Origin of the sequence: Mesorhizobium sp. CA8, from assembly GCF_020164955.1 — a bacterium.
Classification (GTDB): domain Bacteria; phylum Pseudomonadota; class Alphaproteobacteria; order Rhizobiales; family Rhizobiaceae; genus Mesorhizobium.
In genome coordinates this window covers 57,419-115,089 of record NZ_JAIUHG010000020.1, presented here as the reverse complement: position 1 = coordinate 115,089, position 57,671 = coordinate 57,419, and the positions used below count along the sequence as shown (strand labels likewise).

Sequence of the window (57,671 nt, the reverse complement as noted above, 5' to 3'; positions counted from 1 at the left end):
CTCCGCGGTCAAGCACGCGCTCGAAGGTTACTCGGAATCGCTCGATCATGAGCTTCGCGCCTTCAACGTTCGCGTCTCGGTCATCGAGCCGGCATTCGTGCGCACCGTCTTCGACCAGAACGGGATCGAGCCGGATTCTGTTTTGAAGGAATACGATCGGGCGCGAGCCGGCTTCAAGGCGCTGCTTGCCGATGTGATGCCCAAAGCCGATCGGCCTGAAGTGGTTGCGGATGTGATCGTCAAAGCGGCGACCGCCAAGCAGCCGCGACGGCGCTACACCGCCGGCAAGGCAGCGCGTCAAGTCAGCCTGTTGCGTCGCTTCGCGCCCGCCGGGATGTTCGACAAGACCTTGCGCAAGCAGTTCCGCTTGCCCGCCTGAACGGCCCAACAAGGTCTGCCAGCTCAGGAACTCCGGCTCGTCTCATGGGTCATCGAAAGCCATTTCAGAAAGTGAACAGATGAAAGCCTTTGTCGTCGACAAATATGGAAAGAAGGGCACATTGCGGCTTGCCGAGGTGCCCGAGCCGGATCTGCAGGATAACGATGTCCTGGTCGCGATCCACGCCGCCGGCGTGAACCTTCTGGATATCAAGATCCGGGACGGAGAGTTCAAACCTATCCTGCCCTATCGCGCGCCCTTCATCCTAGGCCACGACGTGGCAGGCATAGTCGTCCGGGTCGGATCGAAAGTCCGCCGATTCAAACCCGGCGACGAAGTCTATGCGCGGCCGCGCGATGGCCGGGTCGGGACATTCGCTCAATCCATAGCCATGAATGAAGCCGATGTGGCGCTGAAGCCAAAAAACCTTAGCATGGAAGAGGCCGCATCGGTGCCGCTTGTCGGCCTCACGGCCTGGCAGGTGCTGGTCGAAAAAGCCAACCTGAAGAAGGGCCAGAAAGTCTTCATCCAGGCCGGCTCCGGCGGTGTCGGGACCTTCGCCATCCAGCTGGCCAAGCATCTTGGCGCGACGGTCGCGACAACAGCAAGCGCGGCGAGCACCGATCTGGCCAAGAGTCTCGGCGCTGATATCGTCGTCGACTATAAGAAAGACGATTTCGAAAAAGTCTTGCAGGGCTACGACGTCGTCCTGAACAGCCAGGACGCCAAAACGCTCGAAAAATCCCTGCATGTGCTGAAGCCGGGCGGCAGGCTGATCTCCATCTCCGGTCCGCCAGATCCTGAATTCGCCAGTGAAAAGGGCCTCAACGTAGTCCTTAAACTGGTCCTGCGCCTGCTGAGCCACGGCATACGCCGCAGGGCCAAACGCGCCGGTGTCGGCTATTCGTTCCTGTTCATGCGAGCGCAGGGTGATCAGTTGGGCAAGATCACGTCGCTGATGGAATCCGGCGTCATACGCCCAGTCGTCGATCGGATTTTCCCATTCGAACAGACCAACGAGGCATTGGCTTACGTCGAGACCGGGAGGGCAAAAGGCAAGGTCGTCATCAAGGTCAGGTAGCAATTCCGTTGCTTTTTAGGAACTCAAGACGGCCTCGGTCGATAGCCATTCAAGAGCAAACCCGTCTTCCAGCACAGTCGTTCGGGGAGCAGACTTTCGCAAGCGCCAACAGCATCCTTAGACGGGCGTGACGGCGTGCTGACCGTCGGATCATGGCCGGAGCGGCAGGTCTTGAAGGCAATCGACGAAAGCAGCGGTTTGGGGAAACAACCTTAGGTTGGCAACTTCGGCCGCACTGCGCGCTGGTGCGGCAAGAGAGCCATGAAATCAACGCCTGCATGGAAGATGCCAACTGATCGAAATCAAACCCGCTCGCGTTCTTCCAAAGGGTACCGGCGACAACAGAAGAGTGTAGAAGCTGGTCATTTCGTGCATCGGGCCCAAAAGCCGCTAGAAATAGAAACCGCTCGCCGATTACATCAGTTCTTTCAGCGACTAAGGTGGGATGCGCATGTGCCTCGACAATCGGCGACGCCTCCGTTGTCGGTGTCATTGCACAGCGCTAGATTAAGCTTATGACATTGCAGACCCCCCTCATCGTAGGTATCGGCGCCTCGGCTGGGGGTATTCCGGCACTTGAGGGCTTTTTTCGAGAACTTCCCAACGATAGCGGGATGGCGTTTATCATTGTGACCCATCTCAGCCCCGAACGGCGTAGCTTGCTGCACGAGGTCATCGGCCGTTATACCGCGATTTCCGTTCTTGTTGCCGAAGAGGGGGCGGAGCTGCGGGCGAACACGGTACACGTCATGCCCGAGGGCAAGATCCTGACGGTTAGGGATGGCAGACTGCGGCTGACAGACGACGATCCGGTGCACCGGGAACGCAAGCCGATCGATATACTCTTCGCCTCGTTGGCCCAAGATCAGGGCGAGAATGCAGTTGGCATCGTGCTCTCCGGTGGCGATTCCGATGGAACGCTGGGGGTCAAGGCGATCAAGGAGAGCGGCGGCATTACCATGGCGCAGGCGCAAGATGGTTCGGGTCCGCGAAATCCGGAAATGCCCGCCAGCGCCATGGCAAGCGGTCTGATCGACTTTGCCGAGCCGGTCGAGCATATGCCTGAACGACTGCTCCAGATCCGGGACAGCCTCAGCGCATTCGATGGTCTCATCAATCATCAACAGGACCGACAACGCGACGAAGTTCAGCGCGTTCAAAAAGAGATTTCGAGCCTGCTGCGCAGCCACGCGGGACACGACTTTTCCGGATATAAGCCTCGGACCTTTATGCGCCGTGTCGCCAGACGGATGAAGGTTGTTCACTTGCAAACGCTCGAGGCCTACCAGCAGCGCCTCCACGATGACCCTTCCGAGGTGCTGGCGCTGTTCCGGGACCTGCTCATCAATGTCACCAATTTCTTCCGCGACAACGATGCCTTCTCAGCACTGGAGGAACAAGTCCTGCCGCGGCTGTTTGAGGGGCGCGGTGCCGACGAAACGATCCGGCTGTGGGTGCCCGGATGCGCCACCGGCGAAGAAGTCTACTCGCTGGGCATTTTGATGCGCGAGCAGATGGAGGGACTCGAGATCACGCCCCGGGTTCAGATCTTTGCCACGGATATCGATGAGGAGGCGCTGTCGGTCGCACGGGCTGGACGCTACCCGCCCGCCCTTTTGGCAGACATGAATCCCGAGAGGCTCAAGCGCTTCTTCCGCCGCGACGGCGTCAGTTATGTCGTCTCCAAGGATGTGCGCGAGATCTGCATCTTTTCTCCACACAACGTCATCTCCGATCCGCCGTTCTCGCGCATGGACCTCGTCTCCTGCCGGAATCTGTTGATCTACCTCGGCGGTGAACTCCAGAGTCAGGTCATCCCGACTTTTCATTACGCGCTCAAGCCAGGGGGCTATCTCTTCCTCGGTACCTCTGAAGGCGTCGCCCGGCACGCCGATTTGTTTGCGCCGCTCGACAAGCAAAACCGCATCTTCCAGGCCCGCGACCATGGCGGCGTATCGCGGTTGCGCCGTCTACCAATGGCCGTAGACCATTCAGGCCTGCGGCAGCGGGGCGTTACGTCTGACCGTGACCAATTTGATGCAAACGGCGTCCAGCTGCGCCAGCGGGCCGAGTTGCAGGTTCTCGAACGGCATGCGCCGGCGCATGTAGTGATTACCCACGATGGAGAGATCCTCCACTATTCGTCGAACACCGACCGCTTCCTCGGGATGCCCAAGGGCGTGCCCAACCGGCACCTGTTCGATCTGGCACGGCGCGAGCTGCGGGCTGATCTTCGGGCAGCTCTGCGTCAGGCAATGGAAACAGGACGCTCCGCCAGCCGTCAGGTGTTGATGCTCGACCAGAACAGCGAGAGCGGCAACATCACCGACTTAACGATAGAGCCTCTAGACGGGCCTAAAGGGCGTGAATCGCTGTTTCTTGTGTTGTTCACGCCGGTCGGGCGCTGGCGGCACCCGTCCACGGTCGAAGGCGCGGAACGGCAAGCAGAAGAAGCGGAGGCTGTGGCGGAAGGCGAGTTGCGGGAGTTGCGCGAACGTCTCCAATCCACAATCGAGGAATACGAGACCGCCATTGAGGAGCTTAAGTCGTCCAACGAAGAACTGGTTTCCGTCAACGAGGAGGCTCAGTCGACGAACGAAGAGCTTGAGGCCTCCAAGGAGGAGATGCAGTCGCTCAACGAGGAACTGACGACGATCAACGCAGAACTAGCGAGCAGCGTTGAGGATCTCGACCGCGCGAACACCGATCTGAGGAACCTGTACGCCGCCACGCAGATCGCCACGGTATTCCTCGACGGCAATCTCGTGATTCGTAACTTTACTCCCGCCGCGGCCGATTTCTTCGGCCTGCGTCAGGCGGACATCGGAAGGCCCCTGACCGAATTGGCGGGGGCGTTGCAGTATCCCGATCTCGAGACGCAGGTGCGCAAGGTCTTTCGCTCAGGCGAAGGCATCGAACGCCAGCTTTCCGCTGAAGACAGCGGAACGCACTACCTTGTGCGCCTCGCTCCATACCGCAACCACGATGAGGAGGTCGGGGGTGTCGTCATCACCATCGTAGACGTCGCCTCGCTCGTGCGAGCGGAGCAACAGCAGAAGGTTCTGATTTCGGAATTGAACCACCGGGTCAAGAATATGCTCGCGGTGGTCATCAGCATTGCAAAGAGCACACGCAAGACGGCGCCCTCCCTAGAGCAATTTTCGGACACCCTGATTGGTCGCTTACATGGGATGGCCCGCGCCTATTCGCTTCTGTCCGAGGCCGACTGGACGAAGGTGTCGATCCGGGATCTCGTCCGTGCGGAGGCTGAGACGTTCGGCGTGGAGCGCCTGGAGCTGGATGGGGCCGAGGTCGCCCTTGCGCCGCAGCACGCGCTTTCGCTGGGCATGGTGATTCATGAAATTGCGACAAACGCAGCCAAATACGGTGCTCTATCGAACGAGACCGGCGGTGTCTCTGTGAATTGGAAGCATGAGCACGGACGCATCCGGCTTCAATGGATCGAAAAAGGCGGCCCCAAAGTCCAAGCGCCGGAACGAAAGGGCTTCGGCCTTGTTCTGGTCGAGGGACAGGTGAAACAACAATTGGGCGGCGAGTTGGACCTAAGGTTTCCCCCAGGAGGATTTGTTCTTGAATTGAGCTTTCCGCTGTAAGGCTAAAAGTGATGGACCAATGGCAGAGGGTGAAAAAGATGGCAGGCTGCGGCAATTTACTGTCCTGATCGTCGAGGATGAGTGGCTTGTTGCCATGGACCTGGCCGACGAATTGGCGGCGGCGGGATATCAGGTAGTCGGACCGGCGCTTTCCGTCTCGCTGGCCCTTGAGCTCATTGAGCAAACGACAGTCGATGGAGCCCTTCTTGACGTCAATCTGGGGGGAGAGACGTCATATCCCATCGCGGAGAGCCTACTGGCAAAGGGCATTCCCTTTGCGTTCGTCAGCGGATATGCGGCCAGCCAGCTTCGGGCGGACTTCAAAGACTTCCTTCTGCTCAGCAAGCCAGTGCAGCCCGATGCGCTGCGTAGCGGCCTTGAACGAATGCTGCAACGGGACGTCTAGTCCAGCCACATCCAAAAACGTGCGGCAAATGCAGCCGATGCCCGTGGGCGTTGTCCGCTTACATTTCAATCCGAACCTTTCCGTACGACCGACATCAGGCGCAAAGTGGCCGCTTCACGTGACCCATTCTAGCATGCCGCAACACTTTCTCTCGGCGGCCTCTATAAGGGCACAATCACCGAGTGCAACAGTTTTAGCAACCCGCCTCACCAGCTTCATGTGTATCAAAGGTCACTCGCGCCTCTCAAAGCAAAAACCGTTCCGGTTAGACCGGGACGGTTATTTCTTTATGATAGAATTGGTTGCCGGGAAGCGACCACCGGCATCGACATTCGCCAATCGTGTCGTGTCTGTCCTCTGTTTGAGTGCAGCCGTCCTTGGGCGCATGGCTGATTTCGTCCTCACCGTCGGACGAATTTGTCGCCAATGCCACCTTCGCGCCGGCGCCGACACCGGTACCAAGGGATCGAAGGTCTCGATTGGGGCCTAAGGACGAAAACCCGCTGCCGGGAGCGCGCCTGCGGTTGAGGTAGCCATCAAGAACCGGTCGTCGCCCCGCATTGAGCGGAGCATCTTAGCAAAAATCGCTGGAAACGGCTTCGACCCTAGGACGCTGCCTGGCAAATTTTGACGACGCCAAACCGAAAGAATCGGCTATTGGCCGCCCCCGCTTCTCTCCCAATGCTGCTATCAGTGCCTGAAATTTCGAATATGAAACTGCTTTCGCGTAAGATATCCGATTTCTGCCGCCTCCGTGTCTCCAGCGTTCTGCCGCCTCATGAGGCTGAGCGCGTGCGGGAGTATATGCTGGATCTGATTGCACAGCGTCGGCAGCCGCCCCGCAAGGGCCGTGTCTACGACTGGAATGAAATCGCCTCTCACTGCACCGTCGACACAGACGCATTGGCCCGCGCACGGAAAGCTATCGAGCCGGGGCTTGACGCTATTGCGCGCGCCCTGAAAGACGGACCCAAACCTGCCACCCCCTCCCCTCGATTGCACTCTGCAGAAGTGCCCGGTCGGGCTCGAAGCGATAGGGGTAAACGATCACCCGGCCGGCCACCGATTGGTCAGCCAAGCGAGGCGCCGAAACAGGAGCTAGCTTCGCGAAAACTCAATCGACAGAAGCCTGGGACGAAGCCTCGCGTCATCGAGGAATTTCCGACGCCCCTCTTCGATCAATGGATTGATCCGCCGACATTTCAGGAAGCCCTGAAACTGCATATGCGTCGCCATGGCGACAGCTACTGGCATCTCCATCGCGCCGTCGTTCGGGACGGCGAGACATTCGATCATTCAACCATCCGCCATTGGCTGCAAGGTTCGAAGGCGCCGCGAAGCGTCGCTAGCATGGAATTACTCGGCCGCATCGAGCGACGCTACCGGCTGCCGGAGGGATATTTTAAAGCAACGCTTCCGCACCCAACACGTTCTGTCTCGGGTCACATTCTTGATGACATCGGACCTGCCGAAAGGCGGAGGCTTGCCTGGCATCTCCCGGACGATTTCAACTACCGTCCACGAGAAGAGCAGGAAGAGATCCTCGAATGGGTCCGGCGTGTCATCGTCAGCGGTTCGACGGATTACAGGCGCTTCCAAGCAGCTGCCCTGAAGCAGCGATACGCCATCCGTTTTCCCGGCGTCACCTATGGACAGGCAGCCGCCGCCAACGATGGCGACCATGTAGACGGCGCCAATGAGATCGAAGCCACCCCATTTACCGATCCCGACCTGATCTCGGGCGTGATCGACGCGCCGCCGATGCTCGCCATGGAAATGGCCGACCTGATCCGGTTTAAGACGGCGACCTTGACCGCCTTCGGCCTTCAACGCAACGGCGTTTGGGGCGAAGAGACCGCGTCGCAGAAGATCGAGCATCTGGGTCTTATGTTCGGAGCCTTGGCCGCTCATCCGCGAGGCAATGTTCGCGGCTACGGCGTCCCTACGCAACATCTCACATTCGGCCTGCTGGTCTTCCCATCGGTCTGGGATTGGTACGTACAATGGCGCGAACGGCGGCGCGGATTCTACACGACCTGGGAAATCGACATGCTGCGCATCTCGCTTGCCCTCACCCGCAAGGACACCGGTTGGCTTCGCCAGCACGCGAATCTCGCAGCGCGGCTCCATCCCATTGCCGGTCTCGTCTCCCGGATGGACATCGATAGGGCTAAGGCTGACTGGGACGACGCTTGCGACGTGTATTTCAAGCATGCTTCGTCGCGCGTGAAAGAAATTCAGCGCGTCGCGCGCGTCCATCGCGATCCCTTCGAACCAATCATGCCGGTCCTGGAGGCCGACAGCCCGGTCGGCGAGTATCGCAAGATCACTGAGGAGATTCTGCGGCTGATGCCTGACGAACGCCTTTATCGGCGCCCCGCGGCTGAAAATGTGCGCTCGTTCTTAATGTTACGCCTGGGACTGCATTTGGGGCTTCGTCAAAAGAATCTTCGCCAGCTCATGGTTTGCGAGCGGGGCCATTTGCCGCGATCGGAACGCCAACTCGCCGACATGAAACGTGGTGAAATCCGTTGGAGCGACCGCGACAAGGGCTGGGAGGTTTTGATCCCGTCGGTTGCGTTCAAGAACGCCAACTCATCCTATTTCGGCAACAAGCCATTCCGCCTGATCCTTCCCAACCTTGGCGGCCTCTACGAAAAGATCCAAGCGTATATCGATCGACACCGACGCGTGCTCCTCGCAGGAACCGATGATCCGGGCACCTTCTTCGTCAAGACGGTGAAGACAACGAGCAGGGATGCCAGCTACGATCAGAACACCTTCTACGAGGCTTGGCGGCTGACGATCCAGCGCTATGGGATCTACAATCCTTACACGAAGCGAGGCGCTATTGCCGGTCTTCTACCCCACGGACCGCATAATGTGCGTGACGTCCTGGCGACGCATATTCTAAAGCAGACGGGCTCCTACGAGCAGGCCAGCTATGCCATCCAGGACACGCCCGACATGGTCGCCCACCACTACGGGCGCTTTCTACCCCAAGACAAGGCAGCACTCGCTGCGCGAATTCTGAACCAGGTTTGGGAAGCGGCGTGAGCTCGCCCGGACCTTCATGCGAAGGCCTGCTGGTGTCATCGAAATCGCTTCCCCTATCAACCCGACGCCTAACGGACCTCCCTATTCGTACGCCTTCGCCGCACCCCACCGCAGCTATCGATCAAAGCACTGTTCGACCTAGAAGCTCTGCGTTAAGTGTTGCTGGTGCGATAACAAGAAGGAATTCGACAACCGAAACGACAATTGAGCAGGCCTGCCGAGCTAACCACTTGCAATGGCACACTAAAATCTGAGGATTTTGGTGTAACCCATTGATATTTATAATGTGGTGGGCCCGGAGGATGCGGCATGGGTATTGATTTCATTGCGTTTTTCGTGGGCCAAAATCACGAAGCTTCCCGTATCCTTCCGTATGCTTCCGCGAGCAACCAGCCAGCTACTTACCGAAGTCTCCATCGCCTCGGCGTCAAGAGTTGGCCATAGGTTCAAACCACGGACGCCCAGCCACCGAAACCGAATTCGCTGATCGCCAAGGTTTGATCGGCGATGGACTCCGAGATGACGCAGATACCCGGAAGTCGCCAAGCTTTCCAGATGTGATTCGGCAGACCACCGCCAAACCGAGTGCTTACCGCGTTAAAGGCTGCAGGAGGCGAAAGCGGACAGAATCCCCCAGTCATCACAGTCCCAATTCCACCTAACCCTTGAGCTTATCAGGGGCGGGCAGGCGCAGACGCGTACGTCCCGGTTTTGCTCAAGGAGGCGCAAGTGACCGAACTACGTTGATGAAGACTTCGTCTTGCCCTTGCTCTTGATAAGCAACTTCGCCATAGCGGCTTTGGCGGCTGATTTCTTGTCAATAAGCTCGGCAACGACCCCCTCGAACAGCTCGAACCCCGCAAGCAGCACTTCCGTAGATGTCATCCCCGAGTGGCTGGCGTGATTGCCGATCCACCGGAGAGCATCTAACGCATCCTTGTGACCTTTTTTCTTCGCCTCTAGCTTGTCAATTCTGGACGCGAGTGACAGAGGGACGCGTTTCTTTTTGGTGTTGATGGTTGTCTTTGGAATGTTCAGGTCGTCGAGTAGGCTTTCTACGGCCACCCGAAGTCTGTTGGCAGCGGACGCTTCGTCGGACCAAAAGAGTCCGAAAGATGCCCAAAGATGCGTTGAGGTCACATCGGAAAGTTTTTTTGAAACCGCGATAATCGGTGGAGCGGGAAACAACGACTTTGGCAACAGAGTCGAAACCATGCCCCAGGTGTTTACCTCTTTGATAAACTTCTCTTGCGTTCCAGTCTCACCCGAGACGGCGATGATCTCGGTGCAAGAGTTATTTCCGCATTCCAAAAAGCAGACAAACCGCTGTGTTGACCAATCCGGCTCCCAATCAGGCGTCGCTCTAGCCGCTTTGGAGTATCCGGTTTCAAGAACCTTGAGAGTATCCTTCCTCAGTCGAAGCTTGCTTGAACAACGAGGGCACGGGAAAGGCGGAGAAAAATCGTCAAAACTGAACTCTTTCCGCCACAGTTCTTCGTTCATGGGGTTCACTCGACCAAAGTTGAAATGCGGACGCTTATAGGAGGAAATCTGCCTACAGCGCCATCACTGCACCGTTCGCGGTCTGAAGCACCGTTTCACGCTTTCACATCTTCCACATGGGAGATGAGATGGCCAATGCCGCAAACCCGGCACTATTAAGAAATTCATCGCATCTAACGCAACGGTTACACCCACCGACAGCTATTGGCGCACGGACGGCAGGATGCCACCCTGAAGCAATGTCCAACCCGCGCGATATCGGCCTCGATGACCGAGATGGCGGCGCGCGTATCCGTCGTGGCCTCGCAGCTTGAACATTCGCGAGGCACAGTTCGCGGCGGCGCGTCCAACCGACCTCCTCCGGCAACTCATCAGAACCATACAGGAGTGACTGCTTTGGGGATGCAGGGCTGGCGGGCCGAACGTCCCACATGAGGCGCTGCGCGGCCCTACCGAGACGGTAGAGCCGCTTCCAGTCAGACCTACGTCGCCTCGGCTAGCTCGAGGGCATCTTCTACGTCGACTCCGAGATACCGAACTGTGTTCTTGACCTTGGTGTGGCCGAGCAAAATCTGGACCGCGCGCAGGTTACCGGTCACCTTGTAGATGATGGACGCTTTGGTACGCCGCAGCGAATGCGTCCCGTATTCCTGAGGTCGAAGTCCGATTGCCACGACCCACTCGTCCACGAGGCGGGCATACTGCCTCGTGCTCATGTGGCGCTTTGGGTCCATTCGGCTCGGGAACGCATAGTCGTGCACGGTGCCACCGCGCCGCTCCAGCCGCGAGAAGGCTGGAACGCGCATCGCATCAACTCGAACTGCACTGGTCGCCCTGTCTTCTGTTGCACGACGATCGCGCGGGTCCGAATTTCGACCCGACAACCAAGGTGCCGGTCTTGATCTTGACTAGGTCGCAGCCGCGCAACTTGCTGTCGATTGCGAGATCGAAGAGGGCTCGATCGCGCAATCGCCGCTCTCGATCGAGAAAAAATCGGATCGCCCATATCTGCCGAGGTTTCAGCGGCCGTTTCGTTCCGACCTTCTTGCCCGCGTTCCACGCGCGGCGATCGGGAGCGTTGGGGTCATAGTGAGAATGTCCCATTTCGTTTGCTCCTTTGGCCGTGATTGGCCACGGGAGGAACGCCAAGCGTCGGTTGTGGGGCAGTGCGACTTCTATGCAGCGATATGCTTCATATTTGTTATTCCGGTAAACTTGGGAGTCTACTTCGCTATGCACCCAACTATGACCAGCGTCGTGCGGTTCCCTCCAAGTGCCCCCTCTTTATTCGGAGCGGCCATCGCCGTTTGCGCTTTCGTCACCGTGATTGGCTATGGGTTTCTGGTTGCAAGTTTGAATCTTTGGCTTGGGGTGGCTTTTGTGTCGTGGTCAATCATCGTGCCTGTCCTCATCCTCATCTTGACCGCTGCATTTTTTGTCCAGCACCGACACACCCAACCTCCCGCAACATTGAGCAGCATCGGACGCAGGCCGATGGTCGGCAGCTCTCCCTCGATCTCGTCAGTGGGCGGATAAATTCGACGCTGATGCGGAAGGGCGCTTTCGCTCTCCATCGCTGCCTGAGATGGCTGCGTAACATATCCCCACATTTCACCGGAATTTGAACGGGACTCCGCAGGAGGTTCGATGTCGACTATACATTCTGTGTTGCCGAATCGAGGTGGTCATGATTCGGGACAGATCAAACCAGGGAGGTTTTTTGGATGGTAGGTTTAACCAGGGAAGAGATCCACAGATGGGAAAAGCAGAGCATGAACGTATAGATTTCGATTTCAAGCCTGACTACGACAAGCATACCACCTACAGAGAAGCCCCCTTTCATTTGCGCGAGCCATTTCGCGCCTTTGTGAGAGAGTCTTACGAGCCCGAATATTTCCCGGGGCTTTATTGGGGCCGGCTCCACAAGCACGAGCCATTTGAAGTCATCGAAGAGTTCGCTGTAGATCGAAAGAAGCGGCAAAACGGCGACTATATTCCGTGTCCAATGTGCGCCCACAAGGAAAAGTTCCTGGAGGGCGCGCTGGTCTATATTTTTGCTCGGCAGGCGATCGCGATTATCGGCAACGAATGCGCGGCTGAGGATCAAAAAAGGGCCGCTTGGGACAAGTGGAAAGCCGATCGGAAGCGCGCACACGAGGAGGACTGCCTGCTGTACTGGCTGCAGCGGATCCCCTTTACGGTGGCAAATATCGCGTCATTGCTGCCTGTAGCAAAGGAGATCGATAAAGCGCATCGCGACTTCAATCGTGGCGCTCCCACTATCCAGAAGGCTCTTCGCCGCAGCTCCAAGGACGGCGTCCTAATGCTTGCAGAATCGGTCGATAACGTCGCAGCTCGCTACGACGACCGGCTGCCCAAGCGCGTCACGCGAAATCATATCATAGGTGCGTTGCGAGGGGCGGCGATGGTGAGGCCCAATTCGAAATTCGCTCGAGATCTGTCTCTGACAAAGGATCTATTTGCCGGACTTGATGATTGCCGCACGGCAGAGGATGCCCTGGAGCGGACTGTGGAGATAGTGGCCGCGGGCGATGGTTCACGGGCCGTACAGCGTGTGGTGGCGGCGCTTCATACGCTGCAAAAACTGACAGAGGATATCTCTGACGCGCGCACTTTCTTTAGCCAGGACAACATCGACACTATCCGAGCTTGGGGCAGTCACCGAGCTCAGCCGGCCGCGTTCTCAGTCGAGCGGCACGTGAGCCGCGCCGGGTTGGTGATCACATTTGCACGGCCCGGAAAAGATGACCAAGGGGAGTATTGTCGTTTGGGCCTGAGCAATGAAAGTGTCGATTGGGCGCCAGACGACTATCTCTGGGATCTCGAATCCTACTTTTCTCTCAGAGAATCGTGGCAATTTAGGAGAAGGCGCCGAAAGTGAGGGGCCGGCCGAACGCCCACTGAATGATCCTCGCCGTGCTGGTAGTGTTTGCCATCTAGATGATGGCATCTACCGGCTGGAGGCGACACGCGGGCCTTTGGTTCAAATAGATCAAAAAGAACAGGCCAAAGCTCAGCCGCGAACGTGCCGACCAGCGATTTCAACTCGACGGCGCTCTCCTCGATTCTGATCGCGCGCGCGAGCACGGCAACGCCGGCGCAATCTCCACGATCGCAATCTCCACGATCGAGGCTAATTGGCCTTTCAACCAACGTTGCTAGCTTGGAGGAGCTATAAATCGCAAGTTGGATGCTTCATAATTGACTGGCGAGCTTGCTGGTGCGATAAGTAGGCCAAAGGATATTCATTTGGGGATACCAAGATGAGCAGATTGCTACTGCTGGTTGGTATTATTGGCTTCTTGGGCTTGGGAGGAATTTCTCCGACTGTCGCACAAGAGAGTGCAAAGGGTTCGACCGACAACAAACCCGTGCCACCGCCCCGGATGGCAGTCTTAGGAAACGACGCCGAAGCTCTTTTGTCGTCGTATTGTGTCTTTCAAAGCCAAGTATACAGTGTCGGAGTCGCATTTTGCTCGGGCGAAATGCTTTTGATGCAGTGCACTAAGAGCGGCACTCAGCCCGCCAGCTGGCAAATCAATACCGGGTCCGCGAATTGTAAGGGGTTTGGCAAGTAAACTACTGCGGCGGGCAACGAGAAATGGGAGTGCCGCCGTGCTGCTTCAATATCCCGATCTATTTCGTTTTTTTCGAGCGGCGGCCTTCTTTGCTGCGTTCGCCGCTTCTACATCATCCGGTCCTGCATTAGCATGCGGCGGGTGGGCTGACGTTGGGTGCAATGTTGGGAAGGCCGTAGAAAAAGGCGCTCATGATGCAGGCCATGCCGGAGAAAAGACGCTCCATGATGTCGGCAAGACGCTTGGAAAAGCTGGGCAGGACACAGGAAAGACCCTCGAGAAGACTGCGCACGATATCGGCCACACGCTTGAGAAGGCAGCGCAGGATACCGGCAAGACCGTAGAGAAAGCTGCGCATGACGCTGGGCGAACAACTGAAATTGCAGCTCACGACACCGGCCATGCGATAGAGAAGGCTTCGCGTGATATTGGGAAAACCTATGAAAAGGCTGGGCAAGATACCTGGCGTGCAAGTCGAAAGGCGGTGTCCGACCTAGGAGAAGCGGGCGGTGCCCTTTCTCGTTTTGTTGTGAGAGAAGTGAAAGGTCTAGGAAAGTCTTTTTCGGATCTCGACCGGCGGCTGAAGGAAGGGAAGATTGTAGACGCGATCTGGGAATTTGAAATCGATCCAATTCGTAATACCGAGCACAATGCCGCGGCAGCGGCCCAAGAAAGCGTGATCCTGGCGACCGTCGGTCAAGTTGCTGCATCTGCTTACGGCGGCCCTGCTGGCGCCGCTGCTTATGCTGCTTGGTTAACTTATAGGAGAACTGGTAATGCGGACCTCGCCTTGCGTGCGGGCATCATAACTGGGATTACCAGTGAGGCGTTTACCGCGGTCGGTCATATGCCCTCAATCACTAACACGCAGATTGCTGAGAAAACGGTGGCGGCGGGAGCCGTGGGTGGCTTGGCCGTGGCAGCAATGGGGGGGGATCATCGCGCCGTACGAGATAGCGTCTTGCTTGCTGCGGGCATGGTTCTGGTACAGACTGGCTATGAACGCCGCACCGGGCATCCGATAGAGGGCAAGGCCTCCGAGGGTGAAGCTTATTGCAAGAGCACGCTAAACGCATACTGCTCAGCAGCGGATAGCTATGTCACGGACGAAAACGGCAATGTCGTCCTTGACGAGTATGGGAACCCAAAGACAAATGTAAACATGAGGGCGCTGGACCCACGGCGGCCGCATGTCGGTACATGGTCAACTGAGGATGATACCGGCTGGATTGGAACAGGGGAGCGTACTCAGTTTATGACGGGTGTGTCGAGGGTGCCCGGAATGAACGCCATGGCATATCTTCACGACATATTTGTCGATGACGAGGGTTTAAGCCCTCTTTTGAGCAAAGCTACCATAATTCCGGCAACATTGTTGACATATCTGGGTACCGGCGCGCCTTACTTTAACAGGCTGATGGAAATAGGGATAGCTAATCGTCCGGTTAATTTGCCTGTTGTTTTGGTTAAGCCTGCAGTTCATCGTCCACAAGGGTTAATAGCGACGCCGGTCGCCAATGGTAATCTAGAAGTAGTACAGGGCGTGTTCATAAACTCCCCTGAAATACAGACGCCTTTGGTGGTTGAGGTTGTTCCGATGCTTTCTGAAAGCACCCATTGATTGTTGAGATTGGGTTGTCGCGCGATAGTCTAGTCTCACTTAACGTCGCGTGCCGGAACTTTGGCTCGCCACGCAGGTATTGGACCGTCGCCTTAACACCAGACTTGACCCATTTCGCACCGTCGATCATGCGGTTGGGACGCCGGCCGGCTGCTTCGGGCCTGTGTCGATCGCCGCGGGAGAATATCCGTGTTCTGTCCATCGGCACGGGAGACGAGATGCCAGGGTAGACGAAGGCGATCGAAATGGTGGACTCCTGCGCTAGATTTTCCCAGGGTGGGCAAGGTTCGCGCGGCAGCAAAGGCCCAGTCCGGTAACGCCCTTGACCGGCCTACCTTCTTGTCGGCAAGCAGAACGTTGTCCTCATCGATCCTCCGGAATCCGAAAATCCCATCAGGCTCGACGACGTCGAGCGTGCCGTGAGGGAATAGGCTCGTCTGGCGCGTTCGCATGCCGAGGCGACCGGGCACTAGGTCAACCAGATCTTCCTCGGTGACGCGGCGGACCGTTTCTTGAAGTGCTCGCTGTCATAGTGTCCGAACCACCTCCACCGATTGGCGGCCACTTTGGGGATAACCAACTGTTCGTCGGAGCGGCCAAGATGAGGCGCAAAGCGGCCGGTTCACGTGACCGGTTCTAGCTTGCCGCGACACTTTCCCTGAGCGGCCTCTGTGAGGGGGCACGATTACCGAGTGCAGCGCAGTCTTGCCTCATCAGCTTCATGTGGATCAAAGGCTGTCGCGGACTACATGCATGGCAACGGATCACGTCGTGCATTCGTAGATTATTCTGACGACATATCCTTCCACGCTATGTTATTGTCTTCTAAAATAGAAAAAAATCTGCTCGCAGGTATTTGTTGTCGGCGGGAGAGGCACATGGGTGGCGCTCGGCTTGTGCGGCCGTATTTTTTTTGGACTCTCATTTTGATGTATCGCAAATCGACGCTCGTCGGCGGTACCAAAGGCATGATGGCCTGAAATGAGGTCAGAAGTCGCCAATAGCCTCGTACAAGCGCTGACCTGGCGGCTGCGTGAAATGCGCATTCGCGTCGGTCTCTTCGAGGCCGACCAGGCAGCGGCCGTGCTTTCCACCCAAAGTGACTGGACGAAGGAAGAACTCCAGAGAGCGTTGCTCCCCATTTTCTGCAAGCGCTACGAGCAGCGCAGTCTCGTCCTGACGCTTATTGATGAACTTCTCACGGCCCCCTCACCGCCTCCACTGCAGCCGGTCTCGAACGTAGCGCCGATCCACTATGCCCGCCCAATCACTGAAGTGGATCCCGTCACAGATCTGAGCTTCTGGCGCAGTCTGCAAGATCGCCTGACCCGACTCTTCGAACTTCTCGGCAGCCCGAAATCGATGATGCGCCTGCTCCTGATGGTGGCGGTGGTGTGCCTCCTCGCAGCGCTCGCCATTTTGCTTCCCGTCGACTTTTCGGTTCTGCGCGATAGGTTCCAGCTTGTCATCAGGTCCCTGCTTGGCGCCATTTCTGATCCGCTCGGCACCGATCTCACCTCAAAAGGCGGGGACCCGGATCGTCTTGATGCAGCATTGATGGTTCGCCACAGCATCGCGGCAGCACTCATCGCGTCTGCCGCTGTGGCCGCTCTGCTTACCTTCAGCCTTCGAAAGAGACCTAAGACCAAGCCTCCAGAAACCCACGACGAGCATTTACCTGCAGAGACAAAGGGCGATGCATCGGTGTTCCGCGTCGGCTCGCTGGGAGGGCTACCTCCACGTTTTCTCGACCCCCGGCTCGCTACCGAAATCGTCGAGTTGCTGAGCTATAGGGAGACCGATCGCGATCGCCGGATCCTTGACCTGCGTTCAACCATCGACAGCCGTGTGCGCGGTGACATGGACAGCCTGATCTTCGAAAAACGCAAGGAACTTCCAACCGTCGTCATCCTTACCGACAGCCGCAGCGACGCGCGCTACTGGAACACGACCGCCACCGAATTCCAGATCGCACTCGAGCGGAGAGGCCTCACCGTCGAGACCCTCGCTTATTCCGGTACATTTTCCGAAACCAGCAGCGACCATCACGGAAGCGACACCATTTCATCGGCACTGGAAATGATCGCAGGAGGCAGCGGCTGGATGCTTACCACTGTCTTCGGCGATCTAAAAAGATTGTCGGGCCGCGACATCTCGCTACTGGCGACCCTGCGTGAGCAGGGCCCAGTGCTGGCTTTTGACTATGACGACCCTCGGCTGTGGGATCGCCGCCATGAGATCCTCGAAGGGCTCGGTATTGCACCGCATCCAGCGGCCGGTCCCGCCTTGCGGCAGGCTTTGGCCGCTGCCTTCGCGCCCGATCGAGCGGCTATCCGACAGACGGAGTTGGCCAAGCCCCGAGAGCCGGCTTTCGAACATCTGTCTGAACCTCACGCGCAATGGGCATCGGCATGCGCGATGGTTGAACCAGTTTCCTTCGCGCTTGCCGAGAAGCTGCGCGCGGCCCAGCCTGAGCTTGCCGGCAATAGTGAGATCCTCGCCTTCTCCCTGCTCGCGCGGCTGCCGGGAAGCTGGGTAGGTCCAGAGGGTCTGCGCTTTTCCTCGCAGATACGGCGCCTTCTGCTTTCGCGATCCGCGACGACACCTCGCAGCCAGCAATTCTCATTCTTGCAGGTGCTGGACAAAGCTTTCGGTGAAGAGCCGAAATCGATCACAGCGGCTGAGCTTTGGCGCTACACGCGAGCCCAAGCCGAGCTGTTTACACCCAGACAGTCTCGCGCAGTGCAGGACCTTGTCGACATCAAGGCAGGCGGGTTGATTGACGAGAGCCAACTCAATGACTTTATCCAGCGCCTGCGTCAGCCCGGGGAAGCGAAGGAAGCGGGAACAATCGCACTCTCCTTGCGCTCAAGTAGACTTTTGGCTCTTGCCAGAAGCGCCGAGTCTGCAGACATCTCTGAAAAAGAACCGCCAACCGTTTCGGCAACCTGGTCAGTCGGCCTTTCGGAAACGCGCGTCAGGCTGGGCTCGGAAGCCGCACCGCTTGCCGCATTTCTGGGCGGGGGCAGCGACATCCTGCTGGTAGAGCCGGGCGTGGCAGACCCGCAGCTTATCTTCAGCCGTGTCGATGCTGTACGCGGTAGCCGTGGCGCTTTGGGCTCGGGTGGCCCAGCGTTGTCCAACGCGAACCTTGCGTCCTCAGATTTCGCAGAACTGATGATTTTCCCTCAGACTGAGTCCGGCGTACTGGTGACGCGCGACGGACGTCTATTCTCCTTCCCGCAGATAGGCAACACCAGGGCGACCGGAACGGAATCCCGGCCGGCACTTTCCTTGACAGAGGTTCAGCTTGGTATCCAGACCACGGGCGTGCCCCTGGTTGCGCTAAGCTTGGAAGGATACCGAATTGCGTGTTGCGGTGCAGGATCGAGTATCGTGGTCGTGACGTCCGCGAACGAGGACGTGAGTCCGCAGCATATTAGCCTGCCGGGCAACGTCTCCGCGATTGCTTTTTCGCAGTCAGGAGGCGTGCTGTGCGGCCTCGAAAACGGCGATGTATTTCGTATGACCGCCTCGCCTTCCGGCTTCGGCTCGCCCGAGCGCGTCGCGTCTTTTGGCCTGGTAATCGCGGCGTTGGCGGAAACCGTCGCCTAGCGCTCTGATCAAGGTACGATCGTCGCCGCGCTTTCCGACGGAAAGGTCGTTCTGAGTAGCTCGGAGACGTCCGAGAATGTCGATCCTGCGCTGGCCTGGCCGCCAAGGTGGCTGACCGCCTTTCCCGACCGCAAGGCCGCTTTGGTCTATGGCTCGCCCATCGGCTTTTCTGTGGCGGCGACTGGCCTGAACGGTCAATTCGATGTCGTAGGGCTGCCGCTTCAGGACGAGCGCACCAAATATCAGGGCGAGTCACTGATTAGCGAAGCTATTGATCCTTCACGGGATCGCATCGAAGTCCTCGCGATCAATGCCGAGCGTCGCCGCATTGTCGTACGCAACGGTGTTTATCTCGAAGTCCGGCCGCTTCTCTACGATCTGCCAGAGCAGGAAGACGGGAGCGTCGGCCTCGCGGTTGAAGACGAGCCGCCTTCGACATCCCAGCAAGCCGCCTCTGGCGTTGAACACCCGGCGACGGTGACTGCATGAGACGCACCGAGATCCGCATAAGGCAGGCCCAGGAAGGCATCCAAGTCAAGCATCCGGCCAGCGGGGAATGGCAGGCTACGAGCCTGTCACCTGACATGAAGCTGGATAACAGGTCCCTCGCCGATATCAAGGCGTTGCTCGATACCTATATGCTCGATACCGATTTTCTGGCGAACAGCACTTGGGATTTGCGTATCGCCGAACAGACCAAAATCGGCATGGCGCTATGGAGCAGCGTCTTCGGCAAGACCGTGAATTTCGATCTCGGCTCGTGGCTTCACATAGTTCCCGAAGCCGACGAAGCAGCCGACAGCAAGTTTATCGACTTCATCTGTAAGGTGCCTTGGGCCATGCTGACGCAAGGCGCGATGGGTAAACCGATGTTTCTCGCGCTCGACCGCGGCGAGCCGGTCGCCATCACGATCGATGCCGCTTCGACAGTGCCCAGCCAACGACGGGGAAACTACAATATCCTGCAGCCATCGGCGCCACGGCTCCTGCTTGTGATGCCGGAGGTTGTTCACAGCGACGAATCCCAGAACACAGGTGCAGCGATGCACCGTCAGGCGCTTCTGAAGGTCATCACCCCGCACTACCAGGCCAGCAACGCCGTCGATAACATCAAATGCGTGCGTAGCTTTGCCGAATTCAGGGACGCCATGCTGGTCGACCGCTTTGATCCGCACATCGTCTACTTCTATGGACACGGCACGACGGCAGGCGGCCAAGGGACCGGATTCCAGTTCGAGGACCAAGGCAAAGAGGACTGGCAGGACGTCGAAGAGATCGCCTTCATCGTCACCCAGGTCGTGAAAGCGACCGGCAATCCGCCTTTTGTTTGGTTCAACGCCTGTCGGGGTGCCGCCGCCAATCAGGACAGCGCGCTGCGCTTGTTTTCCGAAACCGCGTCCTGCGTCGTGGCCATGCGCACGGTGGTCCGCATGGATGCAAGTCGCATTCTGGCTGAAAGAGCTTTGAAATCCGTGATCGTCGATCGGTTTTCGCCTCCGGTCGCCGTGCGCGAGGTGCTGCGCGACTGCCCGAGCGACTGGATGCGGAGCGGTCACTGGGCGTCCACGGTCGTCGCAGCACAGTTCACAGACTGGACTGCGCTCGGCAATGACGAGCGTGTGGCGGAAGATGACGACGCTGTCGGCAACTTCCCGATCCGCGTCGACCGCGTCGACGCCTTGAACAAAGTCGAGGCAAAGCTGAAAGATGCTTTCGCACAAGCGGAAGAATTCTCAGCGCCAACGGTTTTGCTGTGGAGCGGGTCGCCCGACCAGTTGCCTGTGATCTTCGAAGAGCGAGTGCGGGAAGTAATGCTCGAGCGCTTTCCAGGCTACAAGCCCGTCGTGCTGAAGGTCGAATTGCAAGCTGGAGCCCGGCCTAAGAATTCGGACGAACTGGATAACCAACTGCGCACCGCAATTTATAAGGGACTAAGCAACAATACCGGTGCGCCGGTAGAGGACGCATCGCTCGGCCGCATCAGGCGCTTGATTGCCAATATGTCACCGGGCCGCAAGGGCGTTCTAACGGTCTTGCACGGCCAGCTAGCTGCATCTGACGTCAAGCTGGCGCAGGCTTACATACGCATCTGGAAAAATTTGAGTGACGACTTGAAGGACATGCCCAATGCGCCACGGGTTGCTTTGGCCTTCGGCTTTGACGCAGAAGTGAACAAGGCGCTGGAGGCGCCGGAGGGCTACGAAGTCATCTATCTTGGCGCCGTTCCGCCAGAGGAGATCAAGAAACATCTTGGTCGCTATCGGCGATTCTACAATATCCCGATTGCGGAGTTGGAAGCTCAAAGTCAAGCGTTGGCGCGTGAGACCGAAGGAAGTTTCAAAGCGTTGCTGGATAGGCTGGAACGGAAAGCCGACTTAAAAAAATAAGGGGATGCGGACATGCAAGGATTTAGCCTAATTGATCGCCAGGCTGACGGGACCGAAGCGATCCTCAAAGAGCGGCAGAAACGGGTCAACCTTTTCTTCGATACCAACAGGGCACGTGCCGGAACCTATGTCGCCTCGGCCGAACTCAAGACGGCGGCTGATGTGGCCCTCACCCTTGGCCGCCCACTCCTTCTTACCGGCGAACCCGGCTCGGGCAAGACGCTGGCCGCATTTTGGCTTGCCTCGCGACTAGGACTTCTGAGCGAGGACCATTTCCACGAATATCAGGTTCGATCCGATTCCAGGGCTCGGGACATCTGTTATGACTTCGACGCAGTTTCCTGGTTCCGCAAAAGCCAGATCGAGCAGGACGACGTTGTCGACAAATCCGCGTTCATCAGCCCCCGCGCGCTCGGGATCGCGTTTGGGTGGAACGGCGCAGAGGACGCAAACCCGCACGTGGTGTTGATCGACGAGATCGACAAAGCGCCCCGCGATTTTCCCAACGATCTGCTGCTCGAACTTGACCAGATGAAGTTCACAATCGCCGAAACCGGCAGAACCATCGGTCCGCCACGGCAGCGCCCCATTATCGTGATCACATCGAATTCCGAACGGCGGTTGCCCGACCCATTCCTGCGTCGCTGCATCACGCACAATATCGAGATCAAGCCGGAAACCGTGCTGGAGATCCTGACGGCGCGCCTCAAGGCTTACCGCAGCGGGGCACAGGTTGGGCCCCAGGACGATCAACTGGTGGCCGCAGGCGGTGCATTCTGGAGTGGCCTAAGCGAGTTAGAAGGCAGGTTCACCCGCAAACCGACTGTCGCTGAATTCTGGCAATGGCTAATCCTTGCAAGTGAGTATCCTGACAATCCCGACGTAAACCTAATCGAAGTGTTGAAGAAGAAGCGCGGGCCTGAAATCGCCAAACTGCCGCGCATCGGCAGCCTGTTCCTGCCAGCAGATCTCGCTGTTGTCTCCAATGGCTGACCAAATCCACCTTCTGATTGGACAGTTGGCAGAATGGCGAAATCGCATCGAGGCGCATTTCGGCAGGCAAAAATGGTCCTACATCTTCGCCGCTTTCGTGTGGGCCCTGGTGTGGTACAGCACGATGGATGTGCTGACTTACCTGCAGCCGCTGCGTCAGTTTCCTTTCGACATAATGCCCATCATCGCAGGCGTGCCAATCATCGCCGTCGGGTGGCGAGCCGTAGCCCTCGGCAACCGGCTCGGTCTTGCGGTTAAGGATTTCGATGATGGCGCTGCTTTTGTATTGCCCGCGGGTCAGCCCGGCGCCAAACGAACATTTTTAGGGGACATCAAGAGAACAATCGATCGGTATTCAAAGTTAGTTTCAGCGACGATTTTCACGATCTCGCTCGTCGGCGTCATTTTGCTGACAACTGCAAATGGGCTGAGCGACAACCCGTTCATCGGCTTGCTGCTCCTTATTGGTGTACCGTTGATCGCCTTGCCGATCGGTGCGCTGTTGGGCCAGCTCGTCGGCTACGCGCAGTTCTGGCGTACAATGGACCGCAACGGCATAGCCTTGGCGGGGCTTTCCACACCGCAGGCGCGTACAGCCTTGCATGGACTTGAAAGTCTCCACGTCTTCGCCGTTATCGCACTTTCCGTACTTTGCTTTTGGTTTGCCGGCTGGTCGGTTGTCTGGGGACTTGGCTATAGCCAGGAATACGAGAGCGTGTGGCGCACCCAGTTCCTCATTCTTTGGATTGTCTCGATTAGCCTCTTCGTGGCCGCCGGTGTTCGGCCAGCCTGGAATTTTCGCCGGCGCGTTGCCCTACTTTCGGGAGGACATGAGGGCCGACGCGCCAGGGACGAGATGGTCCGCCAGGCTTTGCAAGATCTCCAAAGCTGGCGAGACCCTTCTGCCAAGGCATCTCGTCAGCAGCGCGAACGTATTGCTGAACTCCAGCGCTTCATCGCCAATCTTAAGGACCAGCGCATCGAAAGCAGGCTGCTGGACCCGCGGCTGCTTGTTTTCTTGCTGGCGCTCAACGTGCTGCTGCTTGTCATGTCATTTTTAACGTCTGCAACGCCACCGCCTGTAGCAGCATTCTAGGAGACCTACGATGAGTGATGCCGTCTCGATCTCCATGCTTCCGGCCAAGGACGGCGATTGCCTTTTCGTCGAAGCGGCAGGGTTTCGCCTGCTGATCGACGGCGGCAGACCGCAGACCGGACTGGAAGTGCTGCCGGCCTTCCTGGCGACGCTGCCCGCGCGCCCTAACAAACCGACGATCGACCTGATGATCCTGACGCACGTCGATGCCGACCACATCGCCGGTCTGCTGGCCTTCATGGCCCATCTTGGCTCGGTCACAATCGCCGAGGTCTGGTTCAACGGCGCTGAACACCACAAGCGCGCAACCGACGCGTTTGTGAGGCAGCTATCGCCCGAAGATCAGGCGGCCAGGCGTCCTCAAGATACGGGCACGCTTAGCGTCGACCAAGCGCTGCAATTCGATGAAGTTGTCAAATGCCTTGGCATCCCTTGGAACAAGCGGTTGAACGGCGAGGCCATCATGGTGCCGCCTGAGGGCGATCTGCCGCGTTTGAACCTAACGGAAGGCCTTGATCTCGTCCTGCTCGGCCCGCCCAAGCAAAAGCTTGCCGACTTCTATCCCGAATGGGAGAAATGCGTCCGCAATCTCGCCGCCGATCAAGTCCTCGCAGCCGAGCCAAGGATCGTGCCGACCGTTGAGAATGTCCGTCGCCTGGCCGCAGTGCCACAGATCGCGGACCGCACCAAGCCGAACGGCGCTAGCATCGTTTTCGTCCTGGAGGCCGGGTCTAAGCGCGTGTTGTTTACCGCCGATGCGCATCCGGACGACGTGGCCAGCGCCGTTGAACGCTATCACAAAGAGGCCCCCGTCTCGTTCGATGCAGTCAAGGTTGCCCATCACGGCAGCGCTAAAAACAATACATCCGAGCTGATCGATAAATTGCAATCGCCCTGTTGGTTGATTTCGACGGACGGCTCCGGCCACGGCCATCCGAATTCCCCGGCCGTCGCCCGCATTGTTCTGGCTCCGAGCGAAGGGAAACGCCTGGTTTTCAACTATCGGTCCGAGGTCAATGCAGCCTGGGACAAGGACGATCTCAAAAAGACGTTCAAATATTCCACTTGCTATGGCGACGGCAAAGCTGCCGCGACGGTCATCGTCTGAAGAGTGCCGCTTAGAAGTGTCAACACCAGCCACCTGTACGTCTTTATGGGTCCGGAATGAAGAAACAAGCCGTCGTCATCATTCATGGTATGGGCGAACAGATACCCATGGAAACCCTGCGGGGTTTTGTCGATGCGGTTTGGGTTGAGGATCCGGATCTTATACGAAAAGAGCGCCCAGACAGCACGACAGGTGAAGCGCCGCGTACGAAGAATCGCGTGTGGAGCAAACCCGATGGCCGCAATCGAAGCTATGAATTGCGACGGATAACGACCGAGCGTCTCGACGATCGCGGGTCGACGGATTTCTTTGAGTTTTATTGGGCTCATTTGATCTATGGCACAACGTGGGAGCAGATTAAATCATGGATTGTTGACCTGCTCTGGCGTGCACCCTCGCGCGTCCCGAAAGGAGTGCGCCAAGCTTGGATTCTTCTCTGGGTGATCAGCATCTGCGTCGCCTTGGCCGGGATAGTGAGCCTTGTCCCGCTCGCAACCTTGCGGAGTTGCATGTTTGCAAAATGTCTAACGCCGCCGCCGTCTACACCCAGCGTTTGGGGAGCGATCATTGTGCCAGTGGCCGTCGGCGTGGTCACGCTGCTCGTGGCCGCGTTCGTGAATACGGTGCTCTTGAAATACTTCGGAGATGTGGCTCGATATGTAAAAGCCAAACCGCTCAACGTGGCTCGCCGCCAGGAAATTCGCGAGAAGGGCGTTGAGTTGCTGGATACGCTTATGGGCCGAACCGGTGACGGAAATTTTGCGGGCTCAGAGTACGATCGTATTGTCGTTGTCGCCCATTCGCTTGGAACGATCGTGGCCTACGACATTCTCACCCACTGCTTTGCACGGCTCAACACGCGGTGTTCGATCGATCCGCAGAAGTCAGATACCGTTGAGCAGCCCGAGCGGATAGCGCTTGAGCGTATGCTGCGCAGCATCGCTGGCCTCCCGACCGACTGCGCTGCGGACGCTTTTGTCGGTTTCGACATTGATCTCTATCAGCGGCAACAGGGCCGGTGCCGGCAAGAATTGAACGGACAAGGTAACCCATGGCTTGTGAGTGACTTCATCACGCTGGGCTCGCCGCTAGCTCATGCCGAATTTCTTTTGGCAAGAGATGCCGATGAACTCGAGCGGCAGAAAATTGAGCGCGTTTTTCCGACCTGTCCACCGACCCTGGAATACGACGGAACCACGAAGCTTCGGCACTTCACATACAAGCCGTCCGGGGCGCCTCCCGACACGCAAGGGCTCCACTTCAGATGGCCGCATCACGCAGCGCTGTTCGCATATACGCGGTGGACAAACCTCTACTCTCCCCACAAGGCAATCCTGTGGGGAGACATTATCTCAGGGCCGCTCGCGCCGCAGTTCGGGCTCGATTTCGACGGCAAATTCGTCAACGGAATCCGCGATATACAAGTCATGCCGTTGGCGCAGACAGCTGTTGGCACCGGCTGGCCGCCATTTTTCGCTCATTTGAAATACTGGCAACTCAAACCACACAAGGCCGCCGATCATATCAAGATTCTACGCGAGGTCCTCAACCTCAAGGAGGGCAAATGAGATGATCCGGATCGATCGCAATCGTGTTCAAGCGCCCGACGACGGCGATGTCATGGCTCACGTGGCTCGCGTGATTGAAAATCACTATGCACTTGATCTTAGCAAGCGCCGGCAGACAAAATTGGAGCTCACCAGAGAGTGGCTGCATCGCCGGCAACAGGTTCAAGGGCCCCTCGCAGAATTGTTTCATGCCAAATGCGCCTACTGCGAAACGTCGTTCGACGTCGCTGAGCGAATTGATATCGATCGATTCCGGCCGCCGGTAGGGGCGAGCGACCTTACGGGGCGGGGCAGCTTGGATCACTATGGGTGGCTGTCATTCGAGTGGCGTAACCTCTATCCAATCTGCTCCGGGTGCAGCCGTGCCAAGCGCTCACTGTTTCCCACCGAGGGGGAACGCGCACCACTGCTCGCGCCAATCGAGACAATTCATAGCCAAGAGAGCGCGCTGCTTCTCGACCCCTGTCTTGACGACCCTGCACACCATCTAGAGTTCACAGAAAACGGTTCGGTCAAGGCGATCACGAAGAAAGGCGAAATCTCGATAAAGGTCTTCAATCTCAACCGCTCGTCACTTCGCGAGCAGCGGCGAAGCAGGTATGCTGAAGCCCTTTCTGCATTTCGGCAGAACCGTCACTTCATTCTCTTCACGCAACAGAACAAGCCATTCGCTGCCGCGGCTCGCGCCGCGATTGCCAAGGCCCAAAATCAATATGCACCAATTTTGTCAATGTCGGTTCCTGAGGAAATCAGAAGCGCGGAAACAATCATCGATGCTGACGAAGAAGCATTCCGTCTGAGCGCCAGGCCGCTGCAATCGATATCGATCCGTAATTTTCGAATGCTGCGAGAGGTCGATCTTACATTCCCCGATCCGAACAGCACAAAGGCCCCCTGGTTGATGCTTCTCGGTGAGAACGCCTCGGGAAAGAGCACCTTTCTGCAAGCTGTTGCGCTGGCATTGGCAGGCGCTGAAGAGGCTTCGCGCCTCACAAAGCCAAACAAGGTGCTGTCAACGGGCACCAGGATCGGAGAGGTAGCTTTACGTTTTTGGGACAGCACAACCCCGGTTGAACTGCATTTCAACAAAGGAGAAGTTGCGTTTAGAGGGACGGCGCGCCCGTCGGCTATTGTCGTTGCCTACGGGTCCCTCCGCTATCCCGATCAGCGGGCCCGTGAAATGGGCCCCGGCTTTCTGCCCCGCTTCGCTCGTATTTCTGCGATCGTGAAACCGGTCGCAAGGCTGCCGTTCCACCGAGCCTGGCTGCGAACACTGACACCGGAGAAGTTCGACGTGTTGGCTCGAGTCCTAAAGGAGATCCTGCCGGTCGAGCAAGGCGCCGTCTTTTCGCACAAAAACGGGCGGCTGCAGTTTCATAGCAATAACCACACTGCGTCCCTGAGCGAAATGTCTGCCGGCTACCAGTCGATCGTCGCGGTATGCCTCGATATCATCCAACTCCTGTTCGAGCGTTGGGACACCCTGCAAAGTGCGACGGCGATTGTCATCATCGACGAAATCGACGCTCATCTGCATCCGCGATGGAAGATGCGAATTGTGGACAGCCTGCGAGCGGCATTGCCGCAGGTGCAGTTCATCGCCAGCACTCACGATCCTTTGGTGCTGCGAGGCCTGAAAAATGGCGAGGTTGCGCTGATGGAGCGAGATGATAACGGCACGGTCATTGCAAATGGCCAGCTGCCGCCGATCGAGGGAATGCAGGTCGATGATCTTCTCGTCTCGCGACATTTCGGCTTGAGCAGCACGGTCGATCCGACGTCGGAAGCGCTTTATAACGAATACTACCATCTGCTTTCGCTGCCGGCGGAGCCTAGAAGAGACGCCCGCATTTCAGAGCTCAAGGCGCGTCTTGGCGATCGGGAGGCGTTCGGTCGCAATCGGCGCGAAAACCTGATGCTTGCCCTGGTCGACGAGGCCATTTCAGAAACCAAACCTGTTGCCAAGGAGGACCTGAAAACCAAGACCCTCTCCCGTCTAAGAGCCCTCGCAGCAAATGCTGGGATCAGAGGTTAGCAAATGCGGGCGATCCAAAGACCCTTGGCTGCTCCAGATGGCTTGGAGGGCGTTAGAAACGGAAAGACCGAGCTCGAACGCGCGCGCCAGCATTTCGGCGTTGAGAAAAAGACCGATGGCTTCAAGTTCAGCGCTTATTCCGATCCAACAGTCAAACAAGCCTTAAGCAATGTCTTCAAGGGCCTATGTGCTTATTGCGAGAGTTTTTACGACGCGACGCAAACGCAGGACGTAGAACACTATCGACCTAAAGGACGCATCGACAACGGGGTACAAAAGATCAAACCCGGCTATTGGTGGCTCGCCGCCAAGTGGGACAATCTTGTGCCCTCCTGCATTTTGTGCAACCGGGAGACGAACCAGATCCTTTTCGACAATACTGTCTTGAAGTCTGGCAAAGGTGATCGCTTTCCTCTTCTTGAAGAGGCACATCGGGGAACTAAGGAAGGCAGCGAAGCGGGGGAAACGCCCCTTCTCATCGACCCTTGCAACGACGACCCGGGCAAATATCTTCGGTATGACGTTAGAGACGGAAAATGCATTGTTGTTCCGAAGGTCAACAATATCAGTGACCTTAATTTCATCCGCGCTCGCACCTCGATAGATGTCTATGGCCTCAACCGCTCCGGCCTCGTGATCGACAGGACTAGGTACATGAAGCGGATACAATACATTTTGCGACAGCTAGAAAAACAAGCCACCGCCCTCGACCGGGCGGACGTGGGCCAAGTCGCACACATTGAGGCCGAAATCACCGAAACGCTCGAAGTTCTGAACTCTCACCGGGACGGGAACGATCGCTTCTCCTCCATGGCGCGCTGGCTGATAGATCCCGTCTATGAGCGGCTCGGTATCGCCTGAACGGCTAACCTACACTCCTGACACTCGAGGACGCCCCTGAGGGCGCCCTCCCGACCCAAGTAAGCCTGCTGATGTAACAAACGCGCACGGGCTCTTATGCTCTCAGCAACGTGATCGCGTTTATTGCATAGATTCCAAAACAAGACTCGCAACCGACAGTCCCTCATTCTACTGTGCCTCATAGTTGTTATTGAATTATTTTTGGAAGCAATCCAATGGCCAAGCGCAAGTACGGGGTTTTACGAAGGAAAGTAGTAGCCACAGCTGAGGAGCACAACGAGTCCTCGCCTCACTATCAGATTATGGTAATGGCGAACGGCACGCCGTGGCGGATCGCGGTGAACATCCAGTCCACCGATACATCCGGCGGCCCCGACAAGGCGATCGTTCTCTATAAGATCGACGACGATTTTCGACATCCCAACCTTGAGGTGATCAAGAAGGCTGCGGAAGGCTTCTCGACATTGCCGGCCGGGCCCGACAGCGGAGCCCTGGACTACATTCGCGGCAATCTTTTCGATCCGTCCGGAATGCGCCTGCTGCCTCCCGATTCCGCGGATGGCAATGATCTCAATACCGTCCTGGATTCGCATGTGCAGCGTGCCAAATCTGAAACGGATGCGGTGGTATTTGCCTTTGGGCAGCCTTGGGGACCGGAGAACAAACCGGACAAGACCTTCAAATTCAAACCCCAACCAGGGCGTGCACGACATCCACATGAACCAGGGCAACCCGGCGAGCGGCGGGCATGCCGGAGATAACGGCGTTTGGCAAGACGGCGGCGTGCTGTTGTGGTTTCCCTCGTCTGACCGCTGGGTGGCAATCTTCCTCGCGTTCCAAAGCCAATCCTGGCATACAGATGACGAGACTGGAATGCCCATTGAAGGCAGGACAGGTGCGGAGGCCGCGCAGTTTGATGCCCAGCACCGGCGGCTGCCAGACCAGGATCAGACAGCGGCTGTTGCCGAGATCGTTGCTGTTCGAATGCGGGCTTCCGGCAATCAGAAGACCGCAGTGATGATCCTCAACACCAGCAGTTCGGCTATTGATCTTGCCGGCTGGTCGGTCGCGAGTTCCAGGGATAACAAGGTGAGTTTGAACGCCAACTTCGCGACCGGCGCCACGTTGGAAGTACCGGTTCCGGCCAATTTCTTCCGCAAGGGCGGCGGCATCGTAACTTTGCTCGACGGCCAAGGCCTCAAGGTCGATGGCGCGACCTATCCCGGGACCACTGGCGTTCGGCGCGGCTGGATCAAGGTTGATTGAAACAGGATCGTTTGCGCCTGCACGACTAGGAGGTGAGATTGTCACAGGATGGGGGTGCTGCCCGGCCAATCGGTCACCTTCGCCTTCATTTCGATGAGGGCCGGCATGCGAAGGGTCCACGCAATCTTTCAGCGGTCGAGCAACTCGGCGCCACGCTGTGGCTGGGCGCGGACGAAGGCTCGAACCTGGATCGGCTGTCGACAGCGGACAACACAAACTACGACCACCATACCACCTATTCGCTTGGCGCTTTCTTCAATTTGCCTGGCGGGAAAACGGCGAAATTGACCTGGAGGGACTGGGAATTGACCGAACCGGCAGACGGCTGTGGTTTACAGGCTCGCACAGCCTGCGGCGCGAAATGCCAAAGAGCGGCGACGACGGGCGGGACGCCGGGCATGCGCTCCGCAACATCAGCCGACAGCCGAACCGTTTCCTTCTGGGCAGCGTCGGGTTCGAGTTGGACAAGAATGGCATGGTCGCGCTGGTGCCAGGGAGCGGCCGCGCCATGCCATTTGACGCTCAGGGCAGCCGGCTGGGCGAACTGCTGGCCAATGACCCCCTGATCGACCGCTTCCTGAACATTCCATCCAAGGAAAACGGTCTGGATATCGAGGGGCTAGCGGTTAACGCCAGCACGGTATTCCTGGGGTTGCGCGGCCCAGTGCTGCGCGGCTGGGCCGTCGTTTTGCAGCTTGACCTGGAGTCGGTTGAAAAGGGTCTGCTTGAACCGCAGCCGCTTACCCAGAAGGGCCGGCGCTACTTGCGGCATCTGCTCAACCTTGATGGCCTAGGTGTTCGCGACCTCTGCGTACTCGATAATGACTTGCTCGTGCTTGCCGGACCGACCATGGATCTCGACGGGCCTGTCCGGCTATTTCGATGGCGCAACGCGCTCAAAGCGGCAATCGACGCGTGCGTGGATGGGACGGCTCTCGAGGTCATTTTCGACATACCTTGGGGTTTTCGCACCGAGCACGCCGAAGGGATAGCCCTGTACCGGGCCACGGATCAGGCAGAGCCGCGGCTGTTGGTCGTCTATGACAGCCCCGCCAAAAGCCGGCTCCATCAAGGACGCTATTTCGAAGCCGATCTTTTTTCGCTCGGGTAGGTCGGTTTTGCCGCCGTCACATTTGAGTCGGACCACCGACTACCGCGCCGAATGGAGTTCACCGGTCATCGCGGCTTGCCCGGGTAGGGGATTGCCTCTAGACAACGATCCCCGCGAAAGCCTGACGATCGAGCATCTTCTTTGAGCCCGCCGCATAAAAGGGATCTGACCAGGATGCATCTTCCTTGAGTGACAGCACGGCGTCGAGCGTTTTACCTTTTTTCTGAGCCTCTGCCTCCTTCTTCGCGCGCGTATAGCGGAACCAGTAGTGCTCGAACATCCGCATGAATTCCGTGACATAGATGTCCATGACGGCGGTGTCGCCGCGGATGATGAGGCTGTTGGAATCGTTGATCGTGCTTGAGTTTGTCGAGAAATTGGCGGACCCGGTGACCAGGATCGGATCTGTCCCGAAGGGATCGGCAGCAATGATTTTCGAGTGGATATGAACGCCGGCGTGATGGAAACTTTCGGAGTCCTCCAGCAACCTCCCCTGAAAATCGTTGAGTGGCGTGTTGAGGACAGTGGCGACCGCGGCGGCGTTGCCAGGGTCGCCCTCCATCATTTCGATTTCGCCCTTTTTCCCGAATGAGCCTTCCTTGTCTGCCATCAGGAAGCGCAAGGTACCCGGATCGGCCTTGTGCAGGACATCTCGAATTTGAGGATGCAGGGCAAACGGTGCGGACACCATGAGCACTTTGGCCCGCTTGCAGACTTCAGCGTAAACACCGATCATCCCGACGTTGGCTTGCGGCGAGAAAATCGGCGTAATCCCATGCTGTATCTGGGCGACGCCCGTAGGAACCGGAGTGAGTTCCTTGAGCGCCGCGTGCGAGTCCTTCTCGTCCAGATCCTGCGTAAGAAGCTGAAACAGCTTTTCATACTTGTCGGCGATGTCGGGGTCGTAGACAGCGTGCCCTACATTTAGCTGGCCATAAATTCCGCCATCGGTCCAATTGGTCGAACCAGTCCATACAGCCACCGGCTTTAAGATCCCGTCTGCACCCTTCTTCAGAAGCACGACGAACTTGTCGTGCATAATCGCACCTTGCGGGTCGGCCTTGCGCGGTTGGGTGAACTCAAGATGCGCCGCTGCGATAGCGGCTTCATTTTTCTCGCGGGTTTTGTCGTCCTCGCCCTTGTCCCGCGCGTGATAGACAACCTTTACTTCTACGCCGCGCTGGTGCGCATCCTGTAGGCCTTTCAGTAGGTTTGGCTTTTGAAACTCATAGATGGCCGCGTGTAATGCGAACTGCTCATCGCTTGCCTTTGCCAGGAACGCTAGGATAGCCTCCTCCAGTCCTCTTGAAAGCCAAATCAGGGCGTCAGGTATTTTGGAAGGGTCGTTGTTGCCGAATTTGCGAACGTAAGCCTCACTAGCTGCCGCACCGCGGTTGAAGAACACCGCGGTGTGCTCGTCGCGTGAATTTTCGGCCTTTACCTCGACAACCGCACCGCCGCTGATCACATCGAAGGACCCAGGCTTCTCCGCCTTTACTCCTTCGCCGACGGTATCGGCCGCGGAGCCGTAGCGGGCGACCGCTCTGTAGCGATACCGCTTGCCAGATTCTATCGTATAGTCCCCCCATCGGAATGTCTGCAGCGGCGCCCGGGCCGTGGTCACCGATTTCGGATCCGGATCGGAAGGAAACCGCAGCATGTTTGGAAGCCAGCGGCGGTCCCCGGTATCGAGGTCGGTGCGCTCGATAGTGAAGCCCAAGCAACCTTGGCGCTTTGCATCAGTTAAGTCCATTGCTAGCACGGCGTTGCTCGTGCCTGTGATGACCCGCAGCGTCAAACCGTCTTTGGAGGCCTTTGCGCGCATAACGATCCCCTCTCTCCAGTCACTCGATCTGACTGCAGCGTTTTTATGAGCAAGAAATGCGGGCGGTCACCGGGCCAGATGAGGCAAGTAGAATAACGTATGGTGGCGCCTCCCCACTTTGAGATTACATCTCAATTGCTTGTCATATGCAAGCGTTTCAATTTGAGCAGACGAACGGCGGCGCTCGGAGAAACTGGGGAGCTTTCGCCTCCGGCTGGATTGGCGCGCCCACTCTCGGCATCGGCATAAACTTCGCTGGGGTTAGCGTTCTCGGCTGGCAACCTCATAGACGCGACGCGGCCCTAACTATCGAACTGCCAGACCATCCTCTCCGTATCTCTCGCCCGCATTCAACTAACGAATCGAGCAGCTCTCTTGAGAGGACGCTATCGAAGTCTACATATTGATTTCTGCACCGATACTTGCGCCAAAGGGCGCCAGCGCATCAGCCGGCATTGCGACGCGGTTTTATGCGCTGCCGCCTAGCTCAATTTGACCAGGCAATGATTTAGCTTGCCGGTAAGTTGCACATGCGTGGATTGCGGGCTATGAGCGCTTAGATGTGATCTCTGGAGTCTGACAATGTCCGAAGAAGCCGCCAATAACCTGATTGAACTTACCGCAGATATCGTTTCCGCTTACGTCCAAAAGAATGCTGTTCCCGTGTCCGGGCTGCCAGAGTTGATCGCGAGCGTTAATTCGGCATTGTCTAATATTGGCCGGACAGCTCCAGAAGAAGCACCAGCCCGAAAGCCGGCCGTAAATCCCAAAAGATCCGTGTTCCCAGACTACATCATTAGCCTTGAGGACGGCCAGAAATACAAGTCGCTCAAGCGCCATCTGGCGACCCGACACGGAATGACCCCCGATGAATACCGGGCGAAGTGGGGATTGTCGAAGGACTATCCTATGGTCGCCCCGAACTATTCGGCCACCCGGTCAGCGCTGGCAAAATCTTTAGGTTTGGGAAGGAAGGCTGCTCCGGCAAAAAAACCAACCTCAAAACGCAAAGCGAAGGCCTGACCCGTAAATCCTGCAGGAGCGATCACCGAGCCGGCCTCGGTCACGAGTCTTCGTGCCCCAAGACGATCCTCCTCGCTACGGGTTGTCTGATGTTGAAGCTGATTGCCGTCGCGGCTTCTCCGACGTGCCAGTGCCCGGCAGGCCTTCCTTCTTGGCCTTGGCAAAAGCTCGGTCGCTTTCGAGGAACTCCGACAGCATGAACGGGATGAGTTCGGCGACCGTTTCGGATTCGCCATAGGTCTGGCGGTAAAGCCCCGCGTAGTCGTTGAGCGCTTGGCTCAAAGCCGCGCTGACGGTGATGGTGATCTTCGAAGGCGTCCGGTCCGGAAGTTTTCCCAATTTCAGGTTGGCCATGAGTTGCTCCTGTTCAACCCGTATAGGGTCGCAGCACGATGTCCTTGTGCACGATCACGCGCAGCGGCCAGCCCGGCCGCACAGTGATTGTGGGTTGAATATTGAGGTTCTTTTCGGTGATGCGTTGTCCAGCTTGGCTGACGTTTTGCTGAGTGGATTGCCGGATCGCCTTCGCCAGATCGCTTTCGTTTTCCCCAAAGCTCAACTCGGTGCCGACGCCCAGCAGCGTAGCCATAGCAACCCCCTTGATCAGCTGCCAGGTGTGGAAATCCACCTTGTCCTCCAGCCCGGCATAGCCGGCAGTATCTGTCGCGGGCAGATTGTCGATTTCGATCGACGAGCCGTCAGGCATCACAATGCGTTGCCAGACCAGCAGCGCCCGTTTTTGTCCAAAGGCGACGACGCTGTCATAGGTGCCGATCAGCCGTGAGCCCTGTGGGATGAGCAAGATGTTGCCCGTGACCGTGTCGTGCACATTCTCGGTGACCTGTGCGATGACAAGGCCGGGCAAGTCGGAATTGATCCCGGTGATAAGGCTTGCGGCGATGACGCTACCGGCCATCAGTTGATATGGTGAAGCGGGCATCTGAAGCGCATGTGGATTATAGATTCCACTCGCGTCTTTCTGGTTGATAAAATCGAATTTGCGCTGCTGGTTGTTTTGGTCGCCTTCGGCCGGCGCTACCGAAGCCGAAGGGCGTGCCCCATCGGATTGCGCGACCGCCTCCAACGGCCGCTGCGTACCTGGCCCATTGCTTGCAACAGGCGTCGTTTCGAGACGATCTTCGATCCGGAACAGGACTTGTGACTCACGCGCCGCGATCGCCTGCTGCGCAAGGCGCTGCTCCTCGGCCGACGCCTCCTGTCCCGGCGCGATGCCGAGCTGTCGCTGGCGCTCGAGGATGGGCCGCCCGAGATCCCCCGGCAGCGGCGGCCCAAGGACCGGAGCCTTCGGCCTAACCCCTGAATAGTCCTTGGGAAGTGCTTCGAGTCCTTCGGCGGTTGGCTTGCGCTCGGTGTTATATCGGTCTTCCCGCTGGCCGTTGATGCGCCAAGCCGGCCCTCGAAGCGCGATCATGGTGACGCCGAATATGGCGCTGGATCCAACAGCGGCGATAGCAATAATCACGCCGCGCCTGAAGCGCACGGCGCGTCTGGGGGAAGCGCGCAGCTGCAGTTGCTCGGGATCCACCTTCGGCGAAGTATTAGAGCGGTGAGTATCCGTCATAAGCGCCCTCCTCACCTGCCAAGACGCGGAAAGAGTGACATACGGCGCGATGGCTGTCGGCCGTCCGTCCTGGTAATGCGGACCACCTGCTGCTGCTTGGCCCCCAGCCGCAGTTCCGCAGCGGCAAAGAGACGATCGACGATGTAGTAGTTGCCACGCATGCGGTAGTTGACGAGTTGGCTGCCTCCGTCAGCACCGACGATGAAAAGCGGCGGTGCCTCACCCTGATCGATACGACCCGGAAATTCGATGTAGACCTTGCTGCCGTCATCGAAGGCGCGCGTCGGCCTCCACGGCGGCGTGTCGCCGCTGATGGAATAGCGGAAGCGGATGTTCTCGAGGGCCACATTCGAAGCCACCGGTCTGCTAGCTTCGGCTTGAGCATTGCGCTGACGCAGCGCGACGATTTGGTCTTCACTATAGATCCAGGAGATCGCCGCCATCGCGGTTTTGTCGGTGCTTTGAAGCTGCAAATGGTATGTCCGCCGTTCCGTCGTGATCACGAGATTGGTGCTAAGCCCGGACGCAAAGGGTTTTACCAACACATGGGTGCGCTGACTGTCACCGGTGCCGCTGACGGTATCGCCGATCACCCAGCGCACCGTGTCCCCGGCCGAGACGGCTGTGAGTTTCTCGCCAGGCTGCAGGGCGATATCAGTGACGCGTTCGGGTGCTGCATAGAGCTGATAGAGCGCACCATCGGTGAAGGGATAGACCTGCACCGCGTTGACATAGCCATGCTTCGTCGGTTGCTGCGTCGCCGCCTTGTTGGCATCGGCGACACGTTCTTCAGGGGAACGCTTGTCCTCGGCGAGCTTGCCTGGATCCGGTAGCAACTGGCCAGGTAACGGCAAGGGTTTTGGCACCTCGACGATCTCGACCGGCTTCTCAGGCGCCTTCTCGATTGCGGCCGCTGTGAAGCCAGCAGCGTCGTAGGAAATCTGAGGCGGCGGCACCGGCTTCGACGCGCAGGCACAGAGAACGGATGCTGACGCGGACACGATCAGTGTGGCGCGGAGCAATGAGGTTCTATTTGTCATTAGCTGGCTCCTTCGGGGAAACGGATATCGGCGCGGCGCTGTCGAGCTCGCGCGACCAATCGATGGCGTTGACGAAGACGCCGAGCGGATTGTTCCGCAGCTGATCGGTATTGCTCGGCGGGCGGATCACGATGGTGAGGATCGCGGTCCAGCGCGTCGTGCTGGCCAGGCTGCCGCGCTCAAAGACCTGCTCGGTCCATTTGACCTGGAATGAACTTTCGGAAGCCCTGACGACACTGGTCACCTGTACCGACACGCTGCGGGTCCCAATCTGGCCAAATGGGTCGTTCGCCTTGGCGTACTCATTAAGAAAGAGCGCAGCCCGGTCGGTGGCAAACTCATAGGCTGCAAGCCAGTTCTGACGCACCAGGACCGGATCGGTGGAGATCGAACGGACATTTTGTATGAACCGGCCGAGATGCCAGGCGATCTGGGCGTCGGTGGGTTCATAGTCCCGGACAACAGGCGCGACAGCGCGCGCCTCGCCGAAGCGGTCGACCTCGACGACGTAGGGCACGACGCGGCTTTGCATCGACTGCCAAACGAGTCCGCCGGAGAGCCCGGTCGCCAAGGCCAGGCAGCCGAGGGCCATCAGTCGCCAGTTACGGGCCTGGACTCGGGACGAGCCGATGCGCTCGTCCCAGAGCTGGGCGGCCTTTTGATACGGCGTGACCGCCTCGGGCGTTTTGCCGTAGCGTTGAACAGGTCGTTTGAAGCGCATCTAATCGTCCTTGTCGTTAAGAGAGGGATTGGCGCTGCCTCCAGGCCTGTCGCTTTCACGGACGGCTTGCACGGCGGCGTGGCGATGTGTGCGCGCGCGCTGTTCGGACCGCAGGCGCCGTGCCCACGCCGGTGCGGCGTTGGGGGCGGCAGCGGCGGGGCTTCCGCTCATTGATGCAGTCGGCGCTCCGCCAGTCGCCGTCCATGCGGCTTCGCGACCGGCATCCGCACTGCGTCCGAACGTTCCCGTAGCAGACCGAGCTGTGCGCATCGCGGCGCCGCCAGCGGCCCCTGCCACGCCCTGCATTCCAGCAGCCACACCGGACACACCGTTGTGAGGCGAGGTCGCCCGTCCCAGCTGCCATGCCGAAGAAGCTGCTGATCCCATCGTTGTGCCGGCCCCGACTGCAGCAAGACTACCGCCAGCTGCCAGGCGCGCGCCGGCGAGCGCCGCGCCTCCTGCAACGAGCGAAGCACCGACGGCTGCGGCGGTCGTTCCGAGGGAGGCGCCCGCGCCAAGCTGCGGCGCGCCGGAGACAAGACCCGAGGCAATGCCTGGACCGAAAATACCCAGACCAAGCAGCGAGAGCGCACCAAGCACCTGAGACATGGCGGCGGCCAGGTCCGGCTCCTTGCCTTGCAGCGCGGCAGCGAACTCACCGAAGAGCGTGGAGCCGATGCCGACGATAACGGCGAGCACCATCACCTTGATGCCTGACGAGATGACGTTGCCGAGCACGCGCTCGGCCAAAAACGCCGACCGGTTCCAAAGGGCGAAAGGCACCAGAACGAAGCCGGCCAGCGTGGTGAGCTTGAACTCCAGGATGGTTATGAAGAGCTGGATGGAAAGAATGAAGAACGCGATGATGACCAGGAACCAGGCGAGAAGCAGCACGAAGATGGTGAGCGCATTGCCAAAGATTTCCGGGAAGCCAAGGAGCTGGCTCGCCTGATCGAGAAGCGGCCAGGCGCCCTCAAAGCCGGTCGCGGCGATGCGGCCCGGATGCAGGAGATTGTCGGCGGAGAGATTGCCGGACGAGGCGTTGATGCCGAGACCGGCAAAGGACCGATAGATAATGTCGGCGAGGTTTTTGAAATTGTTCAGGATGAAGGCGAAAACGCCGACATAAAGCACCTTGCGGATGAGGCGGCCGAGAATGTTGGGCTCGCCGCCGAACGCCCAGGCCAGGCCGGCAAGCGTGATGTCGATGCCGATCAGGATGGTGGTGAGGAAGGCGACGTCGCCCGAAAGCAGACCGAACCCGCTGTCGATATAGCGGATGAAGGTCTCCATGAAGCGATCGATGACCCCGAGGTCGTTCATGCCGCCGCCTTCCTTGTGGTGAACACTGGTGATCAGTTCCCGGGATAGGCCGTGCCGGTGCCCAGGAAGCGCTTCGTTGTCTGGCGGGCGGCTTCTTCTGACTGCGCCTTGCGCGCCGCGTCCTCGGCCTCAGCCCGAAACTGTGTCGCGAGCAGCGTCTGGATCTGCATCTGTTGCTTGGTCGAAAGCGCGATCAGCTGATTGGTGGCCTGGCTTGCCTCGAGCGCACCGGCCGCCCCCTGGCTGCGGTTGACGAGATCGGCAAGCAGATCGCCATCGCCGCGGACATTCTCGACGATCTGCGACTGGACGCCCATGGTCTGGCGGAACGCCTGCATGGCGCTCTGCCAGCGTTCGCGCGCAGCGCTTGCCATATCGCTGACCTTGATCGTGGCATCGTAGCTTTCCGGATACTGCTGCCGCCACTGGTCCTGAAGCTTGTTTAGATTAAAACTCAGGCCACTTGCCTGATCCATCAGACTATCGACGCGGTGCAGCGAACCGGTGAGCTGACCCACGGAAGAAAAATCCATGCTCTGGAGATTGCGCGCCATGTTCTGAAGCATGGTCGCCTGGTTCTGAAGTGACTGGATCTGGTTGTTGATCTGCTCCAAAGCGCGCGCCGCAGAGAGTACGTTCTGGGTATAGTTCGACGGATCGAACACGATCAGCGCATAGGCAGGCTGAATGTAGTCGGCCATCGGTTTGGCGATAAGGGAAACGGTGACAAGGCTTGTGAAAAGGCGGCGTCCCATCATGACGATTGCTCCGTGTATGGTTGAGGGAATTGCTGGAGAAGCTCGGCGGCCCAGTCGAGGCCGCGTGCTTTCAGGAAATGAGAGGCAAAACTGTCCTGTCCGTGCTCGGACAAAACCTTGTCGATCAGCGTCTGCGTGGCCGGATCGGAGGCGCCGCAAAACGCGAGCGTGATGGGGCCCAAGCCCAGCTCGAACAGCCGATTGCCGCGGCGCGATTGCAGATAGTAGTGGCGCTTCGGCGTGGCGCGGGCGATCAATTCGATCTGCCGCTCGTTCAGACCGAAGCGTTCGTAGGCCGCCCTCGCCTGCGGTTCCACGGCACGATCATTGGGCAGGAAGATTCGCTGTGGGCAACTTTCGATGATCGCGGGCGCTATGGCAGAGCCGGCGATGTCGGCTAGCGACTGGGTGGCGAAGACGACTGACACGTTCTTCTTGCGCAGCACCTTCAGCCATTCGCGGATGCGGGCGGCAAAGAACGGATTGTCGAGGTAGACCCAGGCTTCGTCGAGCATGAGCAGCGTTGGCCGCCCATCGAACCGCTCCTCGAGACGATGAAACAGATAGGTGAGCACCGGCAGCGCAGCGCCTTGGCTGTGCATCAGCTCCTCGGTCTCGAAACAATGTACGTCCGACAAGGCCAAGCGGTCATCGTCGGCATCGAGCAGCCGGCCGAAGGGGCCGTCGAGCGTGTAGGGCATCAGTGCTGACTTCAGCGCATTGGACTGAAGCAGGACCGACAGTCCCGTCAGCGTGCGTTCCTGCGCCGGCGCGGTGGCAAGGCTGGTGAGTGCCGACCAGATTGCCTCCTTCACCTCAGGCGTGATCGTGACGTTCTCATGGGCAATGAGGCCGGCGATCCATTCGGCCGCCCAACTGCGGGTAGTCGGGTCGTCGATGTTGCGCAAAGGTTGGAAGGAAAGCGCGCCGTTCGCACCTAGCGCGAGGTGCTCTCCGTCCATGGCGAGTGTCGCCGCGCGTGCCGAGTTGCCTTTGTCGAAGACATAGACCTGTGCGCCTGTATAGCGCCGGAACTGAAGAGCAATCAGGGCAAGCAGAACCGATTTGCCGGCGCCGGTCGGTCCGACGATCAGCATGTGGCCGACATCTTCGACATGGGTGGAAAGACGGAACGGAGTCGACCCGCTGGTCTCGGCAAACAGAAGCGGCGGGGCCAATCGCTGGGTGACCTTGGCGAGATGTTCGTTCGTCGCCGGCCCGGCCCACACCGACGACAACGGCACGAGATGGGCCAGGTTCAACGTGTGGACGAGCGGCTGGCGAACGTTGGCATAGACGTGACCAGGCAGAGAGCCAAGCCAGGCCTCGACCGCATTGATGCTTTCGCGGATCGTGGTGAAGCCGAGACCGTTGACGATGCGCTCGACCGCGCGAAGTTTCTCCGCAGCGGCTTGGCGATCCTTATCCCACACCGTCACGGTCGTGGTGAGGTAGCCGAAGCCGACATGATCGCCGCCCAATGCCTGAAGTGCTTCGTCGGCATCGAGCGCCTTGTTGTCGGCATTGCTGTCAACGAGAGGGACGGGTTCGTTTGTGACAACTTCCCGCAGGATGGCCACGATCGATTTGCGCTTGGCAAACCATTGCCGCCGCAACCGAGTCAGCGACTTCGTGGCTTCCGTCTTGTCGAGCGGAATGAACCGCGTCACCCAGCGATAGGCGAAATCCTGATGGTTGAGAGCATCGAGGATTCCGGGCCGTGTGAGGTTCGGAAAGCCGAGGATGGTAAGCGTGCGAAGATGCTGGTCACCCAGCATCGGCTCCAGGCCGCCGATAAGCGGCGCATCCACCAGGATGCCCTCGAGATAAATCGGGGTTTCCGGAACGGCGACCGGATGGCGACGGGTCGAAATCGTGCCGTGCAGATAAGTCAGCGTCTCGGCATCGTCGAGCGCGCGCACCTCGGGCATAAAGCCCGACAGAAGATCCAACACACGGTCGGTCTCGTCGCGGAACCGCGCCAGCTCCTGGTGCCAGTCTCGTTGGCCTTCAGAATGGTGAGCCTCAACGAACGCGTTTTCCGCTCGCGCCTGGGCGTCCGCTGGCGGCATGAACAGCAAGGTCAGGTGATAGCGGCTTTCGAAATGCGCGACCTTGCCCTCGAAGGTCGCGCGCCGTTCTTCGTCGACCAGCCATGACGCCGGATCGGGAAACTGCGATTGCGGATAGCCCAGCGCCTCGATGCGCTCTGCCTCGAAGAACAATGCCCAACCCGAGCCAAGTCGCCTCAGGGCATTGTTTGCCCGCGCGCAGATGCCGACGAGTTCGGCTTCCGTCGCGCTTTCGAGATCAGGCCCACCGAACCGAAAAGTCCGCTGAAAGCTGCCATCCTTATTGAGCACAATGCCGGGCGCGACGAGAGCGGCCCAAGGCAGATAATCGGCAAGCCGGTCGGCTTTGCGGCGATATTCGGAAAGATTCAGCATGCCAGCCATCCCTTCAGGCGAAGGTGGCGGACAAGTACGCTGGCGAAGTCGGGATCGCGTCTTGCGGCAAAGACGGCGAGCGTATGGCCGGCAATCCAGAGCACCAGACCGGCGATCCACTGCTGCAAGCCAAGACCGATGGCCGCAGCCACCGTCCCGTTGAGGATCGCAACCGCTCGAGGCGCGCCGCCCAGCAGGATCGGCTCGGTCAATGCCCGGTGAACGGGTACTTCGAAGCCCTCGATATGCTGCTCCGCGACGGCCATCAGACGAGTGCCCCGCCGCCGAAGGAGAAGAACGAGAGGAAGAAGCTCGATGCCGCGAAGGCGATCGACAGGCCGAAGACGATCTGGATCAGCCGCCGAAACCCGCCGGCGGTGTCGCCGAAGGCGAGCGTCAACCCCGTGGTGATGATGATGATCACCGCGACGATCTTGGCGACCGGTCCTTGCACCGATTCGAGGATCTGCTGCAGGGGCTGCTCCCAGGGCATGCCGGAGCCCGCGGCGAAAGCCGTGGCCGTGACAAAAAACGCGAGCGCGGTGGACGAAAGAAAGCGAAGCTTCTTGCGCATGAGGTGACCTTTCAAAGCTGCTGGAGTTGCGGAATCGTGAGCTGGGTGACGGCGTAGTCGCCGCTGCCGTCGAGACCGGTGACCTCAGCGATCGCGTCGATGCGGCGCGATGAGCCGCGTCCGGCGATGAAGACGATCAGGTCGATGGCATCGGCGATGAGCCGGCGCGGAACGGCGACGACGGCTTCCTGGGCGAGCTGCTCTATGCGGTAGAGCGCAGAGCGCGCCGAATTGGCGTGAACCGTGGCGATGCCGCCGGGGTGCCCGGTGTTCCAGGCCTTCAGCATATCGAGCGCTTCCGCGCCCCTCACCTCACCGACGATGATCCGGTCAGGCCGGAGTCGGAGCGTTGAGCGTACGAGATCGGCGAGCGTTACAGACCCCCGCCTCGTCCTCAGGGCCACGCAGTCTTTCGCCGCGCATTGCAGTTCGCGTGTATCCTCGATCAGGATCACTCGCTCGTCGCATTCGGCGACTTCGGCCAGCAGCGCATTGGCCAGTGTCGTTTTGCCCGACGACGTGCCACCAGCGACCAGAATGTTGCGCCGATCGCGTACCGCGTTCCTCAGCGCATCAGCCTGACGTGGCAACATGATTCGGTCGGCCACATAGTTGGCCAGTGTGTAGAGTTTTGCCGCCGGTTTGCGGATGGCGAAGCACGGCGCCAACACCACCGGCGGCAGCAGTCCCTCGAAGCGCTCGCCGGACGGCAGTTCGGCGCTAACGATCGGATTGTCCGCATGCGCCTCGGCGCGCACATGGGAGGCAACCAGGCGAACAATGCGCTCCGTCTCCGAAGGGTGCATATGCATGCCAGTTTCGACGCGGCCTTCCCCCAGCCGGTCAAGCCGCAGCGCGCCGTCGGGATTGACCATCACCTCGATGACCAACGGATCGGAAAGGGCTTCGGTGATCGCCGGACCCATTGCGGTGCGCAGCATGGCGCGGCGGCGATGGTCGGCCTCCGGATGAGAGCTCATCTCTCCCCTCCCACGCCGTTGTCTTTGCCAATCGACCGTTTGCCGGAAGCGATCTGCCGGCCGACCTGCTCGACGAATTTGTCGAAACGCTCCTGGGCAACTGCCTGTGTCGCCCTGTCCGGAACCGGCGTGTGAGCATGAAGCGTGATCGAAAAGCGAATGAAGAGCGCCAGGCTCTCCAGGATCATCTCGGCATCGCGCCTGACGTGGGCGAGGTCGCGGGAAAGACGGTCGAGCCTCACGCCATAACGCCGGTCGAGCTCGTTCTCGCCACGCCGCTCGATAAAAGCCTCAACCGCCTTGGCCACGATCGCGGATTTGGTGGTCGAGGGATCGCGGCTGAGGTTGTCCAGCTTTTCACTGAGCTCAGGCTCGAGCAGAAACTGATGACGAATGCGGCGGGGCTTCATGCGGCTCGTTCCAAAGAGCCGGCGTTGCACCGGCGGCGGGAACAAGCATCGTCGAGATCGCCAAAATCGCTTACTGGCGTTACCTACGCCGAGATACGCCCTGCCTTTGAGCAGCGTTCAGAAGCCAGGGACGATGTCCTTTTCGTCGGCCCTGCCCTCGTTGATGCCGTAGGCGCGTGCCGCGGTGGAAATCCGGTCCATCACGCGCTTGTCGGCGAGTGCCCCGCTATCATCGTCGATGGGTTTGAACAGATCTTCTTGATCGCCCTCTTGGGCGACAACGTTCTGTTGTTCAGGCAGCCCAGGATGGCGCTGCTGTTGAACGCCCCCCTCGTCTTCGATGGTCGCGCCGGCGCTTTCACCGTCGGCCGCAAGACGGCGGTCGACGCTGCGCACCTGTCCAGTCCAATCGTCTTGGCGCGGCGCGGGGCAATCCGCGTAGGAGCCGTCGTGCAGAGCCGGCGCAGGCAGCACCCGCTCGGTGAAATTCTGATCCTCATAATACCGCAGCTTCTTCGCGCGGATCGGCGGCAATCCAGAAACCAGGACCAGTTCGTCCGATGGAGGTAACTGCATCACCTCGCCGGGTGTCAGCAGTGGCCGAGCGGTCTCTTGTCGGCTCACCATGACATGCGAAAGCCAGGGCGCCAGCCGATGGCCGGCATAGTTGCGCATGGATCTCAGCTCCGTCGCAGTGCCCAGGGCATCCGAAATGCGCTTAGCGGTACGCTCGTCATTGGATGAGAAGGCAATGCGCACGTGGCAGTTGTCGAGAATGGCGTTGTTCTCGCCATACGCCTTTGAGATCTGGTTCAAGGATTGGGCGATCAGATAGGCGCGAATGCCATAACCGGCCATGAAGGCGAGCGCCGTCTCGAAGAAGTCTAGCCGACCGAGTGCCGGAAATTCATCCAACATCATGAGCAACTGATGCTTGCGGCTCTTTTTTGGATCGCCCTCCAGCCGCTCGGTCAGCCGTCGGCCGATTTGATTCAGCACCAGCCGCACCAGCGGCTTGGTGCGCGAGATGTCTGACGGCGGCACAACCAGGTAGAGCGACACAGGTCGTTGGGCATCCATGAGGTCAGCAATACGCCAGTCGCAGACCGACGTTGCCGCCGCCACGGTCGGATCACGATAGAGCCCGAGAAACGACATAGCGGTCGAGAGAACACCCGAACGCTCGTTCTCCGACTTGTTCAGCACCTCCCGGGCCGCCGAAGCCACGACGGGATGGACCTGAGGCTTGTTTGGCGCTCCAAGATGGTTTGTCGTCATCATGCGCTGCAGTGTTGCGACAAACGAGCGTTGCGGATCCGATAGGAAGGTGGCGACGCGGGCGAGGGTCTTTTCCTCCTCGGCGTAGAGCACGTGCAGGATGGCGCCGACTAACAGTGAGTGGCTGGTCTTCTCCCAATGATTTCGTCGCTCGAGCGCACCTTCCGGATCGACCAAGATATCGGCAATGTTCTGAACGTCGCGGACCTCATTTGGACCTTTGCGCACTTCCAGCAGCGGATTATAGCGCGCCGATCGTGGATCGGTCGGATTGAACAAAAGGCAGTATGAGAACTTCGATCGCCAGCCTGATGTCACCTGCCAGTTCTCGCCTTTGATATCGTGAATGACGGCCGAGCCAGTCCAGGAGAGAAGCGTTGGAACGACCAACCCGACGCCCTTGCCCGAACGCGTCGGAGCAAAGGCCATGACATGTTCAGGTCCGTCATGGCGCAGATATCGATCCCTCAGCTTACCGAGGAACACGCCGGCTGGCCGAAACAACCCTGCCCTCTCGATTTCCCGTTTCATTGCCCATCGCGAGGAGCCGTATGTGGTGACTAGGCCACGCTGCCGCGCGCGACAAAGAGATCCGGCGATCGCTGCCGCACAGCCGACAAACCCGCTAGCGCCGGCAAGCGCACCAGCCTTGTCGAAGACATCAGGCGCGTAGGCGTCGAAGTGGAACCACCATTCGAACAGTCTCCATGGCTTGTAAATCGGCCAGCCAGCAGCAACAAACCATGGTGCGCCAAGCTGTGGCTGATAACCCAGCATGTGGGCGCACCATTGGGTCGCCGTCCACACGCCAAGAATGACAATGGCAAACACGAGAGCAATCTGGCCGATAAGTAGCTTCGTGGGTGTCATTGGCTGCTCCGTCTGGAAAGACGGATCAGCATCGCGCGTCTCGGCGGCAACTGGAATGCGCCTCACGTACGATGGAGCCCAATGGACGAGGCATCGCCGATGACCCGTGCCGTCAGTTTTACACTGCCCTTTTTATGCAACTTTCGAAGCACAGAGGATGAACACAGGGGATATCCAGCCGGCAGTCTGCACGACTGCAGCCATGTTTCCAATGGGGCCGACATCTGCCATTCCGCTTTGAACACTTTCTGGCTGAAACGGCCATTTGGCGAACGACTTCAAGTAGCTCAGCGATCTCGCCTCTCCTCAGTCGGCTAAGGGCCCTACTTGGTTGACGACACATTGACTGCTGGCAGACCGTTCCCGCCTGATTGGTCACTACGCGCGGGAACAACATTGTAAAATGTCGAACATCGTGCAATTCTGTTGTTCCTACCGAATGCAGCTGACTCAACGCTGGGAGCGAATGATGGATGATGCCGAAAGTAGCAGAAGAAATACAGCAACCGAGGAGCCGGTGGACGACCGAAGCATTAGACCTGACGTCGACTTGGTAGAGCGGTTTATTTCGGAAGCGAGCAACCGATTGGTGCCGCCTGATTTGACGACTCCAAACTCGCAGGTTGCCCCACGTTCCTCGTACGGCCAGAATTTTGCGAACTATGCGATGAACTTCGCCAACTATGCGATGAATTTTGCGAACTACGCGATGAACTTCGCGAACTATGCAATGAATGGCGATGTAAATACTCGTAGGGCGTCTGCCCAACGGCCGACGAAGGCTCTTCCCAACGGGTCTCCAGTCCCCGCCAGTCTAGACGAAATCCTGCAGCGATTAAGTTCCCGGCGAAAAGCCTGACCCCGATCGCGCGATTCACAATGGCGGTTGAATATACTCTCATCAAGCTCGCGTCGAGATGTAATTTCGACTGCACATACTGCTATTGGTTCCGGGACGGTTCGGTTCGTAAATTGCCAGCGCTGATTTCCGATGCGGTGCTGAAGGCGTTTGTCATAAAGCTTGAGCGTCATATTCGACGGCATAATCTTAAACGATTTGTATGCTCTTTCCACGGTGGCGAGCCGACTTTGTACAACCCCGCGCGACTACGCGTTTATCTTGCGGAACTTTCAGCGGTTGGTGAGAGGACCCATTGCCAAATCGAATACGCGCTGACGACCAATGGAACCCAGATTTCCAGCGAGTGGCTGACACTCATTTCCGAGTACAATATTGCTGTCGCGGTCAGCATCGACGGGCCTCCCGAAATCCATGACAAGCGTCGAGTAACGATAAAGGGGGAACCAACTTGGGACGAAACCGTGACTGGGTATTTCGCATTGTGCGAAAGGGGGATTCGGCCTGCAATAATCGCGGTATGTGACCCGACGACGGATCCAGAAAAACTCTTAGATCACTTCTTCTTAGATCTCGGTGCAACTTACTGCGATGTCCTGCCGCCAGAGAATAATCACCAAAGCGACAATCATAGTATATCTGCATACTATATTCGTCTCTTCGATCATTGGAATACTCACTATCGAGGCCTCGGGACCGAGGTGCGCATCCTATCTGGTTTTATTCGCGGGCTGCTCGGTTTGGAATCGAGGACCGAGATCGTCGGCTTTTCTTCGTCCGAGATCGTATGTCTCAATACGAACGGTCAGCTCGAACCACATGATGGGCTTCGCATCGCTGGCAAGGAGAAAGCGGAGACACAATGCAATATCTTGCTGAATGAGATTGACGACATAGAGCGAGATCCAGCTTGGACGGCAGTGCGTGATGCGTCAACAGACCTCTGCGAACAGTGTTCGTCATGCCGCTATAAAGTTGCATGCGGCGGTGGACATATCGTCCATCGTTGGTCTGAAGAGAATGGCTACAGGAACCCGAGTATATACTGCTCTGACTATCAGGACATACTCGATCACGTGAGTGTTACTATCGGTGATGAAATATCCCGAGGAGGTAGAGATTCGGGCTCGCGCCTGCTTGTTGTTCGTGCGCTGCGAAGCGGCAGACCCGCCGATGCCGTGGCGAGCCGTTAACAATCTTTTCGCGCTAGCGGAAAACCGCGAGATACGGGGAATAGGCGCCTTGTCGGACAATTGGTTGTGCGAATCGATGAGCGATAGAAGGCCTGCTGAATCTTTCGAGTTGGACGGCTACGCACTCTTCGAGAGGCTGCTGTCCGAAAAGGCGATCGCGGTTCTGCGCGGGATGGCTCTGTCGCGTCGTCTAGAGCGGGAAATATATGCAACGGGAACCGATCTCTTCGAAGTTCTACCTGAAGAAACGCTTGAGGCCGTCGCCCAGCCACCTGTGCTGGACCTGATGGAGGACATCGTAGGCCCAGCCGTTCAGTTGGATAGTGTTTCGGTCATCGGAGTGGCGACCGGCTGCGAAGCCGGTATTAGCTGGCATCGCGACCCCTTCGGCTCAGTGCCACGCGGAAGTGAGTTTCAAAAACCCCTGTGCTTTAACCTACTAATATATTTGCAAGATTTGGACAGCGTCTCAGGTCCACTTCGTATAATACCTGGATCTCATCGGGAGCGGTTTCTGATGACCGAGCGCGACCGCGCTCTAGCGCATAAAAGAGAGAGATTGCTGTTTGCCAAGAGCGGCGACGCGGTGTTGCTCCACAACAATGTCGTACATTCAAGAAGTCCTAATCTGTCAGCGCACGATCGGCTGCACGTGAGTGTCTTGTACACGCTTAACTTGATGCGACAGCACTTGACTCAGTCGCCAATGCTGGAGCGCATTATCGCCCGTATAGCCGAGATAGGTGACCGGCGAATGATGCGTTTGTTCGGACGAGACGAAAGTTTTTGGGCTCGCAACAATTGTGGATTCATGTCTGATGAAGTTGAAACATGGCTCGCGTGGCGAGAGGCTGATCGCGCAACTAGAGGCTCATAGAGTGAACGGACCTTCGATTGCCTCCCTAATTACTCCGCTGTCGCTCGAAACCTTCCTGTCTGAGTATTTTTCAACGAAGCCGACGGTCCTTCAGCGGTCGCGGCCGGAGGCGTTCGACCAGCTAATCAGCATTGCGGGTATCGATGATATCATCTTAACCCACTGTCTTTCCTCAGCCGACCTCGCGCTCGTTGTCGGTGGCGACAAGATTGGAGAAGGAGAATACACAGATTCGAAAGGTCGCGTTGACGTACACAAGGTGATGGAATTTCATGGCGATGGTGCGACCATCGCACTGCATGGAATGGAAGCTCATCATCCATCGCTCGCAGCAGTCTGCGCGTCCGCGGAAGGGACGTTTGGATGTGTTTGTGGCGTCAATATCTACGTGACGCCGCCTTTGTCGCAGGGATTTCGTCCTCATTTTGATCTCGAGGACGTATTTATCTTGCAAATATACGGAGAGAAGCGGTGGCGGATTTTTGAAGAAGCCGTGCGATATCCCACGGCCGCCCACCTCGGAGGCGATAGTCACCTCGATGGTCATGAGCCAGTGTACGATACAATGCTTCAGGCTGGCGACCTGATATACATTCCGAGAGGATTTGTTCACGAGGCGAGAACATCGGAACGGTCGACGTCAGTCCACGTGACTCTTGGAATGATGCCATTCACTTGGGCCGAGTTGCTCCTTGAGTCGGTTTGGTCGGCGATCTACTCCAGCCCTCTCTTTCGTGAAGGATTGCCACCTGAGATTGTCTTCGGTTCCACCAATGCCTCGACCATTCAGGAGAAGCTCCGTCATATGGCGCTCGAGTTTGCGAACAACCTGGATCCATCCTCCGCAATGCAATCGGTCAAGTCTCGGTTTGAGCAAAGAAGGCGACCGTTCGCCTCGCCCTCATTGTCTGAAGTGGAGCGAAAGACGCTTTCGTCAGTTAGGAGCAATACTGTTAAGTTGCAGGCCGAATAAGCGAGTTTCTCCTATGTGTTGATAAAAACTGTGTTGTCGCCACGCGAGTGCGCAATCCCTAACTTGTAGGACATTTGTCGTGGACATGGCGAAGCGTTTATCTTGTGCTGGAAATCGCCGAAGTTGTGATAGCTGCCGCGACCGCCGTTCGCGCGCACGTTAGCGACTTTTATTCGACCGCTCAGCGGTTCTTGACGAGTTCATCCATCTTTGATTGACTGCTGGATACACGCGTTGTTTGGCGGTACGCGAGCGTGGCAAGGAGCTTCAGGGAGGATAAGTGATGTCCAGTATACTTCAGCCATCAGATAGTGATCGTGCCACTCTTTATTCTATTGCCTGGGATATCGTCAAACGACATGTAGATGCATCTGATCACCCGTATTCCCCGGAAGAGGTCGGAGCGCTTGTCGCTCACACCTTCTCTCGCATTATTGTCGACGGTGGAGGTGCGAACCACGAAGGCTCCGCCAAAGGATGAAGTTGAGCATGAGGCTCGCTTTGAGTGTGATCCACACGGCGAGGTAATATTGCGCTCCGTGCGCGAACGCACGATGTGGTTCTCCGCTAAGGGATGAGGTTGTTATATCGCCATACGAGACCTGAAGTGCCGCGCTGGTATGGCGAACGCAAGTTCATTTGCCTATGAGGGACCGCTGGCATGGTCGAAAAGCTTAGGGAAATTCGGCTTTATATTCGTGCGTTCATTCCGCGAACGATCATGCGATCTGACGGCACCCAATACACACGAGCCCTTAGCGGCGGAGCGTATATAGGGAAGACCGTAATCCCTGGCCCGCGCCTGCTTCCCCCGATTCCGGGGGTGCCGAATTGGTTTCTTTCCGACAATCGGGGTTTCGATTCTAGTCCGTCTTCCGGTGCGCGTATGCACATGGAGGTTTTGCTTGATGCATGGAGCGGTGCGGTGTCGGCTCCCAGTACAAACAGCGGGAGATCGAATCCCGGCTGTGATTTGAGCGTTGGCTTCGATGAGCTTGCCGGAGAGGTGGTCGCCGAGGGTCACGGCGACTCTTCTCGGATGACAATAACTGGCGTTCAAACTGCACCACAGCCTGGCGGCGGATTGAAGGCTAGCTTCACACTCAGAGGTGCGGCCAATAATCCCTTAGTTCCAGGTTCGTTTGATATTGATTGGGCCTTAAATGTTGTCCTACTTGTCGATGCAGGCAATGAGATTGCATCCGCTCGAATTAACGGGCTTGTCGACCCCTTCCCGGCATTTGAGATGTATATCGGTGTGGAAGGGGCTCCATTGATACCAGTTTTTCAACTGGATCCAAGGCTCGATGCCGATCCGTGGAATCTCATCGGTCCTCCCAATCGGCCGATCACCGGTTCCAGCGGGAGTGCGGAAATCGTGACCGCGTTAGGAGCGACCCTCGATGGCGTCTGGACAAGCAATGAACCAGCGAAAAGGTTTAGACTTCAAATCTCCGCGACAAATGTGACCTTTGTCGAACGTAATGTATCTGGTGCAACTTTCAGTCGCGCAGCGTTGCTGTTGCGCGCCGGGGGCGAGTACCGAATTGAGCGTTCTAACAACGATCTGGCACTACTTTCATTTTTAGATTTCAAGCCAGCAGTTCGTCAGGCCATCATCGCTACAAACCCTCAGCCATCATTCTTGATATTTCACCTCGATGGGGGGAATCTTGTGGCGCAATGGAGCGGGATATCGGTGACTTTGAAGCCCGACGGCGGCATTGATCAAATCTTCCAACCGGGTTCCAAACCTTCGAGAGCCTACAGCTTCTCGAGAGCAAACTAATGAGCTGTTCCAATGGCTTTGAGATCGTTGGCATGGATCCTCCGGACATCAAAATATTGCGCACAGTTGCGTCGCGCGAATTTGGCCCAGATCCAACAGTCACGTTGAGCAGCGGAACATGTTCTGCCGACAGTTTGGCTATTGACGGTGGCATTGCATTTGGGCCAAACGCCTTTGTGCCTTTAGGTCCATGGCGCCCAGTCAATCAAGATGATTGTCGCATACTCTACACCGACGATGCCTCGACGCCCGCCTCAATCGTGGCGGTTGTCCAACTCTTCACCCGAGCCGAGATGGCGCTCTTCCACGAAAGCCAATGCTATGGGGAGGTAATAAATCGAAGCGCCGGTGTCTCCCCTTCGGATCAATTTGTAAATACTTTGTTAGATAAGCTCGATCGTGTGATCCAATTTCGGAATAGACCATCCTTTCACGGGTTTGCGTCCGATCCGGTAGGGCTACATACAGTATCTTATGATGAGTCAATAGGGAAATACGTGGGGCTTCATGTTGATACATGGGACGGAACACCGTCAGGTCAAAGAAAGGACGCTAAACTCAGGGTCTGCATCAACATTGGAGAGTATAGCCGCTTTTTTATTTTTTTGAATCGGAGCGTCGTGGGGATGTACCGCGCTAGCTTCGGTTCAGAAGGGGATCCAAATTCCCTCACGCCAAATGAAATAGGCAAGGCGTTTTTGTCCCGCTTTCCGAGCTATCCTATCGTGCGACTTGAGGTTCACCCCGGCTGCGCATACGTGGCGCCGACGGAGAATATTCTGCATGACGGGTGTACCTTAGACGTTCCCCGGCCTGTATATCACACCGCTTTTAGAGGATTATTAGACTATCGGTCATAGTTTTCGCCAATAACACCACGGAACCTGCAGCGGGTCTCCAGGATGTCTGCTTTTGGGATTAGCAGGGCATTATCGCACCGGCCGCAATGAAGGCGCCTTGCTGTCCGACCGGATCGGGCTGGAAGGCTAGATCGCGAAAGGCGTCCTGTGGCACCGGCGGGAAATTTATGTCGGCGGCGATGCACCTGCGGAGCCAGAATGTCTTTGGGTAAGCCGGCCTCCTCATCGGGCGCGACCATTTGCTGCGCATTGACGTAAGTTCGGCGGCGGTAGTCCTAGCCGATCAGGTCGGAACGCCTCGATGTATCGCCTATCGGCGGGGCCATCGTTGCCGAGAATGCGGACCGGCTCGCCGCGTTCTCAGCGCGCCGCGTCCGCGCGTCACAGGCTGGTGCATACAGCGTCGGCCGCCGCCGCAAGGTCGTTCACTATCGTCCGGCCCGAAACTCGAACCGACTTCACCCCGAACGTCCGCAGGCGCGCGTCAATGGCCTCATCTTTGGCCTGCGCCTTAGGGCCGCGGTGATAGGCGCCGGAGTCGCAGAACACCGCGAGCTTCGGACCGGGGAAAAAGAAGTCGGCTTCGGTCACGATCCCCGGTGCGTGACGGAACTCAATGTCTTTCCAGAGATGGTAGAGCGAACCGTGGCACCCCCCGTCGTCGGTGAACAGGACCTGCGGTTGTGGATCGAGGCCGCGGCGGAGCAACTCCTGCATCAGAAACAGCTCAATAGGCGATTCCGCGCCCCAGACCCTCCGCAGCGCCACCTCTTTGAACGGCTGGTAGAGCAGCTTCGCTCGGTGACGCCGATACTTCTCTTGCTGACGTGGATTGTCGAAGCCGAGGGGTGCCTCAAACGCGTCGGCGGGATCATACCCGACCTGCAGATAATATCGACCGACGACGAGACCTACTTCGTCAAGGGCGCCATCGTAGCGGCCTATGAAGCTACCCAACACGCCGAACATGCCCCATTCACCCGTGAATGGATCAAAACCCGTGTAGCACCAGTCGGCCTGTTCAGCCACGCCACCCGCCGTGGTTACTATGTAGTCTACGCTGGTGGTCGTGACGGCGCCCCGTTTCGATGCCGGCATCAGTGTCAAAGCATACGGATACGCGACCGGCGCGTCGTCCCGAGTCCGCAGATGCGCGATGCTGGCGACAAGCATGACCATCTGGAATTGGGTGTCTGCGTCTCGGAACATCTCGGCTTCGCCGTCCGACGGCTTATCGGTCAGTATACCGCCGGCGGCACGAGCCATAGCACCAGTGATGGGCTGGATGCCGCCGAGTGGGCCTAGGCTGTCCCTCAGCAGTGGCGGCAGTCTGTCCATGGACATCCTAAAAGGCTGGTCGGGAAACCGGTTGTAGTCGGCCTGACGAGTCAAATGTGTGGGACGGTTCTCGATCACAGTGGAATGATGGAAGAGCTTCGGTGGTGGACGCTGTCAGATGCGAGTCCTTGCAGTACTTGAGAGGCCCCGTTTCAGACCCACAGCTTGCCACGGCAAAGATAGGAGGTAATAACTTTTTTTTGAGGTTTGACTACGGTACAGGTGTCGTGAACCACAAACGTCACGCGATTATAGGGAAATGTGACAGTTGTGCCCAGATGATCATTACTAGCCTAGATTTTTCGCTGTTGCCAGTCATCGCTCGGTTTTCCCTGCGGTCCGCAGAAGACGACCGAGAGAGAAAATTCTACGCACAAAATGACAGTCAGCGAATCGTCAGCGCACGAATTCAGGTCGCCACGGGGCAGCGTTCAACCATCCAGATTTAGTCCAATCAGCTACCCGCGACCAAAAGAACGGATATACCGACATAGATCACACTTTGGTTGCCAATCGTGTCGCAAGGTGGCCCTATGTGCCACAAGGCGGCGGCCTGATATTGGGGGGACAGTGAAGCTTGGTGATATTGACGCTTACGAACGTCGCCTCCGCGGCGCGATCGTTGCCTTCAACAAGAAGCGAGTGCCAGGTGTCACACTTGTCGAAGCTGTCGACGAGGCGGCCCTTTGGCCGGACGGTTTCGAGCAAGCGCAGCCATTCCTGACCGACCTCCAATTGGCAACGCTCTTCGACAGGAGCCCGCTCCTGCTTTGTGCGATCGCGGCCGAGATTGGATTTAGATTCGAGGGGGTCGGAACCGAATACTGGAACAAGCTTGCTGCGGCGCTTGGGGTGCCGATCACGATGTCGGATCGAGCGAGGTTCGGTGACGTCTTCAGGGCGACTGCGCACAAGTTTAGGGTTTCGAAGCCCTCGGAAAGTGCCTTTAGCGCGCACTACTCAATAATGTCTTGGCCCATCGCGAATGCTTTACTGCCGCTCGATCTCATTGGACCCGTCACGCGCCTTCTCGCTAGAGCGCCATCGGCGGCACTTCCTGGTCTTGGGCGCAGCGCCAATTTCCCTAGCCTACGAGCATGGGCGAGCGCAGCGGAAGGGGCCCGACTGGTCGACTGGTTACGTTTCGAGGCTGCGTCGGAACGAGTCTTGACCGCCTTGCTCACGGAGAACCGCGGGGGCGGTATTTCGGCGGTCAGCTATTCACGCCTTCACGACGCGATCACGAACTCGTCCGAAGCGTTTTTTGCCGCTCGCGCTGCCCGCCGGCGTGCCCGACGGGTTAAGGGAGGAAGAACCGCTCCCGAGACCCCGGGGCGCCTCACGGTGACGCGCGAGTCGACTGGCTTGAAGCTTTATGCCACATGGCCCGCCTTGGCCGGTGAACTGGTTGATGAAGCTAAGAACATCGCGCGCGCTGCCGGTTGGCGGCCGCAGCTTTGGGGGGCGGGCGCGCGCCTGCATAGTGAAACTGCCCTTGGAGACGGCCCTTTCGCGTTAACTCACTCGGACGTCCCTCGATCGGATCAGGCCGCCTACAGTGATGCGGCGGCCGTGTTTGGTGAGGGCAGTACGATTGCAGCAGCGCTTGCCAGCCGCAGCGTAGACTGGAACGACTCTTTGCTGTTTGATGTAAATGACGAACGCACACGTGGCGAGCAACGCTTTGCGCCTTTCGATCTCAATAGCGGACATGCATGGATTGCCTGTCGCGCGGAAATTACTTCTCTCGATCGGCTCCATTTCATCGGGTCGGTCGCCGGCTATCGAATATTCGAGGCGAATCTTGCAGATGAAACCGTGCGCGCGGTCCTCGGCAACCATGGACTGTTAGCTGCCAAAGATCGCATCTTAGCGGCCCGCCACCCGATCGACGCGATCATCGCACCTCAGGGCGTGGTTCGGCCCGACAGACCCTTCACGATCTATCGGCCGGGGCCCCCGATCGACGTTGGCGAACCTCGGCGGCTGCGCAATGGTGAGCAGATGAATGGACAGCCTCGCGTACGCGGCGAGGACGCCCAGGAGCCGGACGATATGCCGATCAGCTTGTCGCTCCTCGAGCGTGCTGGAGCATTCTCTGCGCTCATAGAGCGGAGGCTGCAGTTGCGTCTCGAAAGCGCACATGCGCTGAGAGCCGTTCCGCTCATAGCTGAGCTTGAAATCAATGGTAAGCTCATCGTTCGTAGCGTCGGCGAACTTGCTGAGCTTCCTGCCACTGTCGACCAGCATTCGCCCCTTCTGAAGGGCCTGTATGCGGACGTTGTCCGCACACGACTCCTCGAGAGTGGGGCGGGTACTCTTCGTTTCTCGGTTGGCCGGCTAGCCACTATCGAAGTGCCACTCGCACGACCGACGGGGGCTGTTGACTGGTCAACCACTCCTCCAACTCTGATCGAGGCAGACGGCTCGGCCAGTATGGCCTGTGCGCCCGCCACGGCGCCGCACCGCTTCGCTCCGGCGCCGGCCGTCATTCGGCCCGAGCGGGGCGCCGTCGGGTACGTATTTCGGTTCGGCGACGGTCGCTTCGCAGATCCGATGAATCTCCTAGCGAGTCCAAGCTTCAATCTTGGCGATTTCGCTTCCGGCTTTAGCAATGACTTTGGCTCACGCCAGCTTCGCGATGGGGAGCGGGGGAGCGGAGATCTCGCGCGGGCACGCATCGCGTGGTCACGCGCAGAGTGCGGAACTTTGCAAGCTCTGGCAGCGAAAAGTCGGGTCGTGCAGCAATTCGAAGAACCGCTGATCTACAATCTCTGTGGTCGTGAGTGGCTCGATCGAGAGCGAGAGGACAAATCCTCCTGCTCCGACCCTCACGAAGCGCTGTATCTGGTCGCGCTGGAGCAGGGTCTCGCCAGCCTGCCCGAGGGTGTTCCGGAACGTTACGCTGGGGACTTTGCCGAGGCGTTTGCGGTCCGGGCCCGTGACCTCGATCCAGACTGGCCGCTTACTCGGCCGGCTCCGCGAGACGACGCGATGGACGACGCGCTCAATCTTGGCTTCACCGACGCGGTGAATACCCTTCAGGCGCGGGGCTCCTTGGCTGACGTCGATCCGGATGATTGCGATTTCGGTAGTTCGGAAGATGCGTGGGCCTCTGCGGCGGAGGAAGCCATACGCCGGGTCCGTCGATCACGCCTCGCGCGCCTGATCGCGCCTGATGAAGGGGGGCAACAACTGCGCGACCGCTTCTATTTTAACATCGGCGTTGCCGAGATGGCCGAGGATCTCGCGGCGTGGTCCCGCACCTTCGCGCTGCCGCGGGGACAACTGAGCGCTGAAGCGGCTGCTGCCGCGCTCCAACTGTGGCTTTCCCCCGCCGCTTGCGACGCGCTTGATGCTGCGATGCGCGTGCTGGTCAATGACCCGTTCGTCGCTCGAGCGAGCCGTTATGCGGCGATCCGTATGGATGCGACGCGAGGCGCGGTCTCATGAGCGACTTCAATCGGCTTCTGCTTAACCTCCATGCGGAAGCGCGTCGCTGCGACCGCGATCAAGCTTTGCTTGGCGCGCTCGGGGTGGGCGCGTTCGCCTATCCGCATCAACTCGATAGCGTCCATCGTATGTTGACCGCGTCGGCCTGTCGCTGGTTGCTCGCCGACGAGGTCGGCCTTGGGAAGACTGTCCAGGCAA

At 58.3% G+C, this 57,671-nt stretch carries 42 protein-coding genes and 2 pseudogenes (2 of these 44 running past the window's edge); 28 read left to right on the top strand and 16 right to left on the bottom strand.

The window, feature by feature from the left end; translation table 11 throughout:
- From LB553_RS21160 to LB553_RS21140, 5 genes are all read left to right on the top strand, one after another.
- Positions 1-379, top strand: the 3' portion of a protein-coding gene (locus tag LB553_RS21160; protein ID WP_224516254.1) for an oxidoreductase. It extends 437 nt beyond the left edge of the window; the window shows 379 of its 816 coding nt (coding positions 438-816); its start codon lies beyond the left edge, outside the window; its stop codon occupies positions 377-379.
- 79 nt (positions 380-458) lie between these two features.
- Positions 459-1,460, top strand: a complete 1,002-nt coding sequence (locus LB553_RS21155; protein WP_224516253.1) for an NADP-dependent oxidoreductase — start codon at positions 459-461, stop codon at positions 1,458-1,460.
- Positions 1,461-1,975: 515 nt separating this feature from the next.
- Positions 1,976-5,074, top strand: a complete 3,099-nt coding sequence (locus tag LB553_RS21150; protein ID WP_224516252.1) for a CheR family methyltransferase — start codon at positions 1,976-1,978, stop codon at positions 5,072-5,074.
- Positions 5,075-5,093: 19 nt separating this feature from the next.
- A complete protein-coding gene (locus tag LB553_RS21145) occupies positions 5,094-5,480 on the top strand; it encodes a response regulator (RefSeq protein WP_224516251.1) in 387 nt (128 codons plus the stop codon).
- A 711-nt stretch (positions 5,481-6,191) separates the two neighbouring features.
- Positions 6,192-8,537 (top strand): hypothetical protein, encoded by a 2,346-nt coding sequence (locus LB553_RS21140; RefSeq protein ID WP_224516250.1) that lies wholly within the window; start codon positions 6,192-6,194, stop codon positions 8,535-8,537.
- A 738-nt stretch (positions 8,538-9,275) separates the two neighbouring features.
- On the opposite strand, the gene LB553_RS21135 is transcribed toward LB553_RS21140, so the two are convergent.
- Positions 9,276-10,040 (bottom strand): DUF4145 domain-containing protein, encoded by a 765-nt coding sequence (locus tag LB553_RS21135; RefSeq protein ID WP_224516249.1) that lies wholly within the window; start codon positions 10,038-10,040, stop codon positions 9,276-9,278.
- A gap of 482 nt (positions 10,041-10,522) precedes the next feature.
- A pseudogene (locus tag LB553_RS30820) lies at positions 10,523-11,144 on the bottom strand (tyrosine-type recombinase/integrase).
- A gap of 652 nt (positions 11,145-11,796) precedes the next feature.
- Here LB553_RS30820 and LB553_RS21125 point away from each other — a divergent pair.
- From LB553_RS21125 to LB553_RS21065, 14 genes and pseudogenes are all read left to right on the top strand, one after another.
- Positions 11,797-12,942 (top strand): hypothetical protein, encoded by a 1,146-nt coding sequence (locus LB553_RS21125; protein ID WP_224516247.1) that lies wholly within the window; start codon positions 11,797-11,799, stop codon positions 12,940-12,942.
- A gap of 734 nt (positions 12,943-13,676) precedes the next feature.
- A complete protein-coding gene (locus LB553_RS21120) occupies positions 13,677-15,260 on the top strand; it encodes a hypothetical protein (protein WP_224516246.1) in 1,584 nt (527 codons plus the stop codon).
- A gap of 981 nt (positions 15,261-16,241) precedes the next feature.
- Positions 16,242-18,875 (top strand): hypothetical protein, encoded by a 2,634-nt coding sequence (locus LB553_RS21115; RefSeq protein ID WP_224516245.1) that lies wholly within the window; start codon positions 16,242-16,244, stop codon positions 18,873-18,875.
- Between the two features lie 141 nt (positions 18,876-19,016).
- The gene (locus LB553_RS21110) at positions 19,017-19,364 is read left to right on the top strand and encodes a hypothetical protein (RefSeq protein ID WP_224516244.1); all 348 of its coding nucleotides are present in this window, start codon (positions 19,017-19,019) and stop codon (positions 19,362-19,364) included.
- Positions 19,361-21,262 (top strand): hypothetical protein, encoded by a 1,902-nt coding sequence (locus tag LB553_RS21105; RefSeq protein WP_224516243.1) that lies wholly within the window; start codon positions 19,361-19,363, stop codon positions 21,260-21,262. The genes LB553_RS21110 and LB553_RS21105 overlap by 4 nt, the downstream gene beginning before the upstream one ends.
- Before the next feature lie 12 nt (positions 21,263-21,274).
- Positions 21,275-22,255, top strand: a complete 981-nt coding sequence (locus LB553_RS21100) for an AAA family ATPase (protein WP_224516242.1) — start codon at positions 21,275-21,277, stop codon at positions 22,253-22,255.
- On the top strand, positions 22,248-23,351 hold the full coding sequence (locus tag LB553_RS21095; RefSeq protein WP_224516241.1) for a hypothetical protein: 1,104 nt from the start codon (positions 22,248-22,250) through the stop codon (positions 23,349-23,351). The genes LB553_RS21100 and LB553_RS21095 overlap by 8 nt, the downstream gene beginning before the upstream one ends.
- Positions 23,352-23,361: 10 nt before the next feature.
- Positions 23,362-24,459 carry a ComEC/Rec2 family competence protein gene (locus LB553_RS21090; protein ID WP_224516240.1) on the top strand — a complete coding sequence of 366 codons (1,098 nt, stop codon included), beginning with the start codon at positions 23,362-23,364 and terminating at the stop codon, positions 24,457-24,459.
- 56 nt (positions 24,460-24,515) lie between these two features.
- Entirely contained in the window at positions 24,516-26,027 is a 1,512-nt protein-coding gene (locus LB553_RS21085) for a hypothetical protein (protein WP_224516239.1), read from the top strand.
- Between the two features lies 1 nt (position 26,028).
- Entirely contained in the window at positions 26,029-28,062 is a 2,034-nt protein-coding gene (locus LB553_RS21080) for an AAA family ATPase (RefSeq protein WP_224516238.1), read from the top strand.
- A gap of 3 nt (positions 28,063-28,065) precedes the next feature.
- Positions 28,066-28,923 (top strand): hypothetical protein, encoded by an 858-nt coding sequence (locus tag LB553_RS21075; RefSeq protein ID WP_224516237.1) that lies wholly within the window; start codon positions 28,066-28,068, stop codon positions 28,921-28,923.
- Positions 28,924-29,138: 215 nt separating this feature from the next.
- On the top strand, positions 29,139-29,684 hold the full coding sequence (locus LB553_RS30590) for a YukJ family protein (protein ID WP_263484160.1): 546 nt from the start codon (positions 29,139-29,141) through the stop codon (positions 29,682-29,684).
- Entirely contained in the window at positions 29,641-30,189 is a 549-nt protein-coding gene (locus LB553_RS30585) for a YukJ family protein (RefSeq protein ID WP_263484158.1), read from the top strand. The genes LB553_RS30590 and LB553_RS30585 overlap by 44 nt, the downstream gene beginning before the upstream one ends.
- A 32-nt stretch (positions 30,190-30,221) precedes the next feature.
- A pseudogene (locus tag LB553_RS21065) lies at positions 30,222-31,300 on the top strand (DUF3616 domain-containing protein).
- 97 nt (positions 31,301-31,397) lie between these two features.
- Here LB553_RS21065 and LB553_RS21060 read toward each other — a convergent pair.
- The gene (locus LB553_RS21060) at positions 31,398-33,125 is read right to left on the bottom strand and encodes a phospholipase D-like domain-containing protein (protein WP_224516236.1); all 1,728 of its coding nucleotides are present in this window, start codon (positions 33,123-33,125) and stop codon (positions 31,398-31,400) included.
- Positions 33,126-33,707: 582 nt separating this feature from the next.
- Between LB553_RS21060 and LB553_RS21055 the strand changes: the two genes are divergently transcribed.
- On the top strand, positions 33,708-34,148 hold the full coding sequence (locus LB553_RS21055; RefSeq protein ID WP_224516235.1) for a MucR family transcriptional regulator: 441 nt from the start codon (positions 33,708-33,710) through the stop codon (positions 34,146-34,148).
- 75 nt (positions 34,149-34,223) lie between these two features.
- Here LB553_RS21055 and LB553_RS21050 read toward each other — a convergent pair whose 3' ends face one another.
- From LB553_RS21050 to LB553_RS20995, 12 genes are all read right to left on the bottom strand, one after another.
- Positions 34,224-34,502, bottom strand: coding sequence for a DUF2274 domain-containing protein (locus LB553_RS21050; protein WP_224516234.1), 279 nt, complete (start codon positions 34,500-34,502; stop codon positions 34,224-34,226).
- Positions 34,503-34,515: 13 nt separating this feature from the next.
- Entirely contained in the window at positions 34,516-35,730 is a 1,215-nt protein-coding gene (locus tag LB553_RS21045; RefSeq protein ID WP_224516233.1) for a TrbI/VirB10 family protein, read from the bottom strand.
- Positions 35,731-35,741: 11 nt separating this feature from the next.
- Positions 35,742-36,770, bottom strand: coding sequence for a P-type conjugative transfer protein TrbG (gene trbG / locus LB553_RS21040; RefSeq protein ID WP_224516232.1), 1,029 nt, complete (start codon positions 36,768-36,770; stop codon positions 35,742-35,744).
- A complete protein-coding gene (trbF, locus tag LB553_RS21035) occupies positions 36,760-37,491 on the bottom strand; it encodes a conjugal transfer protein TrbF (protein ID WP_224516231.1) in 732 nt (243 codons plus the stop codon). The genes trbG and trbF overlap by 11 nt, the downstream gene beginning before the upstream one ends.
- Positions 37,492-38,814 (bottom strand): P-type conjugative transfer protein TrbL, encoded by a 1,323-nt coding sequence (gene trbL, locus LB553_RS21030; RefSeq protein WP_224516230.1) that lies wholly within the window; start codon positions 38,812-38,814, stop codon positions 37,492-37,494.
- Positions 38,815-38,846: 32 nt separating this feature from the next.
- Positions 38,847-39,572, bottom strand: a complete 726-nt coding sequence (trbJ, locus tag LB553_RS21025) for a P-type conjugative transfer protein TrbJ (RefSeq protein ID WP_224516229.1) — start codon at positions 39,570-39,572, stop codon at positions 38,847-38,849.
- The gene (trbE, locus tag LB553_RS21020) at positions 39,569-42,019 is read right to left on the bottom strand and encodes a conjugal transfer protein TrbE (RefSeq protein WP_224516228.1); all 2,451 of its coding nucleotides are present in this window, start codon (positions 42,017-42,019) and stop codon (positions 39,569-39,571) included. The genes trbJ and trbE overlap by 4 nt, the downstream gene beginning before the upstream one ends.
- A complete protein-coding gene (locus LB553_RS21015) occupies positions 42,013-42,285 on the bottom strand; it encodes a VirB3 family type IV secretion system protein (RefSeq protein WP_224516227.1) in 273 nt (90 codons plus the stop codon). The genes trbE and LB553_RS21015 overlap by 7 nt, the downstream gene beginning before the upstream one ends.
- On the bottom strand, positions 42,285-42,593 hold the full coding sequence (locus LB553_RS21010; RefSeq protein WP_224516226.1) for a TrbC/VirB2 family protein: 309 nt from the start codon (positions 42,591-42,593) through the stop codon (positions 42,285-42,287). The genes LB553_RS21015 and LB553_RS21010 overlap by 1 nt, the downstream gene beginning before the upstream one ends.
- An 11-nt stretch (positions 42,594-42,604) precedes the next feature.
- Positions 42,605-43,573 carry a P-type conjugative transfer ATPase TrbB gene (gene trbB, locus LB553_RS21005; RefSeq protein WP_224516225.1) on the bottom strand — a complete coding sequence of 323 codons (969 nt, stop codon included), beginning with the start codon at positions 43,571-43,573 and terminating at the stop codon, positions 42,605-42,607.
- Complete coding sequence (locus LB553_RS21000; protein WP_224516224.1) at positions 43,570-43,983, bottom strand: CopG family transcriptional regulator; 414 nt, start codon at positions 43,981-43,983, stop codon at positions 43,570-43,572. Before LB553_RS21000 ends, trbB begins: the two co-directional genes overlap by 4 nt.
- A 117-nt stretch (positions 43,984-44,100) precedes the next feature.
- Positions 44,101-46,131, bottom strand: a complete 2,031-nt coding sequence (locus tag LB553_RS20995; RefSeq protein WP_224516223.1) for a conjugal transfer protein TraG — start codon at positions 46,129-46,131, stop codon at positions 44,101-44,103.
- 469 nt (positions 46,132-46,600) lie between these two features.
- On the opposite strand from LB553_RS20995, the gene LB553_RS20990 reads away from it, so the two are divergent.
- The 6 genes from LB553_RS20990 to LB553_RS20965 all read left to right on the top strand — a co-directional run bounded on the left by LB553_RS20990 (position 46,601) and on the right by LB553_RS20965 (position 52,682).
- Positions 46,601-46,990, top strand: a complete 390-nt coding sequence (locus LB553_RS20990; RefSeq protein ID WP_224516222.1) for a hypothetical protein — start codon at positions 46,601-46,603, stop codon at positions 46,988-46,990.
- Positions 46,991-47,010: 20 nt separating this feature from the next.
- On the top strand, positions 47,011-48,183 hold the full coding sequence (locus LB553_RS20985) for a radical SAM protein (protein WP_224516221.1): 1,173 nt from the start codon (positions 47,011-47,013) through the stop codon (positions 48,181-48,183).
- Complete coding sequence (locus LB553_RS30815; protein ID WP_412033370.1) at positions 48,086-49,060, top strand: phytanoyl-CoA dioxygenase family protein; 975 nt, start codon at positions 48,086-48,088, stop codon at positions 49,058-49,060. Before LB553_RS20985 ends, LB553_RS30815 begins: the two co-directional genes overlap by 98 nt.
- Entirely contained in the window at positions 49,002-50,033 is a 1,032-nt protein-coding gene (locus LB553_RS20975; RefSeq protein ID WP_224516220.1) for a cupin domain-containing protein, read from the top strand. The genes LB553_RS30815 and LB553_RS20975 overlap by 59 nt, the downstream gene beginning before the upstream one ends.
- A 661-nt stretch (positions 50,034-50,694) precedes the next feature.
- Positions 50,695-51,822 carry a DUF3238 domain-containing protein gene (locus LB553_RS20970; RefSeq protein ID WP_224516219.1) on the top strand — a complete coding sequence of 376 codons (1,128 nt, stop codon included), beginning with the start codon at positions 50,695-50,697 and terminating at the stop codon, positions 51,820-51,822.
- On the top strand, positions 51,822-52,682 hold the full coding sequence (locus tag LB553_RS20965) for a hypothetical protein (RefSeq protein WP_224516218.1): 861 nt from the start codon (positions 51,822-51,824) through the stop codon (positions 52,680-52,682). Before LB553_RS20970 ends, LB553_RS20965 begins: the two co-directional genes overlap by 1 nt.
- Positions 52,683-53,063: 381 nt before the next feature.
- On the opposite strand, the gene LB553_RS20960 is transcribed toward LB553_RS20965, so the two are convergent.
- Positions 53,064-54,020 (bottom strand): endonuclease domain-containing protein, encoded by a 957-nt coding sequence (locus tag LB553_RS20960; protein WP_224516217.1) that lies wholly within the window; start codon positions 54,018-54,020, stop codon positions 53,064-53,066.
- A 570-nt stretch (positions 54,021-54,590) separates the two neighbouring features.
- Here LB553_RS20960 and LB553_RS20955 point away from each other — a divergent pair.
- Both LB553_RS20955 and LB553_RS20950 read left to right on the top strand, forming a co-directional pair.
- The gene (locus LB553_RS20955) at positions 54,591-57,473 is read left to right on the top strand and encodes a hypothetical protein (RefSeq protein WP_224516216.1); all 2,883 of its coding nucleotides are present in this window, start codon (positions 54,591-54,593) and stop codon (positions 57,471-57,473) included.
- On the top strand, positions 57,470-57,671 hold the 5' portion of the coding sequence (locus LB553_RS20950) for an SNF2-related protein (RefSeq protein ID WP_224516215.1). It continues 2,669 nt past the right edge of the window; 202 of the gene's 2,871 nt are visible here — the first part of the coding sequence; it begins with the start codon at positions 57,470-57,472; its stop codon lies off the right edge, out of view. The genes LB553_RS20955 and LB553_RS20950 overlap by 4 nt, the downstream gene beginning before the upstream one ends.

Excerpts from the sequence above, each read along its gene's own strand:
- LB553_RS30590 (WP_263484160.1), top strand. The coding sequence starts at position 29,139 with ATGGCCAAGCGCAAGTACGGGGTTTTACGAAGGAAAGTAGTAGCCACA.
- LB553_RS20970 (WP_224516219.1), top strand. The coding sequence starts at position 50,695 with ATGGTCGAAAAGCTTAGGGAAATTCGGCTTTATATTCGTGCGTTCATT.
- LB553_RS21060 (WP_224516236.1), bottom strand. The coding sequence starts at position 33,125 with ATGCGCGCAAAGGCCTCCAAAGACGGTTTGACGCTGCGGGTCATCACA.
- LB553_RS21125 (WP_224516247.1), top strand. The coding sequence starts at position 11,797 with ATGGGAAAAGCAGAGCATGAACGTATAGATTTCGATTTCAAGCCTGAC.
- trbL (WP_224516230.1), bottom strand. The coding sequence starts at position 38,814 with ATGAACGACCTCGGGGTCATCGATCGCTTCATGGAGACCTTCATCCGC.
- LB553_RS21010 (WP_224516226.1), bottom strand. The coding sequence starts at position 42,593 with ATGCGCAAGAAGCTTCGCTTTCTTTCGTCCACCGCGCTCGCGTTTTTT.
- trbF (WP_224516231.1), bottom strand. The coding sequence starts at position 37,491 with ATGCGCTTCAAACGACCTGTTCAACGCTACGGCAAAACGCCCGAGGCG.
- LB553_RS30815 (WP_412033370.1), top strand. The coding sequence starts at position 48,086 with ATGAAATATCCCGAGGAGGTAGAGATTCGGGCTCGCGCCTGCTTGTTG.
- LB553_RS21100 (WP_224516242.1), top strand. The coding sequence starts at position 21,275 with ATGCAAGGATTTAGCCTAATTGATCGCCAGGCTGACGGGACCGAAGCG.
- LB553_RS21080 (WP_224516238.1), top strand. The coding sequence starts at position 26,029 with ATGATCCGGATCGATCGCAATCGTGTTCAAGCGCCCGACGACGGCGAT.
- LB553_RS21055 (WP_224516235.1), top strand. The coding sequence starts at position 33,708 with ATGTCCGAAGAAGCCGCCAATAACCTGATTGAACTTACCGCAGATATC.
- LB553_RS21145 (WP_224516251.1), top strand. The coding sequence starts at position 5,094 with ATGGCAGAGGGTGAAAAAGATGGCAGGCTGCGGCAATTTACTGTCCTG.
- LB553_RS30585 (WP_263484158.1), top strand. The coding sequence starts at position 29,641 with ATGAACCAGGGCAACCCGGCGAGCGGCGGGCATGCCGGAGATAACGGC.
- LB553_RS21105 (WP_224516243.1), top strand. The coding sequence starts at position 19,361 with ATGAGACGCACCGAGATCCGCATAAGGCAGGCCCAGGAAGGCATCCAA.
- LB553_RS21095 (WP_224516241.1), top strand. The coding sequence starts at position 22,248 with ATGGCTGACCAAATCCACCTTCTGATTGGACAGTTGGCAGAATGGCGA.
- LB553_RS20975 (WP_224516220.1), top strand. The coding sequence starts at position 49,002 with ATGAAGTTGAAACATGGCTCGCGTGGCGAGAGGCTGATCGCGCAACTA.
- LB553_RS20965 (WP_224516218.1), top strand. The coding sequence starts at position 51,822 with ATGAGCTGTTCCAATGGCTTTGAGATCGTTGGCATGGATCCTCCGGAC.
- LB553_RS21050 (WP_224516234.1), bottom strand. The coding sequence starts at position 34,502 with ATGGCCAACCTGAAATTGGGAAAACTTCCGGACCGGACGCCTTCGAAG.
- trbG (WP_224516232.1), bottom strand. The coding sequence starts at position 36,770 with ATGACAAATAGAACCTCATTGCTCCGCGCCACACTGATCGTGTCCGCG.
- LB553_RS21090 (WP_224516240.1), top strand. The coding sequence starts at position 23,362 with ATGAGTGATGCCGTCTCGATCTCCATGCTTCCGGCCAAGGACGGCGAT.
- trbJ (WP_224516229.1), bottom strand. The coding sequence starts at position 39,572 with ATGATGGGACGCCGCCTTTTCACAAGCCTTGTCACCGTTTCCCTTATC.
- LB553_RS20990 (WP_224516222.1), top strand. The coding sequence starts at position 46,601 with ATGGATGATGCCGAAAGTAGCAGAAGAAATACAGCAACCGAGGAGCCG.
- LB553_RS21135 (WP_224516249.1), bottom strand. The coding sequence starts at position 10,040 with ATGAACGAAGAACTGTGGCGGAAAGAGTTCAGTTTTGACGATTTTTCT.
- LB553_RS21155 (WP_224516253.1), top strand. The coding sequence starts at position 459 with ATGAAAGCCTTTGTCGTCGACAAATATGGAAAGAAGGGCACATTGCGG.
- LB553_RS21150 (WP_224516252.1), top strand. The coding sequence starts at position 1,976 with ATGACATTGCAGACCCCCCTCATCGTAGGTATCGGCGCCTCGGCTGGG.
- LB553_RS21140 (WP_224516250.1), top strand. The coding sequence starts at position 6,192 with ATGAAACTGCTTTCGCGTAAGATATCCGATTTCTGCCGCCTCCGTGTC.
- LB553_RS21045 (WP_224516233.1), bottom strand. The coding sequence starts at position 35,730 with ATGACGGATACTCACCGCTCTAATACTTCGCCGAAGGTGGATCCCGAG.
- LB553_RS21075 (WP_224516237.1), top strand. The coding sequence starts at position 28,066 with ATGCGGGCGATCCAAAGACCCTTGGCTGCTCCAGATGGCTTGGAGGGC.
- LB553_RS21000 (WP_224516224.1), bottom strand. The coding sequence starts at position 43,983 with ATGAAGCCCCGCCGCATTCGTCATCAGTTTCTGCTCGAGCCTGAGCTC.
- trbE (WP_224516228.1), bottom strand. The coding sequence starts at position 42,019 with ATGCTGAATCTTTCCGAATATCGCCGCAAAGCCGACCGGCTTGCCGAT.
- LB553_RS20960 (WP_224516217.1), bottom strand. The coding sequence starts at position 54,020 with ATGGACAGACTGCCGCCACTGCTGAGGGACAGCCTAGGCCCACTCGGC.
- LB553_RS21115 (WP_224516245.1), top strand. The coding sequence starts at position 16,242 with ATGAGGTCAGAAGTCGCCAATAGCCTCGTACAAGCGCTGACCTGGCGG.
- trbB (WP_224516225.1), bottom strand. The coding sequence starts at position 43,573 with ATGAGCTCTCATCCGGAGGCCGACCATCGCCGCCGCGCCATGCTGCGC.
- LB553_RS21015 (WP_224516227.1), bottom strand. The coding sequence starts at position 42,285 with ATGGCCGTCGCGGAGCAGCATATCGAGGGCTTCGAAGTACCCGTTCAC.
- LB553_RS21085 (WP_224516239.1), top strand. The coding sequence starts at position 24,516 with ATGAAGAAACAAGCCGTCGTCATCATTCATGGTATGGGCGAACAGATA.
- LB553_RS20985 (WP_224516221.1), top strand. The coding sequence starts at position 47,011 with ATGGCGGTTGAATATACTCTCATCAAGCTCGCGTCGAGATGTAATTTC.
- LB553_RS20995 (WP_224516223.1), bottom strand. The coding sequence starts at position 46,131 with ATGACACCCACGAAGCTACTTATCGGCCAGATTGCTCTCGTGTTTGCC.